Origin of the sequence: Cupriavidus sp. YAF13 (genome assembly GCF_052113425.1) — a bacterium.
Classification (GTDB): domain Bacteria; phylum Pseudomonadota; class Gammaproteobacteria; order Burkholderiales; family Burkholderiaceae; genus Cupriavidus.
On record NZ_JBFRDD010000027.1, the window covers coordinates 57,233 to 107,460 of the forward strand.

Genomic DNA, 50,228 nt, shown 5'->3' on the forward strand with positions numbered 1-50,228 from the left:
GTCGTTGGCGATCATCTCGCCGAACGGCCCCGTCAGGTTGGTCGCGCCGCCGCGACCTAGGCTGGCGTACGGCTCCGGCAGCAACGGGAACACCAGTTCGGCAAAGCGATACGCTTCCTCAAGGTGCGGGTAGCCCGAGAAGATGAAGCTCTCGATGCCGAGGTCCGCGTATTCCTTGATCCGCGCGGCCACTTCCCGTGGGTTGCCCACCAGCGCGGTGCCAGCACCGCCGCGCACCAGGCCCACGCCGGCCCAGAGGTTCGGATAGATTTCCAGCTGGTCGCGGCGGCCGCCGTGCAACGCGGCCATCCGGCGCTGGCCGACGGAGTCGAAGCGCGAGAAGGACTTTTGCGCGGCAGCGATCATTTCGTCTGAGATCTGCGCGATCAGTTCATCCGCGGCCCGCCAGGCTTCCTCGCTGGTCCGCCGCACGATCACGTGCAGGCGCACGCCAAAGCGCACTTTGCGGCCAAGGCGCGCGGCGCGCGCGCGCACGTCGGCGATCTTTTGCGCCACGGCCTCGGGCGGCTCGCCCCACGTCAGATACACGTCGACCTGTTCCGCGGCCAGGTCGTGCGCTTCATCCGACGAACCACCAAAATAAAGTGGCGGGTAAGGCCGCTGCACCGGCGGATACAGCGCCTTGGCGTTCTCCACCTTGATATGCTCGCCATCGAAGTGAACAGCCTCGCCCTCCAGCACGCGGCGCCAGACGCGCAGGAACTCGGCCGATGCGGCATAGCGCTGGCTGTGGTCAAGGTACAGGCCATCCCCCCGATTCTCGTCCGGGTCGCCGCCGGTCACGACGTTGATCAGCAGCCGGCCATTGGTAATACGGTCAAGCGTGGCGGCCATACGCGCCGACACGGTAGGCGAGATGATGCCAGGGCGGATTGCCACCAGGTAGCGCAGGCGCTCCGTCCATGGCGCCACCGCGGAGGCAATCACCCACGAATCCTCGCAGGAGCGGCCGGTGGGAATCAGCACGCCGTAGTAGCCCAGGTTGTCGGCCGCCTGCGCGATCTGCTTCAGATAACCCAGCGAAACGGGGCGCGCGCCCTCCGTGGTGCCGAGATAGTGGCCATCGCCGTGCGTGGGAAGAAACCAGAAGACATTCATTGCCGCGGTTCTCCCCTTCAAGCCGCACGCTGCAGCAGCAATTTGCGGCTGGCTTCGAACAACGGCGCGCAACGATCCGCGGCCAGGCGAATGCGTTCGGCCAGCGTCGCGCTGCTGACCTGGTAATTCTGGAAATCCCCCGGGCTGCCGTACACGCCGATGGGCAGCGTGAGCGCCTGCAGGAAGCCGAACAGCGGCCGCAACTGATGCTCCAGCACCAGCGCGTGGCGGTCGCTGCCGCCCGTGGCCCCCAGCAGCACTGGCTTGTCCACCAGCGCCTCCTGCCCTACCAGGTCGAAAAGATGCTTGAAGTGGCCAGGATAAGAACCGCGATACACAGGCGCGGCCACCACCAGCAGGTCGGCGGACTCGATGGCGACCAGCTCGCTTTCAATCTCGGCCGGCAACTCTGCCCGCGACAGCGCCGCACCCAGCGGACGCGCGATGTCGCCGAGATTGACAATATGGCTTTGCAAAAGCAGCCGGCTATCCAGTTCCGCGAGCAGTGCCTGCACGAGCGCGAGCGTGCGCGAGGGCTGCTGAGCGCTGCCGTTGACGGCGACCACTTTCAGCGGTGTAGCCATGGGAAACCTCCTGTCGATGTCGATGATTTGTGGATTCACGCGTGCGGCGTATTTCGTTGCCGGCAATGCATTAGACAAGAAGCAGGCCCGCGTGAATCGCCATGTTTCTTGCCTGATTCGGCCTCCTTGACGCGATCGGTACCGCCCTCGCCGTGCACTCTGCCGATCCGCTGTTGCGCACCCAACGGCGCGGGAGCGCGCCCACCCCCGCCGTCTTAGGCAGACGCTTAGAAGCGCCCTACGATAGCGCAGCGTAGTTGGCCGCCGAAGGATGAATTTCATCTATGCATAGACATGCGAAACGCATATAGGCATGCGAGATTTGCATCCCACTCGGACCCTGCCGGGCGCACCAACGATAGGTGCCTGCCCTAGCCCGCGAACCATACGACGAAGAACGCATAGCGAAGAGGACCCCGCTTGCGGGGCCCTCTTCGTTCACGCCTTGCCGGACCAGTCTTCAGCCAATGGCCTCAGAAATCCAGTCCACCACCTCCGCCAGCCGCGCCCGGCACACTGAGCTGCCCCTCATCCTTCGGCAGTTCAACGATCGCAGCATCAGTGGTAAGGATCAGGCCTGCCACCGAGGCAGCATTCTGCAAAGCCGTGCGCGTGACCTTGGTCGGATCAACCACGCCGCCCTCCACCAGGTCGCCATACTCACCAGTAGCCGCGTTGTAGCCAAAATTGCCCGTCCCTTCAGCCACGCGCGCCACCACCACGCTGGCTTCTTCGCCGGCGTTGGCAACGATCTGGCGCAACGGCTCCTCCAGTGCCCGCAGCACGATCTTGATGCCGGCCTGCTGGTCCGGGTTGATGCCCGTCAGATCCTTGATAGCCTGGCGCGCACGAATCAGCGCTACGCCGCCGCCCGCCACGATGCCCTCTTCCACCGCGGCACGCGTGGCGTGCAGCGCGTCTTCCACGCGGGCTTTCTTCTCCTTGACCTCGACCTCGGTGGCACCGCCGACCTTGAGCACGGCCACCCCGCCGGCCAGTTTGGCCACGCGCTCCTGCAGCTTCTCCCGGTCATAGTCGGAGCTGGCCTCGTCGATCTGGGTGCGGATACGCTTCACCMGCGCCTGGATCTGCACGGCGTCGCCCGCGCCATCGATGATGATGGTGTTCTCCTTACCGATTTCCACGCGCCCGGCCTGGCCCAGTTGCTCCAGCGCGATCTTTTCCAGCGACAGCCCGACCTCTTCCGACACCACCTGGCCGCTGGTCAGGATCGCGATGTCTTCCAGCAGTGCCTTGCGGCGGTCGCCAAAGCCAGGAGCCTTGACCGCGGCGGCCTTCAGGATGCCGCGGATATTGTTGACCACCAGCGTGGCCAGTGCCTCGCCCTCCACGTCCTCGGCCACGATCAGTAGCGGACGTCCCGCCTTGGCTACCTGCTCCAGTACCGGCAGCAGGTCGCGGATGCTCGAGATCTTCTTGTCCACCAGCAGCAGGTAGGGTTGCTCGAGCACCGCCACCTGCTTGTCGGGGTTGTTGATGAAATACGGCGACAGGTAGCCGCGGTCGAACTGCATGCCTTCCACGACTTCAAGCTCGTCTTCCAGCGACTTGCCATCTTCCACCGTGATCACGCCTTCCTTGCCGACCCGGTCGATGGCCTGTGCGATACGCTCGCCGATGGCGCTTTCGCCGTTGGCCGAGATGGTGCCGACCTGCGCGATCTCGCGGCTGGTGGTGGTCGGCTTGCTGATGCGGCGCAGCTCTTCGATGGCCGCCGTCACTGCCTTGTCGATGCCGCGCTTCAGGTCCTGCGGATTGAGCCCGGCCGCGACGTACTTGACGCCCTCCCGCACGATGGCCTGCGCCAGCACGGTGGCGGTGGTGGTGCCATCGCCGGCGTTATCGCTGGTGCGGGAAGCGACTTCCTTGACCAGTTGCGCGCCGATGTTCTGCAGCTTGTCCTTGAGCTCGATCTCCTTGGCCACGGAGACGCCATCCTTGGTCACGGTGGGGCTGCCGAAGCTGCGCTCCAGCACCACGTTGCGGCCCTTGGGGCCCAGCGTTACCTTGACCGCGTTGGCGAGAATATTGACGCCTTCGACCACCTTGGCGCGGGCCACGTCGCTGAACACTACATCTTTTGCTGCCATTGTTGTCTGTCCTGTCTGGATTGTCGGGTTCGTTCGGGAAATCTCGGATCGATGCTGGCGGACGCGCTGCGATTCAGCGCTCGACCACGGCAAGGATGTCTTCCTCGCGCAGCACCAGCAGTTCGTCGCCGTTGACCTTCACCGCCTGGCCCGTGTACTTGCCGAACAGCACCCGGTCGCCCGCGCGCAGGTCCGGTGCAATGCGTTCGCCGGCTTCGTTACGCCGGCCCGGGCCGACGGCGATCACCTCGCCCTGATCCGGTTTTTCGGCGGCGCTGTCGGGAATGACGATGCCGGATTGCGTGCGGGTTTCGTTGTCGGACCGTTTGACGAGAACGCGGTCGTGCAGTGGGCGAAGGCTCATGCTGGCTCCAGGAAGAAAGGAAGAGAGAAGTTCATTAACGGCGGATGTCGGTGCCGACGTGGCGCTGCGTGCTGGCAATCAGCACTCGATGCCGGTGAGTGCTGAGTATAGAAAGCGCCGGCATGCACGGCCAACTGATCGTTTCGCATTTGCTTAGAAGCAGGCATGAAGGCGCCGACCCGCCCGCGCTGCTAAAAACACAGCAGTACTGCACAGCTGGTTGTTGATTCCCAAACAGCCTCACCGCAATTCCTCGCGCCAATGCGGGCCGTTCGCCGACGCCAGCCTTGGGTACGCATCTTGCGAAAGGTTGCGCTTTTCCCAACGCACCTCTGAGCATGACCTCCGCCCTGAAAGTGATCGCCGTATCCGGCAGCACCTACCTTCCCTCCCGCACCCTCGTACTCGCGCAGGCCCTGATCGATGGACTCGAACGCGAGCTTGCCGTTGAGAGCCAGATCATCAATCTCGGCGATATTGCCCGCCCGCTGGGCTCGGCGCTGTCGCAGCATCTGAGTGCGGTGCTGCGGCCATATCTGCGGCAGATCCAGCAGGCACGCGTTTTGCGGCTACCGCCTTTCCCATCCTCATCCTTCAAACAACATGATTGCGTTCGGGCTGTCCACTTCTCTTCGTCGTCTTACCACGCTCGCACTCATGCTCGCGGTGGCGACCGCGTTTGCGGAGCCCTTGCCGTCCGTGGTGCGCTTCGGGGTTTCCAACGCGGGCGTGGGCACACCACCGCGTATCGGCACGGGCTGGCTGGCGGTAGCGCAAACCAAGGGCTTTATCGAGGAGGCACTGAAGAAGGACAACATCAAGGTGCAATGGATCTTCTTCAAGGGACAAGGCCCACAGGTCAACGAGGCGCTGACCAACGAGCAACTCGACTTCACCACCCTCGGTGACCTGCCCTCCGTGATTGGCCGCTCGGTCGGCATCAAGGCGAGGCTGGTCATGGTGACCAGCACGCGCGGCAAGCGCGTAGGCTTTCACAAGGGCACGGCCACTCAGCTCGCAGTGGACCGGATCCCTGAACAGAACGGCCTGGGCGAGCGCGACATCAAGGTGATCAACCTGGAACCCGCCAGTTCGCCGGCGGCGTTCCAGACCGGCGATCTCGATGCGATCTTCGGCACGCTGAATCTCAAGGTACTGGAGTCCAAGGGACAGGCCAGGATCATCTACAGCACGCGCGACAACCCCGTTGCGAGTGACAACGGCCATGTGCTTGTGACGGATAAGTTTTCGAGCACCTACCCCGGGCTCACTCAGCGCGTGGTCACGGCGCTTGTCCGCGCCGCCAGCTATGCCTCGCAGGAAGCGCATCGCGACGAAGTGCTGAAGCTCTGGGCCTCGTCGGGCGGCATTCCCGCGGCGATCTACGACGAGGAGCTAAATGGCATTCCCCTAGCCCACCGGCATTCACCGCGCTTCGACGACTACGTGCGCGCGGCCGATCGGCGCTCGATGGAAGACGCTTACCGCTTCAAGCTGATACGCAAGCGCTTCAGCGTGGATGCCTGGATTGACGACCGTTATGTGAACAAGGCCATAAAGGATCTCGGGCTCGACCCAGCGTGGCCGCGCTTCGATGCCACAGCAAGGATCGTCACGAGGAACTAGGCTGGACGCAGGCTTACGCGATGTTCCTGGCCTGCTGCGCCGCGCGGGCAAGGGCCGCCCGTTTATTCCCCACGGGTGTTCTCAGCACTAGCAAGCACGCCCGTGCGGAAGCGATCGCTGTGCATCCATACGCCATCTCAGTAGGGCCGCGGCAACCCAAGGTGCTCCCGCAAGGTGCTGCCTCGATACTCTGTGCGTGCCCGCCCTTGTGTCTGCAGCAGTGGAACCACCTCATTAGCGAAGTCGTCCAGCCCCCCGGGAAAGTACGCCGGCATGATATTGAACCCATCGGCGGCGCCTTCGTCCACCCAGGTGGTGATATGTTCGGCGACTTGCGCCGCCGTGCCAACAACGACCTGGTGGCCGCGAGCGCTGGCAACCACGTGATAGAGTTGCCGCAGCGTAAGGTTACGTTCGCGCGCGAGCTTCTTCAGAAGCCGGCTGCGGCTCTGGATGGATTCGGTGAATGGCAGCTCAGGCAAAGGTCCATCCAGCGGGTAGCCCGAAATATCGTGGCCCAGTTGCTCCGAGAGCAAGGCAGCCGCGTTGGATTGTTCGGTGCCATTCTGCAATACCGCCAGCTTTTCGTAAGCCTCTCGCTCGGTATGGCCGACAATGGGCATCAGCCCAGGCATCACCAGGCAGTGGGCCGGATCGCGTCCCTGTTTCGCCACCTGCTCCTTGATCTCCCCATAGAACTGCCGTGCCGCTGGCAGACCCTGTTGTGCCGTGAAGACGACCTCCGCATGACGAGCTGCAAGTGCCTGGCCCGGTCCGGAGGACCCCGCCTGGATCAGCACAGGATGTCCCTGCGGGCTCGGCGTCACGTTGAGTGGACCTGCTACGTCGAAGAACCTGCCGCGGTGGTTCAATGCGTGCATCTTGCCTGTGTCGACATAGATGCCCGCCTCCTTGTCCCGCACATAGGGATCAGGCTCCCACGAGCGCCACAACCCCTTGACCACCTCGACGAACTCATCGGCAATCGCGTACCGCTCGGCATGGTCGGGATGCCGTTCCCTGCTGAAGTTCACCGAGCCATCGGCGAAGGTCGTCACGATGTTCCATGCGGCCCGGCCCTTCGATATCTTGTCCACGGTGGCAAACATGCGCGCGAGGTTGAATGGCTCGCTATAGGTCGTGGATGCCGTTGCCGCCAGCCCGATGTAGCGAGTCACCATCGCTAATGCGGCCAGCAGTGTCAGCGGTTCAGGCCGCGTGATCATCGACGGATGCGAGTCGGGCGTGGTCAGCAAGCGGTCGCCAAAGAAGACCATATCGAACTTGGCACGTTCCGCTGCTTGCGCAGCCCGCACGATCAAGTCGATATTCTCCGTGCCGGACTCGGCGTCGGGATGGCGCCAGCCGGCGGCATGGTGACCGGCGGCCAGAAGGAACAGGCCAAGTCTGATTGGCTTTGGCAAAGGTGTGGACATATCAGGGAGTGAAGTTGGTTGCGCCGGCACCGACGAGCCTAAAGCTGCGTTCCGCTGTTTTGAATGATGCGACGAGACAGGTCATGGACCGAGCGTATCGTGGCCTTGGTCTGCTCCGGCGTGAGCGAACGGGTTTCTACCTCAACACGGGCGAGCGCCTGGATAGTCGCGGGCTCTCGCAGGATCTCGTTGAGCCATCCCCGCAGCGCCGCCAGTACGCTCGCAGGCGTGTCCTTCGGTGCGGAGATGAAGAAGGAGCCGCCCAACGCATTTTCCCAGCCGTTGACTCCAGCCTGCGCGATCGACGGCACGCCCGGCAGTTCGGGCGATGTCTCGCTACCGAAGAAGGCGAGCGCCCGCAGCTTTCCTGCCTTGATGGATGCCGTGCTGAGGGGATCGAACACCACGTCCACATGTCCGGCAATGACATCCGCGACGGCAGGTGCGCTGCCCTTGTACGGCACATGGCGCATGTCGATATCCGCCAGCGATTTAAGCAACTCGCCGGCGATATGCCCGGGGGTGCCATTTCCCGAGGTGGCGTAGGTCAGCTTGCCAGGGTTCGCCTTGGCATAGGCGATGAGTTCCTTCAAGTTCCGCGCAGGCACGTGCGGATTGACCGCCACCGTGGCGCGTGAGTTGCCGATGTAGGCCACCGGGACAAAATCCAAGAACGGGTCGAACGTGGTCTTGACCAGTTGCGGCGCAATCGCGAGATTGCCGATCGACGTGTTGAGCAACGTATAGCCGTCGGCCGGCGCATGCGCAACGTAGCCTGCGCCCAGCGTGCCGCCGGCACCAGGCTTGTACTCGACCAGCACGCTCTGTCCAGTTTTCTCCGCCAGTCGTTTGCTGATGATGCGCGCCACATTGTCGTTGGTACCACCAGGTGCGTAAGGCACGATATAGGTGATCGGCCTCGACGGATACGCCGCGCCAGCCTGCGCGAAAGAGGAAGCAGCGGTGACAGCCAGGACGATGGCTGTCGCGACGCGAATAGCGATAATAGACATGGCAAGGACCTGCAAATGGGCAAGTGACGAGTCTCACACAAGCGCGCAGTCCGGCCTAACGAACCATTCCGAGCTAGATAAGTTGAAGTCCTTCGTTGACGAAGGAACCACAGAGGGGTGATCAGGCGCCAGGGCCCTGCATCAGTTCCCGCCGACGGCGGCTGCTAGGACTCGGGGGCACACGTGATTCCTCAAGCAGGCTCGTACGGTGCCGGGCGAAGGCTTGTATTGAAATTGGAAGACGCGAATCAGGGGACCAACTCACTTACGGTGACTCGCTTCTTCTTCATGCACGCGGCCGAATGCGCAGCAGCAGGAGGCGGCCGCTCGTTGCATTGATCAGTGACGTCAGTGTGCCCGCCTGATTCCTGCCCCGGCTTCAGCAGCGATTAGCTGTCTGGTGTAGGGGTGAGCGGGATGACTCCACAATTGCTCCTGCGACGCATTCTCGACAATGCGGCCAGCCTGCATCACCATGACGCGGTCGGCCAGGTAGCGCACCACGGCGAGGTCATGCGAGATGAACAGGTACGCAAGGCCAAACTCGCGCTTGAGCTCGACCAACAGGTTTAGGATCTGCGCCTGGATCGATACGTCCAGCGCGGAGACCGGTTCGTCGCACACCACTAAGTCAGGCCGAAGGAGCAAGGCGCGCGCGATGCCGATGCGCTGGCGCTGGCCGCCCGAGAACTCATGCGGATAGCGGGACAGCGATGACTGCGGCAAGCCTACCCGGTCGATCATGACCGCCACCTGCCGTTGGCGCTCGCCCGCATCGGCCACGCCGTGCACGCGTAGCACTGTTTCCAGCGTGTCGCGCACGCTGCGGCGCTGGTTGAGCGACGCGTAGGCATCCTGGAAGATCATCTGCACGCGGGGGCGCAGGGCTCGCAACGGGCCGGGCTTCAGCGCGCCCAGGTCGATACCATCGAGTAGTACGCGCCCTGAGCTGGCCGGCACCAGTTGGAGCAGGGTCTTGCCCAGCGTGGACTTGCCGCACCCGGACTCGCCCACCAGGCCAACCGTCTCTCCTGCCGCGATATCGAACGTGACGCCATTGACGGCATGGGTCACACCTTCGCGGCTCGCGTAGCGGGTATGCAGATCAATGACTGACAACAGCGGCATGATGGTTTTGCGTCTGATCCTGGTTTTGATGTGGGCCCGGCATGGCGATGCGGTGTGCGGATACGCAGGCGACCCGGTGCGGCGTCGCGTCGGCTGGCACGGATACGCCCGGCGCCAGCGGCGCGCTTGGTATCGGCTCGGCCCGCGGCGTCCCCGCCAGGCACTGTGCCTCGGCCTGCGCGCAGCGCGGTGCAAAGGGGCAGCCCGTGGCGAGCCGGGCGGACTCGACACTGCCGGGAATCTCGGTTAGCCGGGTGTCGCGATAGAACCTGCCCTGCTCCAGCCGCAGCGAGGCATCGAGCAGCCCTCGCGTGTACGGATGCGCCGGAGCGGCAAAGAGCTCGCTCACTCGTGCCTCTTCCATCTTGCGCCCGGCGTACATCACCACCACGCGATCCGCCCATTGCTCCACCAGCCCAAGATCATGGGTGATCAGCAGCAACGCCATCGACAGCTCACGCCGCAGGTCGTCGAGCAACGCCAGCACCTCCGCCTGGGTCGTGACATCGAGCGCGGTGGTAGGCTCGTCGGCGATCAGCAATTGCGGCTTGCAGGCGATGGCCATGGCGATCATCACGCGCTGGCGCTGGCCGCCCGACAGATTGTGCGCAAATGCGTCGACCCGCTGCGCCGGCGCGGGAATGCGCACAAGGTCCAGCAGCTCGATGGCCTGCGCGCGCGCGGCCTTGCGGGACAAGCCCTGGTGGTGGCGCAGCACCTCGGCAATCTGGTAGCCCACTGGTAGCACCGGATTGAGCGAGGTCATCGGCTCCTGGAAGATCATCGACACGGAGCGCCCCCGCAGGTTGCGCAGCGCGGGCGCGGGCAATCCCAGCAATGGCTGGCCGGCAAAGCGAATGCTGCCGCCGCTGATTCTCCCCGGCGCCGGCAGCAATTGCATCAACGCCAGCGCGGTGGCTGATTTGCCGCAGCCTGATTCGCCCACCAGGGCGAGGGTCTGCCCTGCTTCGATGGCAAAGCTCAGATCGTGCACCACGGTGTGCGCACCGAAGCGGATCTGGAGCTTGTCAACTTCCAGCAGGGTATTCATGGTGCGCTGGCGCGGGCCCGTGGCGTTGATCTCATGCATTGCGCAAGCGCGGGTTGAGCGCATCGTTAAGTGCGTCGCCCATCAGGTTCAACGCCAGCACGGTCAATATGATGGCGGCTCCAGGGAGCGCGGTTAGGTACCACGCGCTGCGCAGTACCTCGCGGCCGGCGCCGATCATGCTGCCCCAGCTCACCACGTTGGGGTCGCCCATGCCGAGAAAGGACAGGGCCGATTCGATCAGGATCGCGCTGGCCACCATGACGGAGGTGGTCACGATCACCGGCGGCAGCGCGTTGGGCAGGATTTCCGCGACGATGATGCGGCTACTGCGATACCCCACGCTGCGCGCGGCCAGCACAAAATCCGCCTCCCGCAAGGTACGAAACTCGGCGCGCACCAGGCGCGCCACGGTTGGCCACGAAGCCAGCCCGATCGCCAGCGCGATAGTGGTGACGGATGGGCTGCCAATAGCCACGATAACGATCACCAGCAGGAAGCTGGGCACCGTCTGCACCAACTCGATGACACGGCTCAGCACCGCGTCGACGGTGCCGCCAAAATAGCCGGCCACGGCGCCCACCAGCATGCCGATCAACAGGCTAAGCGACGCCGCCGCCAGCCCGACCAGCAGCGACACGCGCGCGCCGTGCACGATGCCCGCCAGCACATCGCGCCCCAGCGAATCGGTGCCGAGCAGAAAGGCCGGATCGGCGCCCGGCCACAGGAACGGCTGCCCCACCATATCGAGCGGATCGCCGGGGAACAGGAAGCCAGCCAGCGCAGCCATCAGCACCAGCGCCACCAGCACAAGCACGCCAGCCAGCGCGGCAGGGTTGCGCAGGATGATGCGCAGCGTGCGCCAGCGCGGCGCGCTTTGCGGTGCGGCGGCCGATGTGCCGGGAATAGCAAAAGTCATGTCGATCCGACTCTGAAGGGTCCGATTAATGAATTCATTGTGCGAGCGATTCAGTGATACCTAAGCCGGTTCTTCAGCGCGCCTTGATCCGAGGGTCCAGCCAGGCATGCAGCAAATCGACCAGCACGTTGGCGAGCACCACCAGGAAGGAAGACAGCAGCAGCACGCCCAGCAGCACGCTGAAGTCCCGCGCCATCACGGCCTCCAGCGCCAGCCGACCCAGCCCCGGCCAGCTGAACACGGTCTCGATCACCACCGTCCCGCCTAGCAAGGCGCCAAAGTGCATGCCAGCAACCGTGGTAATTGGCAGCAGCGCATTGCGCAGGACATGGCGCACAGACACCCGCAGCGGATGCAGTCCCTTGGCAGCGGCTGTGCGCACAAAGTCCTGGCGCTGCACCTCCAGCATGGCCGCGCGCGTCAGGCGCGCGTAGATGGCGATGAAGAAGGACGACATCGCCAGCGCCGGCAGCGCCAGATGGCTGGCCACATCGCGCAAGTGCGCCAGCCCGCCCAGGCCCGCGCCGATGGTGCTGGTGCCTTCGCTGGGCAACCAACCCAAGTGGACCGAGAACAGCACGATCGCCATCAGCCCGATCCAGAAGCCCGGCACCGAGTACAGCAGCAGCGCGGCCAGCGACAGCCCGCGGTCCACCCACGTGCCCACGCGCGCGGCCATGACGGCGCCGCAGGCAACGCCGAGAACCAGAGCGATGCACAGCGCGGCGCCGGTCAGCAGCAGCGTATTGGGCAGACGCGCCAGGATCAGCTCCGCCACCGGCGTGTTGTACCGGGGCGAGAAGCCCAGGTCGAAACGCGTGAGGTGCCCCAAGTAGGCCAGCAACTGATGCAGCACCGGCTGGTCCAGCCCGAAGCGCGCCCGCATCAACGCCATGGTCTGCTCGGTGGCCGAGCCGGACTCGCCAGCAAGGACATCGGCGGCGTCGCCGGGCACCAACTGGAGCAGCAGGAAGTTGAAGACGATCACGCCCAGTGCCGTGGGCAGCGCGCGCCATAGTGCGCGCCGCAGGGCCGTTCCGACTCGAAGCACAGTTGGCATCATGGAAATCCGGCCACCGGACTACTTGTCCAGGTAGACGTTTGCGAGGTTCGACTCGACCCCATCCGCCGTCAGCGAATGGTCATGCACCCGGGTGTTGGCAATGGTGATGAACTGCGGCGACACCAGGTTCAGGTCGGGTACTTCCTTGCCCACGATCTGTTGGAACTGCTTGAATTGCGCCACGCGCCTGGCTGGATCGGTCTCGGACGTGGCGTCCTCCAGCAGCTTGTCCACCTCCGCATTGCTGTAGTGAGTGGCATTGGAGAAAGGCACGCCCTTCTTGAAGTTCTTGGACCAGTACAGGCGCTGCACGCCCACGGTGGGGTCGAACAGGTTACTTGCACCGTTGACAGTGAAGTCGTAGTCGCGCTCGGTGTAGATGCGCTTGACGAAGGCCGGCAGGTCCTGCGAGCGGATCGTTACATCGATGCCGACCTTGCCCAATGCGGAGCGCAGGTAGTCGGCCAGCCGCTTGCTGTCCTCGCTGATCGGGTTGTAGTCCAGCGTGACGCGGAAGCGGGCGGCGCCACCCTTGCGGGGATAGCCGGCCTCGTCGAGCAGTTTGTCCGCCGCCTTGGTATCAAAGGGGTAGGGCGTCGGCGTGGCGTCGTGGAATGCGCTCAGGCCAGGGGCGATCGGCGACGCGGTGCGGGTGCCGTAGCCGTAGTAGACCGTGTTCAGCACCACATCGCGATTGACGGCCTGCGCCACTGCCTGGCGCACCTTCAGGTTCTTGAAATAGGGATTGTCGAGGTTGAACTCCAGCCGGGTCACGTTGAAGGAATAGCTGTTGCCCTTGGTCTCGAAGGCCAGCTTGGGCACCTTCTTCAGCCGGGCCAGGTCGGACAGCGGCACCGGCGTGCGGTAGCCCAAGTCCACCGCGCCGGTCTCGAAGGCGATGGCGCGCGCGGCCGGATCGGGGATGAATTTCACCACGATGCGGTCCACGTACGGCTTGGGCTTGTCCCAGTAGTCCGGATTGCGCTCATAGACGATGTGGCTGCCACGAACCCATTCCTTGAAGCGGTACGGGCCCGTTCCCACCGGCGCATTGTTGTTGGGGTTGGCGATAGGATCGGTGTTCTCGTAGATATGCTTGGCCACGATCGGCGATTCGGTGGCTACCAGCGCCTTGATCAGGTAAGGCGCTGGTTTGGACAGCACGATCACAGCGGTGTACGGATCCGGCGTCTTGACCTCGGTCACGTTGGCAAACGTGCTGCTGCCGCGCGGGTGGACCTTCTTGAGCAGCAGAATCGAAAAGGCAACGTCGGCCGAGCTGAAGTCCTTGCCGTCATGCCACTTCACGCCCTTGCGTAGGTGGAAGGTGTACTGCTTGCCGTCCGGGCTGATGCTCCACGACGTGGCCAGTTGCGGACGCGGCGTCAGGTCGTAGTTGTACTCCAGGAGGCCCTCAGTCACCTTGGCGCTGACGCTGAGCGCCGGCGTGGCCACATTGGTGAGCGACACCAGCGTGGGCGGCTCGTAGTTGAGCAGCAGGTTGAGCGTGCCGCCTGGGGTCGGCGTCGCACGCGCGGGCAGTGCGGCAGCGCCGAGGGCCACAACCAGGGCGGAATACAGCCCGGCGGACAAGAGCCGTTTAAGCAGCGAAGGCGTCGAAGACATCGGCAATGGTTCCTGATGGAAAATCGGATGAAAGAAACGGAATGACGGTACTCAGGCCGGCGTGGCAAGATCGGACGCAACGACACCCGAGGGTTGCGCGCCGTAGCATTCGATTGCAGCCGCGCCGCCTACCAGCCCATTGCGCAGGTCCGCCGCCAATTGGCGCGGTTCCCGCCTTGCCGGGTCGCCGATGCCGCCGCCGCCCGGCGTTTCCACTACCAGGCGATCGCCGCCCGGCACCAGTTGCCGGCCCTTGCCTTGCAGGACCTTGCCGGATGCCAGCGAGACCCGGCCGGGCGCCCCTGCCAGGCCGCCATCGGCGCCCCGCGCGGGGAACTGCAGCCGGTCCCATGCCGCGGCCAGGACCATTGGTGCACCGTCGGCGTTGGACACCTCGATGACCTGGCCCAGCCCGCCACGCTGTTGTCCGGCGCCGCCTGAGTCCGGCCGGTACTCCTTGCGCCAGAACACCAGCGGGCTCACAGTTTCGAGAATCTCTACCGACACATTGCGCACACCACTCGGAAAGGACGTGGTGGAAAGCCCGTCTTTGCCGGGGCGCGCGCCCGTGCCGCCGGTGGAGAAGCTGGTGATGGCGAAGGGCCGCCCCTTCATCAGCTCGCTGGCGGCGGCGCCGGCAAGCGGCTGGCCGCCCGACAGCTGGATATTCCACAGGCTGGATGCGCCCTCCGCCGGCACCGTGCCGGCGCGGGCCTGGCGCAGGCAGCCGAACACCACGTCCGGCAGCATCTGGCCGATGATGTGGCGCGCGGTCACGGCGCAGGGAAACGGCGCATTCAGGATCGAGCCTTCCGGCGCATGCACACGCACCGGCGCCAGCGAGCCCGCGTTGTTGGGTATATCCGCGCCAATCAGGCAGCGAATGCCGAAGGAGGTATAGGCATCCGTATAGGCCTTGGGCACGTTAATGCCGCGCGCGACCACCGGGGACGTGCCGGTAAAGTCCACATCGATGCCATCGGCGGAGATCGTCAGGCTGGCGACCAATGTGATCGGCGACTCGTAGCCATCAATAGTCATGCTGTTGTGCCAGGTGCCGTGCGGCCACGCGGCAATCGCGGATTGCATGGCCTGGCCGGCCTGGCGGATGATGTACTCGCCTACCGCGGCGAGGTCGCCGAGACCGAACGCATCCATCATCGCGTGCAGGCGGCGCCCACCGATCTCATTGCAGGCCACCAGCGCGTGCAGGTCGCCAATGACCTGGACCGGCTCGCGCACGTTGGCGCGCACGATGTCGAGCACGGCTTGGTTGGGCTGGCCTTGCGCGAACAGCTTCAGGATCGGCAGGAACAGGCCCTCGTGATAGACCTGCGTGCCATCCGGTCCCGCGCCGATGCCGCCAATGTCCACCACGTGCAGCGTCGAGGCGAACAGCGCCACCACCTGCCCCGCGCGCACCACCGGTGTGACCATGGTCATGTCGAACAGGTGCCCGGTGCCCTTCCACGGATCGTTGGTGAGGTACACATCGCCCTCGGCCATGGTGTGCGAAGGAAAGGCGCGCAGGAAATGCTTGACCGATTCCGCCATCGAGTTGACATGGCCGGGCGTGCCGGTCACCGCCTGCGCGATCATTCGACCGTCGGGCAGGAAGACGCCGGCCGAGAGATCGCCCGCTTCACGCGTGGAGGTGCCAAAGGCGGTGCGAATCAGCGTCTGCGCCTGCTCTTCCACCACCGACAGCAGGCGGTTCCACATCACCTGGGCATGGATGGTATTGCGCAGCGTGGCATGGCTGGCTGCTGGGTGTTGCGTGCTCATTGTGCGGCCTCCGCGAGTGTGGTTTCGTCTGTCGTAGCCTTGGCCAGCGGCGTTGCCTCCAGCACTAGGTGGCCGCCGGAGTCCAGCGAAAATACGAAGCCGGCAGGCACCACCGTCGTGGTTTCGTCCTCCACCACCAGCGCGGGGCCCTGCACGACGGCGCCGTGCATCAGCGCACCACGCTCGAACACGGGCACATCGCGTCCCACGCCAAGCTCGCCGTCGAACAACGCGCGCTGGCCGCTGCTGGCCACCCCGCCAGCGGCCGTCTCCGCCTCACGCGTGCGCGCGATCGGCGGCGGCGCGGTGCTGACGTTGACTGACCAACTGATGATCTCGACTGGGTTGCCCGGCAAGGTACGACCGTAAAGCGCCGCATAGGCGCGCTCGAACTCTTCGCCCAGCGCCAGTGCATCCTGCGCATCCAGGGCGCATGCGTCCAACGGAACGGGGATCTCGTGCCCCTGCCCGGCATAGCGCATGTAAGCCAGCCGTTGCTCGCCCAGCGCCTGCCCCGGCGCCGCCTGGCCAACGATGTCGCGCGCATTGGCGACAAGCTGATCCAGTACGGCGTTGACCGCCGCCGCGTCAAAGGCATCCAGACGCTGGTAGTAGCTGCGCACCGCCTGGTAGGCGATCGGCGCCCACAGGAAGCCGAGGGCGGAGCCCACGCCGGCCGATTGCGGCACGATCACGCGGCGGATGCCCAGGCGCCGGGCAAGCGCCGCCGCGTGCAGCGGCGCGGCGCCACCAAATGCGATCAGCGTGTAGTCCTCGACAGCCTTGCCAAGCTCGGTGGCATGCACGCGTGCGGCGTTGGCCATGTTCTCGGTAACGATCTCCGTGACAGCCAGCGCGGCAAACTCCGGGGTGGTGCCCAGCCCGAGGGCGATGTCGGTGCCGAGCGCCTGGCGTGCCAACGCCGGCTGCAGCGCCACCTTGCCGACGGCAAAGCGCTGCGGGTCGAGCAGGCCAAGCACGCAATTGGCATCGGTCACGGTGGCTGCGCTGCCACCCAGGCCATAGCTGGCCGGGCCGGGGTCGGAGCCGGCGCTGTCCGGGCCGACCTGCACGCGACCCAGCGCATCGATGCGCGCGATAGAGCCACCCCCCGCGCCAATCTCCACCATCTCGATCACCGGAATGCGGATCGGCAAGCCCGAGCCTTTCAAGTGCCGGTGCATGCGGCCAAATTCAAAGCTGCGCGTAATCTGCGGCTGGTAGTCGTCAATAAAGCAGATCTTCGCGGTGGTGCCGCCCATGTCGAAGGACAGCGCGCGGCCAATGCCGGCCTGCTCGGCCACGCGGCGCGACAGGATAGCGCCGCCCGCAGGCCCTGACTCGACTAGCCTCACCGGCTGCGCGATGCCAGCCTCTATATTGGTAATGGCGCCGCCTGAGGTCATCAGGAACAGCGGGCTGCGCAGGCCGAGCGCCACCACGCGGTCCCGCAGGCGCTTGAGATAGCCCGCCACCAGCGGCTGCACATAGGCATTGGCACTGGTGGTGGACAAGCGTTCGTACTCGCGGATCTCCGGACACACGTCCGACGACAGCGACACCCAGAGGTGTGGTGCCAGTTCGCCCAGGATTGCGCGCACGCGCTGCTCGTGCGCGGGATCGACGTAGCTGTGCAGGAAGGTCACCGCCACGCTCTCCACGCCTTGCGCTTCCAGTTGCGGCACCAGCGCGGCCACGGCATCGTCGTCCAGCGCCAACAGCGTTTGGCCGCGGCCGTCGACGCGTTCCGGCACGCCGAAGCGCAGGTAGCGCGGCACCAGGGGCGCGGGCTTGTCGAGGAAGATGTCGTACTGCGCGAAGCGATCCTCCCAGCCAATCTCGACCAGGTCGCGAAAGCCCGCGGTAGTGATCAGCGCGGTGCGCGCACCCTTGCGCTCGATCAGCGCATTGGTGGCAAGCGTGGTGCCGAGTATAAAGAGGTCGACCTGTGCCAGGGTCAGCCCTGCGCTAGCCAGGATGTCCTGCACGCCCTGGATCACACCGTTCTCGGGCGCCGTTGGCGTGGTCAGGACCTTGCTGGTATAGCGCTGTGCGCCCACCAGCAGCACGGTATCGGTGAACGTGCCGCCAACATCAACGGCGAGCCGTATGCCCGCCTCGGGTGAGTTCTGGTTGTGTGCAAGCATGTCGGTGTCTGGAGTGAGAGGGGGTCGGTTTCATCCCACGCGACGTGGTGCCGCGGCGCACTCGACAAATGACGTCCGTCGGGGATCGGAGACCGCCCATGGGGCAAAGTTCGGTAGACAGCTTCGCCGCATCAGGCCAGCGAGGGAGAGCCGGTAGCGTTGAAATCCAGTGGTGCAGGATAACCATCGGCCTAGGCCTGGCGGAACGAAGTATTTCACGCATGCTTATGCCCCGACACGGGCTATGGATATGCGCAATGCTTAGTTGATTTCAGCGGCAGCTGTGGCGATGGCCTTGTTGATGCTTCGAAGCGCGTCGCCAGTCACTCCCGCACCTCGTGACCATTTGGCGCAACGCCGTGAATTGCTGTTCTACGCGATGGAGGTTCAGGATCTGAGCATTTCTATACGGACGATGCTGGCCCATGATGCCGCTGCGGCTCGCAAAGCGTGAAGTGTAGTAAAGATGGGGCTTCCGCACTTTGTGTGACTGCCGCGTCGAGGGCTTTATTTCGTGCCGATCTGGCCCCACGTTGATCGTTACCATGAGCCAAGTTCTCCGGTGGGATCGATCGTATTCTCGCTCGTGTGGGTAAGCGCGTCGTCTCCAGCGACGGGCGAGGGGAGACCATCACTGTCGAGGCCTGCAGTACGGTTCGCGCGGCACCTTGTCCTGCCTGCCGTCGTTGGAGTAACCGACTCCAGGGCAGCTGTGTGCGCAGACTGGAAGAACGTCCGATGCTTGAGAAGCGGGGCGTTCTCGCCGTGGAGGTGCGTTGCTTCAAGTGTGCGAATGCCGGCTGCCCCCGTCGTACGTTTTGCCGAGAACATCCACGCCTTGGCCGGTCGGCATCAACGTCGAACGCGATCACAAGCTCGGGCGTTGCACGCGCTAGGCCACGCCCTCGGTGGTGTGGCAGCTGCCCGGCTTGCTGACGTCTTGGGCTTGCGCACCAGTGCCGACACCGCACGGCAGGAGTTGCGAAGAGCTCCTGGACGCAAGCGCAAACCACGACCGCGGGTCGTCGGCATCGATGACTCGGCGATCGCGCGCGGTCACCAAGACGGAACGTATCATCGTCGACCTGGAGCGACGTGAGCCGATCGAAGTGTTCGCCCCGGCAGGGAAACAACTGCGGTGACCGCGTGGATGCGTGCGCACCCATCAATCGAGATCGTCGCCAGGGACCGGGCGGGTGCCTACTTCGAGGCGGTCGACATCACGCTGCCGGCAGCCAAGCAAGTCTCCGATCGCTGGCATCTGCTGTGCAACCTGCGCGACAACGTCGAGAGGCTGCTGTACCGACTCGGACCGCAACTGCGCCAAGCCGCGCAGCAAGTCGAGGTCGGTGGCGTGACCCTGGGCCGGCGGGGGGTGCTGAGCCGCACCTCACTACGGTCATGGCAGCGCGTGAGCGATCCGCGGTGCGCCACGCGGCTGGCGCTGTAGGAGCGGGTGATGGCGCTACGCGCCCAGGGCGGCACGATGAAAGGAATCGCGCGCGAGCTCTCAATCAACCATCGAACCGTGTGCAAGTTCGTCACCGCGGGGGCCTTCCCCGAGCGCGCACCCAAGGCGCGGGGTCCGACGCCTTTGGATCCCCATCGCAGCTATATTGAGGAACGAATCGCCTAGGGCTGTCGCTTTCCTGAACTGATCTGGCAAGAACTCAAGCAGCGAGGCTATATGGGTAATCGCTCCGCCGTGCAGAATTGCGTGGTCCGCCTCCTCTTTCCGCAAGGCAAGGTACCGCTTGTCCAGGCATCCGGGCGCACGATGCCGTGCCCGTCGGCCCGGCGCGTGTTCGGATGGCTTGTCGGATGGAGGAAGCTCGCCGTCGAGGAGCCCAGGAGTGCGGACCACGAGCGCTTCGTGCAGGCGCTGTGCAAGATCGAACCCGTGGTGGGCGAGGTCCGCAGCCTCGCGCGGGAGTTCCTCGGGCTCATGCACCGGCGAAGTCTGCTGCAGTTCGATCGATGGTTGAGGCGTCTGTCGCGCTGCGACGCCGCGGAAATGCGTAGGTTCGCGCAAAGCCTGCGCGCCGACTTACCGGCTGTGCGGGCGGCCTTCAAGCTGCCATGGCAGCAATGGCCAGATCGAGGGTCACGTCAACCGGCTCAAGTTCCTCAAGCGCCAGATGTATGGCCGAGCGAACATCGAGCTTCTGCGGCTGCGGGTATTGAAGTCAAACTGAACGACCGGCCTGCCCTGTCTTGCTCGACGCTAGGCCGATCGCCATCGCAGGCGGGTGAACTCGTGCGGCCGGCACGAGGCTGGCGGGCTCGCCCACGTTCGTCAACAAGAAGAATGGTGGTGGTGGGCGGTGGAGACGACGGTCGTTCCACGCCACAACATCCTCCGCGCCAGTGCGCCCTCGCCACATAAAGTGCTTAATAAACAACATTAATACGCGAAAAGCGTAGTAATGTTGCTAAGGATACGCGCACAAGAAATGCTAAGTTATTGATTTACCACATCTTTTGCGCAGCATCGAGGTAGCATCTTTACTACACTTCACGACAAACAACGGTGACAGGGACCCGCGAGCCGTCGCGAAATAGACAAGTGGCTGGCATTGCGCGAAAATTATCGGCATTTGATTTTTGTACACAACTTCCCATGGCTCGGATTTAACGGTGACGATTAATGTTGAAAATCAATCACTTAGCACCGTTTCGCGCCGAAGGTATTGCGCAGAGTTGACGGCGACCTGACCGTCCGCTCGAAAGGAGATTTGGTGATAGCAGACGAGATCTGAGTCTCGGGGCTAGCGGGCTCGCCCCCGACCGGTGCCCTGGACTGACTAGTTGCCAAGGCAGGTCCGCCGAGCAGGCCAACGCCGGCGGCGGCTCCGGACCGTCCTGCGTGGCATGCCATTCTGAATGGCATGAGTGTTCACCAGTTCCCTCGCATCGAGGTCGCAGTGAAGCTGTCATGCGAGTCGATCCCGCCCATTCAGGAATGCCCTATAGCACGATTGCACAATTGACATCCGTCGCGAGCGTGGCCGCACCCGATCGTCGCACTGATGCTCGCCCCGACTAGATATTCGTACCCCGCCATCGGCCAAGGTAACGCAAAGCAACTCGTTGGAGAATTCGCCGGACGCTCCATTAAGCAGCTCAATTAGCTCGTTTGGAGCATGAGGAATTCGCATGCGTCGGACCGGCAACTCCCGGGGCAAAACGCCGCGCATTATTTGCGCCGACTCACCCCTCCCAGCCAATTAAAGATGCTATTAGATCACTTTAATGCGTGAAAGTGCGAAGATGACCACGTCTAAACCATCCTCCCGCCGACATCTTCGCAGCACTGTGCGGCTTGAAACTCACTTGGGGTGGCGGGCTGGTGCGAATCGCTCCTTCAATTCGTCGACAAGCGCACGCCGTTGAGCCGGATCGAGCAGCGTGATTTCGAATGACACCTTCCCAGAATCCCAATCTTTCAACACCCCAAGTGGCTTGCCGTCGGAATCGATGAGACGATGCTGGCGGGACGTCTCCTTCTGCTTACGGGCTGGCTTGGACTCATAACGTGCGCGGGCCTCTTCTACGTCCCGGCAGAAGGCCTGTTCGTCAGCAATTTTAGTCGCCATGGCACCGGCTACGGTGCTGCCCGCGACCTTCTCCAGAAGAGTGAGTTGATACAGTGTGGAAAGGGCAAACGCCTCCGGCTTCTCCCGCACTATCTCGAGCACGGGCTCGGAGAGTTTCATGATGGCCAGCGTCTTATTGATATTCGGCAGTGACATCCCCGTGACTTCAGCAATCGCCGACTCGTTTGGGTAGACGCCTTGGTCAATCAACGATCTCCAAGCCAACGCGTTATCCAGGGGGGATTGGGCCTCCCGCTCTGCATTCTCTTTGTAAGAGAGTTGATAGAGTTGCTGATCACTCAAGTTTGGGTGTACCAGCAAGCGCATACTCTGAATGCCAGCAACCTTAAGCGCCTTGAAACGATAGTGCCCACCGGCGAGGACACGGCGGCCGTCCCGAATCGTTGCGATCCCTGGGACCAGCTGGCCGTCGGCCCGAATGCTCTCAGCCAACTCGTGGACCCGTTCAGGGCGATAGAGTCTACGGGCATTGAATGGGTTGTCATCAATCAGGCCAAGGTCCGCTTCCTCATAGTACGGTCCACCCTGCGCGTCCACCGCTCTGGTCACAGTTGCGACCGCTTTCGCTGCGACTTCCCCGGCCCCATCATGCTTAAAGTTAGGCTTTAATACCTCAGCCGAATTGGGGGGGATAACAACGGCCGTCTCGGGTTGCTTTTCAGCAAATCCGTTCGGTTGGCGTTCAACAAGAGCCTGGGCACGCGCGAAACGGTCTGGCGGCGGTGCCGCAGCGACAGCCTTGTTAGCCTGTTCACGCATCATTTCGAGCTTGCTCTTCCCCATTATGCGACCTCCCGTTGCTTGTTCATGCTGCCCTTACCTTTCACTGGCTTGCGCGTCGACTCAATTCCCAATTTGCTCAACACGACCTTCGCTAGTTCCTCTACTTCTTTGACTGCAGCGGAAGATCCAGATAGTCCATGCACTGACAGACCAAACATCTGCGACTCTCCATAGGCATTTCTCTGCTGGAGTCCGGTCTCGAGCAGGGGAATGCCTTGATCCTCCTGCAAGATTTCCGTGCAAGCCTTGAAGACATTCCCACGCCTGGCCATTGACGGCACGCAGAAGGTTTGCAGATCCGGATTTTCTTCGAGGGCACGCCTAGCGAGTTCCTTGGCTTCTCGGCTCGCCCATACGTTGTCCATAAGTGGAATCACTGGAATCAACGCGAGATCGGAGATGTTCAGCGCAGCCCACGGGATCGAGGATTCGATGGCTGGAGGGCAGTCGATCAGGATGACTTCGTGATTCTCCGCGTGCTTCGCAATTTCGCCGATCAGCTTTTCGCGCAGCGGTGCAAGGCTAATGACCGTCGCTGGAAACGGCTTATCCTGAGAGGCCTGCCCCGCCCAAATCGTACTGGTTCCTTGCTTGTCCATGTCGACCAGCATCGTCCGATGCCCGCGCAGAGCGAAACTCGCGGCAAGCTGCATCGACACCATAGTCTTGCCGCAGCCCCCCTTCTGGTTGAAAACGGTCACGATCTTTGCCGGCATACACTCCCCAAGAAACCCAACTCAAATAAAAAATATCAGCCACGTGGAACTTTAACTTGCCTCGAACTGTGATAGGCATTTTCACGCATAAAATCCAGAAATTTATGAAGGATGCGTTGCCTGGCGACAACAGGGAGAGGGTTGCATATGGCTCCCCTTAGCGCCCAGCCGCCCAACCTTCCTCGCGCTTTCATGCATGAAAGCTGGTCGGAAGTTCAGGCGTCATCTTTCAAGCATGAAAGTACGGAGCCAGAGGACCTGCACGCAACGAAGGCTTGTGACGCTATTTCGTACTCCCGCGGCACAGACACTGACGGCCGGCTTTCATGCATGAAAGCTCCCACTTAACCTGCGCAAAGGAGGCCGCTGCCTCTCATTCCTGCCCTGGCCGTCGGTTTCGTCGCCTATCACGCAATCCGACTTAGCCCCGATGCATTGCATTTCGGAAAGGACGATAGGCGATTCGTGCAATCATCAGGTACGCAACACCCGAACCGCCCCGGTCCTTTGGCAAGAGGCATCTACTTTCATGCGTGAAAGTGAAGAAGAACGGCCACGTCTCCGCATCAAAAAGCGCGCGCTTTCACGCTCGAAAGTCGGATTCGAAACTCCACTGAGGGAAGCTTTGGTGCTGCAGCTTTACGTGATGACTGACTTGAGGCTCTGCCAGTTTCACGCATGAAAATCACCGCTTGCATCTGCAACAACAGAGTAAAGGTATGGGCTTTGATTGGTTTATGCGAACAAATGACAAATCTGTGCAGGGCGGGGATAACTTTCAAACATGAAAATCTCCGATGGCGCGTGTCTAGGAGATTTTGATCTGAAACGGTTCAAAGTTCGCGGCCAATCCTCGATCGGACTTTCATGCTTGAAACTCTGTCGCTGCGGGTCCTCACCACCCATGAACTGATCTGCTGGCGGGGTAAAGTAGGCGACGACGTCTGCACGTGGGATCAGCGAAGCTGCTGTCAGAGCAAGACTTTCATGCTTGAAAGTACACCCGCACAACAACGGATATGGCTCCTGAGGCTCTAGTCTCTCGAATCCAAGAATATTTGGAATACGCACGGGAGGTAGTGCGTGCCACGTTAAGGTGCCCGTATTCTGCGCGCAAGGAATGTTTTCAATATATTTTATACATATTTTAAGTATATCTACTCGGAGCAAACGATATGAGGGCACTTTCACGCGTGAAAGCGTTGTGCGGCGGTACTGCTGCGTGAGTAGTACAAACTGTCGACGGGCTGAAATCTAATATTGAACTCTGACGCTTGGTCATATTCGGGTCGGCTTACTTCAAGTGAATGACCGGCTGGCGAGCCAAACGCAGACTCGGCTGTGCCGCGTCAAGGCCATGGGTGCGCCGCCAAAGGCAAGGACGAAATAGGGCGGCTCAGGCCCGTCGCTCAAGAACCAGGTCCGGACTCCTGGGGCGGAACGTTCACGTTCGCACATGCAAGGTACAGCGATGGAACAAGCTTCCCCTCAGGGTGTCTCCGCATCACAGTTCGCACGAGCGTAGTGAATGTGGCCGCATCAACCCGAGCCATTGGTCCTCACAAGGTGTGTTTGTCTGCCAATGCTGCGACTTGCCGCGCCAACGCGGACCACAATGCGAGCCAGGTGATCCGCGACCGGAGGGGATTGCTCCTGTCGGGAGGACTCTCAACCAAGGGCAGGAAAGAAGGGGATACGTCAGAACCGCGCTACGGGTCGGACGATCCGAGCCGGGGTCCGTAGCTACCCCTACATCGAGGGAGACTTGAATGAGGCACCGGGGGCACTGCCTCAAGCACGATTGCACGATTCGCTGCACCCCGCCCCCTTGCTACAAGCCGAAGGCTTCAGAGCGGGAGTATGCATCACGGAGGGACGAGCCGGCGAAGCAGCGCACGTCACGCTGCTGTAGGCCATTCGCCGGCGGCTCGACCTCAAGGGCCTAGAGTCATCGCAAAGGACTGATCGTAGCCGCTGCCAGCAGGCTTGGCTCGTTTGCAGAGACGCCCAGCGTGCAGATTGCGTTTCGGGGTCTGTACAGGTCTCACAGAGCTCCGGCTCGGAGCGAGAGACTCAATACCGTGCCGCCGCTGCTTATGCCCCTGGTCCGCGAATTTCAAGATCACTCAGAGCAAGCTCGAGCCAAGCTGGACTGACTCTGAATGTGGGCCTGAGCAGCCAAGGTGTAATTGATTGGTGCAACCGCACGGTGTTAGCTGACAAGTTCGGCGGTAGATGCCCGGCCCATGAACGAACCAAGCTCCAGGCGTAGTGCAGAGTGCCCAAGGATCTCCAATTCGTCTGGCACGGTTTTGACCTTCACGCGCTTCGCGGCCATCTTGAAGGTAGCTTCCTTTTGCAGTGCTTTGCGCACTCGTGCCCGCGCATCTTCGCCCAGGTCAAGATAAGCCGCGATGCCAGCCTCGGCCTCGCTCTCCGCGGTCCTTGTCAGCTTCCGTTGCGCTTCGGTAGTCTCGGCGATCGGCTCGGCCACCGTCAGCTTAGGTGCGCCCGCATTTGCCATCTGCACTTCGATCTCGCTAAGTCGCAAATTGTCGCGGATCGCCTTCATCAGGTACATCGCCGGCGCCTTCACCTTGCCACTCTTCACGCGGAAGCGCGTCAATTCGATTGCGGCTTTAATGCGTTCATCGGTATATTCGTCCCGGTTCTCCACCAGCTCGTCCAGATGCTTCTTACTGAGCCCGAAGCCTTTGACCAGCGTCTCATAGAGGTCCTTCAGTTCATGAGGCGAATTGAAGTCGAGAACAAGCTTGCCGGAGGCGTTGTCCCGCAATTTGAACCGAAGCGCGGCAACGCGGCGAGAGCCTTGTGCGTTCTTCGTTTCAAACTCAACGTGCAAGTCGGTCAACTCATTAATCTGCTTGATACCCTTGTCAAGCACCTGACGCTTGAACTCTTTATATTCAGTGAGCGACTTGACCGAGTCGGCATTCACCCAGCGTCGTATCTCGTCCAGAGGAATCCACTCCGTGGTTCCCATGAATCGCAGGGAGCTCAAGCGTTCGTAGAGAATGTAGGCATAGCTGAAGAGCGCCGCCGACATCCGCAACGATAGATACGTATAGCGCTGAGGATCCTTCAGTTGTCGGTGGATCATCTCGTCAACTTTGAACGTGATCCTGCCGCCAGCAATCGCGACAGGCCCGAGCAAAGGTATGGAGGCCCACTGAGGATCGCCGCCTTTGCCGCCCTCAACGGTCACCTGCACCGACGACTGTTGGCACTCGCGCAGCACCTTCTTGAGGTGAGTGATGTTGTTCGACTTCTCGTACTTGGCGAGCCACTTGAAGTAGCCTAGATCAAGGTCATAGTGGGTCTGGTCCGGCCGCTCCGACACCTCGAGCCAAAGCGCGTTGATCGTTCGGCGTGCCAACAGGCTCAGCGTGGTAACGTCAATCAGGACATTGGTCTTTCGGTACCCGATATCCCGTGGCGATTCGGTAATTGCGCTGTCAGGTCCGAGTTGCTCTCGCACGGCAGTGAAGATGTCGAAGCCGAGCTGCTCCGGCGTCGTTTTCCTCACGATGTTAGCCATGCTTTCCCTCGCCCCTCAGCGTCAATGGACGTTACTATCGTGGCTAAGGTGTAATTGGTCAAGTTAACAATGCCACCATCGTCAGCGGTTGGTAGGTATGCGGCCCAGGGCAAAATYCCCAAAGTGGTATGCATTGGTGCGAATCTGCTCTTAAGCACGATTCTCGCCGTTGCCGCTATGCCCGAACCAACCAATAGCACCATCGCGACCAACCGATATCACCATAGAAATCCTGTGACGACGGCAAAGCGAACTACGGCGCGGGTTCCAGGGACTTATCCACAGCCATAACCAACGAACTACACCTTGCACCAACTGTTAACGCCTTGGCACCAATCAATTACACCACGACGCACCAAAGGCTTACACGTTAACGTACCAATCAATGCCACCTATCGACCAACCACTATCACCTCCTGACCAACGGTTAACGCTTTGCTCATCGTAACTATTTGATTCAAAAGGAGAAAATGGGCCCTGTAATAGCTGTTTGTTTACAAGCAAGAAAGCTTGCTAGCAAGTGACGAGAGCGATACAAGCTCAACCCACCGTTGCTCCCCTGACAGGCCACGATCCTCTGCCTATGTCCACCTAGTGGATGCCGAGCCCTTTTTGACAGAACATCGCAGGGATCTTCCCTCAGGTCCTTAGCCCAGCAACCCTTATGGCATAAGGCTCGCCCGGGCGATGACCAATTTCTAAGGTGTAGTCGATTGGTGTGGATTCCTGTCGCTGGCAGACAACGTGATACGCGTTCGCGCACCACAACGTTCAGATGGACAGGCACCGAGATCCTCAAGGTGTAACTCATTGGTGCAAATCCGGATCCTGCGTAGCTCCGCTCGGGCTAAAAGTGACGATAAGGGGCCAAAATAGAAGCGTTCAGTCGTTCCGATCGGTGCTCGGCGCCAACCTTCGTCCTTTCCGACACCAACGAATACCACCTTAGCTGGTGGCCTTCCGTGAAAGTTAACCATAAAGCACTTACTGAAAGCATTTCTAAAGTTCAACACCAATGGATATCACCTTGACTCGTGATTCGAGCATCATCCGCGGTGTCGGCTCGAATGCATCGAGCTTTACCTAACTGGAGTGAACCAGGCGACCGGGTACATTCGTTGGCGCAAAGGCCCGCCAACGGAGATCCGACAAAGCTCACATGACGGCCGACGCCGCACAACCTGTGCAATCAGGGGATCGGGCAAGACGGCAGCCGCTGGTCCGATCGTCAATGCCAGTGCCAAATTAGCCGGCAAGTCGCCAGCAAGTTTGCCCTGCAACGTGTAATCGATTGGTACCGGGAAGACGAGGCAAGGTGGTAGTGATTGGTATGCTTTGCTAGTCGACCACACTGCCTTTCGCAAAATGACGCCCCTCGCCTAGTCCGATGGCTTTTCGTTAGTCTCGAACGTTAGGGTAACGAGCCAAGGTGGTATTCGTTGGTGTGCACACGCCAGGGAAGCCTCACAAAGAGTGTCATCCATTGGTGTGATCTGCTCGCCGGTGGCCTCGGTGACGCAGGAGCAAGGTGGAATCCGTTCGAGTTGGAGCGACGAGCCCCGGGGTCGCTATGGTGTAAGTGATTGGTCTGACACCGCTGGCGCAGGAAAAATAGGTGAAGTATGTAACCTATTGATTATTTTGATAAAAAATCGAAGTTAGCGTCGCTCCATCCTGTCGTACCGCCCAAAGTGGTAGTGATTGGTGGCGCCCTAAAGCAATGGCGACACCAAGGTGCTATCCATTGGTGCTCCTAGCTGCGAAGGTGTAATCGATTGGTACAGATAGCGATTCGTCAGTTTACTTCGTGTTAATTCTAAGATTGAGCTTGTAAGCTATTGATATAAAAGAATGTAGCTCACCGGCGTAGCACCGCACCATGCACCAATCGCTACCACTTTGCCTTGGGTAAGAGAGCGTTGGCGGTCCCTTGGAGGCCCGCGACGGTTGCCAGATCCACCAACCGGTACCACCTTAGGTCCTGTTTCAAGTTGATTGAACGTTTATCTAAGGGTTACAGCGGTAGCGGTCACTCACAAAGGTGAATTGACGTCGCCCAGAATCGGCCAGGACTTCACCAACGGATATCACCATAGCCCAACGCATACTTCCGCGAACCTCCCGGAAGCCTGCGAATCTGGACCAATCAATGACACCTTAGACATCTTGTAGCCGCCATAGCGAAAGTAATCACTAACATTTCCAGCCCAAACACCACCAATCGCTATCACCTTGGCTCCTTCGCCGATGCCCGTTCTCTGCGGATGCTAGCGGCCACCTGCTTCAGGCCGAAGGTCTCGTCGCATTCGGCAGTTGGCGAGAGCGGGCCGTGTTAAGGCGAGAGTGCCTGTCGCTGGCAATCGCAAAGGCCGACTGAATACCCCGCTTATGGTTGGGAAACGCTATCCGCATCAGGCGCGCTCCTTCCAAGCTATCCGTCTATCCGGTTGGAGTGCTCCGCCTGGTCCGCATCCCGAGAATCGCCCGGGCCATGTCAAGGGCTGTGGAGAAAACGCGAGGGGAGGACCGCGTTTCGCTCATTTGCGGCTGCTGTTCGGCCGACCTGGTAGCGTCTCGTTCTGCTACCGCCCTGACCAGTCGAGTCATTTCCTCTAGACAATCGAGAGCTCGCTGGTGAGTGGCTGAAGATCAGCTAGTCACCAACGGTGTTCGCTTTCAAGCAATTTCAACGGTTCTCCCCGGGCGTCCCGGCGTGCCGCCGTCGGGTTCGCGGGCTGCGCCCTGCGCCTCGTGCCGAGTCGCGGCCATTCGGCTTTGATCCCTGACGCCTCCGGCCCTGTGGGCCTGCGCGCTCCGCTTGCCCATCCTTGCCTTCGTTGGAGGTGGATAGGCGGTCTTGCTGGTCCCTTCACCGTATCACGGCGTTCTCGCCGTCAAGGGCTGCGCGCTTTGGGCGCTTGCGGCCGTGGCCGTCTTCGACCCTGTGACCGCTTGCGCTGCGCCGTGCTGGACGCGGTTCCGGGCAATTCCGCCCGAGCAACCGGAGCACGATCATGTCGCAACTGTCCTTTTCCTCATTCGATTCCTCGCTGCTGGTGCGTGACGCGCAGGGGCGCTATCTGCCGGCGTCGGTGGAGAAGATTCTGGAGGCGGCGCGCCAGGTCATCGACCAGAAAATGCGGCGGGGCACGCCCTTCACGTCGTCGATGCTGGTCAAGGAGTACCTGAGCACCAAGTTGGCCGGCTTTGAGCACGAAGTCTTTGCGGTACTGTTCCTGGACTCGCAGCATCGGCTGATCGAGTATGTCGAGATGTTCCGCGGCACCATCGACAGCGCATCGGTGCATCCGCGCGAAGTCGTGAAAGAGGCGCTGCGGTTCAACGCGGCAGCGGTGATCTTCTCGCACAACCATCCGAGCGGGAACCCCCGGCGGCTCACGGATGCGCTGGCGTTGGTGGACGTACGCACACTGGATCACATCATCGTCGCTGGCAATGCCACAGCGTCATTCGCCGAGCGTGAACTGCTCTAACCTCGGGGGCCAAGGCCCCCTTTTTGCTGCGCCCGGCGCCGTGACTTGGTCCCGCTACGTTCGCGCCGGCGAAGCCGCTTCATATACGCATCGTCCACCAGATCGTCAGGGCCGAGACCCAATGCACCGTTCGCCAACGAGGCCAGCGTTCGATCGGTGAGCTTGAAGCCCCTTGGCAGTTGGCCGTAGTTCTTCGCACTGTTAGCGAACAGTGCCTTGAAAAAGTCGGCCCGGATGGGCGCGCTGCCGCTGCGGCAGCGGCCGTCAAGGGGTTCGTGGCCCCATGACGGCTTTTTCGGCGTCGGATGCCAGCGCTTGCAAGAACTCGCTCGGGGAAGGCCAGTACTTCAGGTCGAACTGGCGACGAATGGCGCCCAGCCATTCTTGAACGTAGGACTGGAATAGATGGTTGTGCTGGGACGCCGCTTCGATCACGTCGCCAACGTGGGAGCGGGCAAGGAATACGACCGCCTGATCGGCCCGTCGACGATGCGGCTGCGACTGATGATGGAAAGATGGTTTCGCGAACTGGGGTTGACAGTGCCAACACTGGAGCGCGCATCTGTCGAAAACCTGGATGCGTCGTCGCAAACGGTTCGTGTATTAAAGAGTTGGAACAGTTTCGGTGGCGACGCGACTGTCAAGGCAGCCGGACTCGCCCGCCTGCGCGAATGTACCGAGGAAGAGGAATACCTACCGTCGGCACGCCTCTCCCGAGATGAGGAGCAATTTGAAGCGATTGTGGACGTACCGGCGGCATTGGGCGACCTGCTTGACACGCTGTATTGGATTCAATCCCATACTGACGAGAAGATTGCCCCGGCACAGACACTTGAGATCGTCGACGCCATGCCGGTTGGGGCCGATCTGGGGACAGTCGCAGCCAAGGCGCTGTACCACCTGTTATACACATCGCCATGGGAAATCACGCAATACTTCGCCAACGGTATTGCGAGCATTCCCAGTATGCAGATCAAAATGCGGCATCAGCGCGAGCACGTCGGCGAACGCGTTGCATTGGCAGACTGGGAAGCCCTGCAACGCGAGACAGTGCTCTTGACGGGGTCTGGCCTGGATTCGCGCATGAGCGTGGAACTCGAGCGATTGGCTGTATCGTTGATCGATGAAGGCATGGCAAGGGACGTGCTGCCGTTAGTGATCGAGTATGCGGTAAGAGACTATCGGCAGTATCCGGAGTGGAGCGAGGCGGAAGCGACGCGCATCACAGGCATGCTTGATGAAGATTTTGAGCAAGTTCGGGAGGCACTGGGCGATCGGCCGAAGGATGAGGGCTCTGCCCGCGATGAGTGGTACGCACAACTGTCCGACCGCCTGGGTCTCAAAGAGCGCGAACGCCGCGTGGCGCAGCCAGAGCTCTGGGCGCGCTATGACGCGTGGTGCAAGTTTAAACAGGCAACTATCACCGCGATCTGCGCACATGTTGCGGCCGTTCTGCTATCGCTATTGCGCGTAGCCGCGAAGTAATCGGCTGTCGGCGTGCACGCGAGGGCGGGCGACCGCACCGCCTTCGCGTGTTCGGACGGCCCGTCGCTCGAGGCGATCGCCGCAGTGGGCTGCGGGCCGGCAGCAGGCCGGCAACCTCGCCGAAGGCATCGCGGGCTCGCGGCCCTTGCCTGCCGACCGATCCGCTCGTGTCGCTCGACGCGACCGCCAAGGTCAAGGTGCTTGAGCGCAATCAGGTGATGGCTGGTACTGTGATTGCCGGCGACCACCAACCGGAAGCGAGCCTTGCATGCGAGTGCGGTAACGCACTACTTGAGGCGTAGGCAGCGGGTACTGAAGCCGTGTGATTGAGCCTCGATATCAATCAGCTGCCGGTGTCTTCATCCGGCACAAGTCGGGCCGAAATCGCGCTCCGCCGGTTCGTCGTCAATTTATCGAAAAGGCGGACGGCGGCCTTCGCGAGCTCGGCATCCCCTCCTTTGAAGACAAGGTGGCGCAGCGCGCCATCGTTATGCCGCTGGAGCCGATCTGAGCCGAGACCGCAAAGTCCGGAATCGATGCCCCCGGGGCGGATGGCCACGCGCCGACAGCAGCAGGCAAGGCCCGTCTGCCGTCGGGGGGCAATTAGGCCAGTTTGAAGGGAAGCTGGCGCAGCGGCTTGCCGGTGAGGCGCGCAATGGCGTTGGCAAAGGCCGGAGCCAACGGCGGCAGGCCAGGCTCGCCCATGCCCGTCGGTGGATCGGCACTTGGCACGATGTGGACGTCGAATGCGGGGGCGTCGGTAATGCGCGCCACCGTGTAGTCGCCAAAGTTGCTTTGCTCGATGACACCGTCCTTCAGCGTGATGGCCGAGCCCTCCAGGCACATCGACAGCCCCATGACTGCCGCGCCCTGCACCTGTGCTTCCACGGTGCGAGGGTTCACCACCAGATTGCAATGCACGCCGGCGGTGACGCGATGCAGTTGGGGGCGACCGTCCTTAACGGAGGCCTCCACGACATAGGCCACCACGGAATCAAATGACTCGTGCACTGCGACCCCCCAGGCGCGGCCGGCGGGTAGCTTCTTCTTCTTGCCGTAGCCGCTCTTGTCCACCGCCAGTTGCAACGCAGTGCTGTGGCGCGGATGCTTGTCGCTGAACAGGCGCATGCGGTAAGCCACCGGGTCTTGCTTGGTGGCGCGCGCAATCTCATCGAGCAGTGTCTCCATGACGTAAGCAGTGTGGGTGGAACCGACACTGCGCCACCATAGCACCGGCACGTTGGGCGTGGGGTGGTGTACGGTTAGGCGCATCGGTAACGGGTAGGGGTCGCGCATGCCCTCCGTGGCCGTGGCGTCGATGCCGTTCTTCACCTGGAATTCCCCGAACACCGTGCCCGAGGTAATGGACTGGCCAACGATGACATGATCCCAGGCCAGCACCTTGCCTTGCTGGTCGAAGCCGATGCGCGCCCGATGCAGGTGCATCGGGCGGTAATACCCGCCCTTGATGTCATCCTCGCGGCTCCACAGCGTGCGTATCGATGCCATCATGCCGGCGGCGCGCGCGGCCTTGGCGATTGCGCAGGCCTCAACCACGTAGTCGCTCGTACTCGCGAAGCGCCGGCCAAAGCCGCCGCCCGCCATCTGCACATGGATTTTTACCTGCTCAGGCTTGAGGCCAAGTACGCGCGCGGCAGCGGCACCGTCCAGTCCAGGGCACTGGGAGCCGACCCACAGTTCGGCACGCTCGTCGGACAGCTGGACGGTGCAGTTCAGTGGCTCCATCGGCGCGTGCGCCAGGTAGGGGAACACGAATTCCGCGTCCAGCTGGCGCGGCGCGGTGGCCAGCGGCGTCATGTCGGCGTCGAACTGACGCCGGCCGGGTTGCACCGCCAGCTCGCGGTACTGGGCCAGCAACCGTTCGCTGTCAGCCTTTTCGACCGCGGTCGTGTTCCATTGCAGCTTCAGCGCCTCGCGCCCTTGCTTGGCCGCCCAGTAGCCGTCGGCGACCACGGCCACGCCTTCGCCACCACGGTCCACCGGCACGCGCAACACTGCCTTGACACCCTTGATGGCTCGTGTGGCGCTGTCGTCTACTGCAGTCAGTTGCGCGCCAAACACCGGCGGATGTGCCACCACGGCCGTGAGCTGACCGGGCAGGCGCGTGTCGATGCCGAAGTCCTGGCGCCCGCTGCTCTTGGCACGCGCATCGATGCGCGTGGTGGGACTGCCGATGATGCGAAAGTCCTTCGGGTCCTTCAGCGTGACCTTCGCCGGCACCGGCAACGCCATGGCGGCCTCGGCAAGTTCGCCGTAGCTCAGCGTGCGGCCACCCGGACCCAACACCACCCCCGCGCGGGTGCGCAGCGAGGCCACGTCCACGTTCCAGCGCGTTGCCGCCGCCGACAGCAGCATCGCGCGGGCACGGGCGCCGAGCTCGCGGTACTGCGTGAAGCTGTTCTTGACCGAATGCGAACCGCCGGTGAGATGAATGCCGAACAGCGGGTCGACGTAGGCAGCGTCGTTCGAGCCGTGCCGGCTGCGCACCAGGCTCCAGTCCGCGTCGAGCTCCTCAGCCAGGATCATCGGCAAGGCAGTCTGCACGCCCTGGCCGAACTCCAGTCGGTTGACTGTCACGGTGACCTCGCCGCTGGGGGCGATCTGCACAAACGCCAATGGCTGCTGTGTCGGCTTCAGGGTGCTCGCGGCGCCGCCGGCACTGGCGGCCTGTGCCATGGCCAGATGCGGAAATGCACCAAGCGCCAAGCCGACGGAGCCGGCCAGCTTCAGGAAGCTGCGGCGCGGCAGCATGGCGGGTCCGTCGCTCTGGCTCCGCGCCAGCAGCCGCTGCAGATTGCGCGGCATTTCGCCGTGATCGAGACTAGGCAACATAGCGAATCCTTCAGGCAAGGGCCTTGGCGGCATCGGCCACCGCGGCGCGAATGCGGGGATAGGTACCACAGCGGCAGATGTTGCCCGCCATGGCGGCGTCGATCTCGGCAGCGCTGGGTTGCTTCCCGCGAGGCAGGGACCTGAGGAAGGCGGTAGCGCTCATGATCTGGCCGCTCTGGCAGTAACCGCATTGCGCCACGTCGTGTTTGACCCAGGCTGCATGGACTACGGTGCCGACCCGGTCGCTGCCATCGGTGGCAGCTTCGATCGTGACGATGGTCTTGCCCTCGGCAGCAGAGACCGGCGTGACGCACGAGCGAATGGCCTGGCCGTCCAGATGCACGGTGCACGCGCCGCATAGGGCAGCACCGCAGCCGAATTTGGTGCCAGTCATGCCAAGCCCGTCGCGCAGCGCCCAGAGGATGGGCGTGCCGGGATCGACGTCGACCGTGTGCTTACGGCCGTTGACGTTGAGTGTGCTCATGGAGGAGGGTTCTCCGTAGGTTGTGTCAGAAGACGAATGGCATGTGCTCACGGCGCAAGCGCCCGCATCAAAGAGCTCGGATGACGCGCCTAGCCGTGCGGGACCCTGAGCGCTCTTGATTCAGCATCTGGCAGGCTCGGGGGAAAGTAACAATAGCGACGGTAGCCAGTTTGAAGGAAGGCCCCCTGAACTGTTTGCTCAATCCGCCCAACGTCTTGTCTAATTTGACGATTTCATGCCGGACCGATCAGTCTCGCGACAGGCTCGCAGGATCGAGCGTCAGACTTGTCCAGTGGGAGACCGCCGTCCCACGATGGAGTGGAGCCTGCCTTATGGCCTGCGGGCCAAGCTGTGTGGCAGGCACGGCACTAGCGTCCTTGATCGTCTAGGCGATACAAGTGAAGCCCTCGACGTGCGCATCGCTCCACAGAGCAGCGTTTTCGGGCGTGATGCGCCGCCCGGCGCGAGGCGGTTGCTTCGACGGCCGGCAGACCCACGCCGCCACAAGCAAGCATGGTGTAGGGGTGTGGTGCCAATTATTCAGAAAGTCGTCGCAAGCCTGGTACTGGTATATCGGGGAGGCAACGATGCGGTCGCGCTTGCCGGATTCATCTGGTTTCTTGCCTAAACTGACGTATCGCCGCCAAAAGTGAGCGTGGGCGAAGCTGACGAATGCTAGACTGCGTCTGACTTGGCTACAGCAGAGTTCGGTTTGAGTAAGCGTGAAGGGCCACAATTTTCAGGGGTCACGATGATGAATGTTCTGGCTCAGGCCATCGGAAGATTTGCTCAAACCGATGGCGATCACACCACCGTGATCCCGGCACTGACGCTCCACTGTCGCAAGATGCCCACCAAGCCATTGCACTGCATTTACGGCCTGGGGTTGGGCGTCGTCGCGCAGGGTGGCAAGCAGATCACGCTCGGGGAGGAAGTAGTCGACTATGGACCGGGTCAGTCCATGCTGACGACCATCGATCTGCCCGTCCTCGCACACGTCACGCAGGCCAGCATGCGAGAGCCTTTTCTTGGTCTCATGTTGACACTGGACGTCCGTTCCATCATGGAGATCGCTTCCGAAATGGATTTGCCGCGACCGGGGAGAGACTGCTCTTGTCACCCCATTACGATCGAAAAGCTCGACCCAGCATTGGTCAATGCCCTGATCCGGCTCGTCGAATTGCTGGACGAGTYGGCATTGATTCCTCGGCTGGCGCCACTGATTCAGGAGGAAATCACCGTCCGCTTGCTGACGGGGCCACACGGCCCACAATTGCAGCACCTTGTTGCTGCCGGCTCCCCCAGTCAGCAGATTGCAAAGGCCGTGGCCTGGCTTAAGCAGAACTTCACTCAGTCGCTGCATGTGGACGAATTGGCGGTTCGCGCACGCATGAGCCCGTCCACCTTCCGGCAACATTTCCGTGCCATCACTGGCATGAGCCCGTTGCAGTTCCAGAAACAGTTGCGTCTACAGGAAGCACGGCAATTGATGCTCAACCAGAACTTCGACGCGGGCTACGCCGGTGGCCTTGTGGGCTATGAAAGCGCATCACAGTTCAATCGCGAATACAGCCGCCTTTTCGGCGCCCCACCTCAACGCGATATCAAGCGCATGAGACTGAGCTGAACGCCATAGAGCTGATGAGAGGTGCACTGGAGGATTCCGTCAAGGCTATCGATCGGACAGCCCTCATGCCGAGGATCTGCGCGCGCTACGACTTCACGGATCGAATAGGCACCGCCATGAAACGGCGTCGTACGGCGGGAATCTCAGCTATCTGACCTTCAGTAGAAGCGACGTGCCGGTGTGAGAACTCGGCGTTACCCCTTGTAATAGCGATAGCAGTCCACCACGTCTGTCTCCCAGCGTTCATTTCGTTCTCTGCTCTTCGTGGCTTCGTTCGTGCTCTACCGGCCTTCGTTGGTGCAGTTGTCGAATCGGGTTCTTGCCTCCTGAAAACGCATCGGTCGTAGGCATCCCCTTTAATTTCCTCCGCCACGACGGACTGACAACGCGCGCATGCTGCGAGGGCAAAACCGGAGAGAGCCTGTTTCATCGTTGCCTCCATTCGTCGGTAATGATCTCGCGAGCATAGAACGCTCACTTTTGGATCGAGGTGGACTGTGCGCGGTAACGCACAGACGAAATTCAATGTACTCGCTTCGTAACGGGAATGGTCTTTCAGCAACCTGCTAGGCCTGGTCGGTCGGCATGATCCACAACTCGCTCACGGACGCGTGGCGCGGCCGGGTGACCATGTAGGCGACAGCATCGGCGATGTCCTCGGCCTGCAGAACCTCCGTGGTCTCGTAGAAGGCGTCAATGCTTTCGCGCATCGCACCGCTGTTGTGCGAGCCCAACTCCGTGTCGACGCCTCCGGGCTCCAGCACACCGACTCGCACGTGCTTCTTGGTGATCTCCTGCCGCAGCGATTCGGTGAACCCGTTCACGCCGAACTTCGTCATGTTGTAGACGCCGTAGTTGGCCCATGCGACACGACCAGCGATCGACGAGATGTTAACAATGTCGGCGACCCGGCGTGGTCCTTCCTCGGCGGCGGCCACCAGGTGCGGAAGGGCCGCATGCGTCATGTAGAGCAGGCCCTTCTGGTTGATCGCGATCATCCGCTCCCATTCCTCCGGATTCGCACCAACGATGGGACCAAGCAGCATCAGGCCCGCATTGTTGACGAGGATGTCAAGGCGTCCGAACCGGTCGACGACCGTCTGAACCGCCGCCTCGGCCTGGGCACGCTCGGTGATGTCGGCGGGTACAGCGAGGGCGGTCCCGCCTGCCTCCTCGACCTGCGCGGCGAGGGCATCCAGCCGATCCTGGCGGCGGGCGACCAAGGCGACGGATGCGCCCTGAGTTGCGAGAGCCCGGGCTGTGGCGTAGCCGATTCCGCTGCTCGTTCCGGTGACGAGTGCGACGGTGCCAGCGAGTGATGATGCCATGAGTATGTCCTGTACGAATTGACGTGAAGACGATAGTCAGGCGTCGTCGTGGGCAAGCGAAGAAGACAGTTTGCGATGAGCATCAGCCTGGTCGAGAAGGGTCTTGGCCTTAACCTCGAAGGTCTGCACAGCATCGGCGCCTGCAGCGAAGCGGGCCGGCGGCTCGTCGAGTCCGGCGAGCTGCACAATGGCGTCGGCGAGCTTGGCTGGGTCGCCCGCCTGTTTGCCGTCCATGCCACTCCAGGCAGTGACGGTTTCCCTCGTGCGCTCGGCATAGTCGTCGATGGAAGGCTGCGCGTACGTGGTGGAGTCGGCGGTCAGCAGTTCGGTCCGGAAGAATCCGGGCTCGACAAGCATCGTGCGGATGCCGAAGGGCGCAACCTCTGGCGCGAGCGACTCGATCCATCCCTCGATGCCGAACTTCGCGGCGGCATACGCCGAGCAAAACATTCCGCCGGCGATGCCGGCTGTCGAGGAGATAGTGAGCAGCAAGCCAGAGCGCTGCTTACGCATCACCGGCAGCACGGCGCGGGCGACGTTCATCGGGCCAAACAGCAGCGTCTCGATTTGGTTGCGGACCTGTTCGGGGCTGAGCTCCTCGAAGAAGCCGGCGTGGAAGTTGCCGGCGTTGTTGACCAGCACGTCGATCCGTCCGAACTTGCCGACGGCGGCCGCGCCCGCGGCCTGGGCGTCCTCCGAGCGGGTGACGTCGAGTTTGATGGCCAGCAAGTCGTCGTGGTCGCCGATTGCCGCCGTGACTTTCCCGGGGTCGCGGCCGGTCGCGACGACGGCGTGGCCAGCGGCCAACGCCGCCTTGGCAATGTCTACGCCCAGCCCACGGCCAGCGCCGGTGATGAACCAAACTTTCTTATCAGTCATGGTGTTCCTCTCTGTTCTTCGTGGCTGTGTGATCACGAATGTCCGCGCTAGTGGTGGTGATTCAGGCGTCGTGAGTAAGGTGAACGCCGCGGTAGTGTCTGGCGAGCTCACAAGTGCGTTGCATCCGCCTCGCCCTAGGGCAACGTCATCAGATGTGATCGTCAGGCAAACATCAGTGTGCTTACCCTTTGAATGCACCCCGATTGTGTCCGGTCTGGGGTCGAACTGCGTGCATGGATCGTCGTATTTGTTGCCTAAAACGACGGATCCTCATGCCGCTGATGACGGCTTGGATAGTGGGGGGAGCCCGTGACTGGTGACCACTAGTGAGCGAGGAAAGAGGGTGACTCTTCTACACGGAGATCCTTCAAAGCGCCCGTCCCGATGATCAGTAGGCCCATTCCGAACAGATCAAGCGGGCGGTTGGTGGTGTGCTGTTTTGTCTCGGTGAGCAATGTCGCACCGCGCCACATGGCAGCTAGGCCTAAGGGCACGTTCAGATAGAAGGCCCACTGCCAGCCGATCGATGCGATCACGAATGCCCCAAGGCTTGGCCCCACCGCAGCAGCCAGAGCACCAACCGCTCCCCATAGACTGATCGCCACCGCGCGCTTGCTGATTGGAAATGCCGCCAGCACGAGCGAGAGCGATGCGGGCGTCAGCAACGCAGCGCCGATGGCCTGAAGCGCGCGTGCTGCAATGAGCCACCCTACGTTGACAGCCAAACCACACGCAACCGACGCCACCAGAAACAGCCCTACGCCGGCCAGAAACACCCTTTTTCGCCCGTGCTTATCTGCCAACCCGCCAGACGGAGTGAGCGTTGCAGCGTAGGCGACAGTGTAGGCATTGAGCACTCAGAAGAGATCTGCCCCAGTGGCTTGAGGAAACCCCGCACGTAAGGCACTGAAGGTGGCGAACAGCATCGTGCCGGCCATCGAGACAAGGAACACCGCCACGATGGCGACCCAGAACACCGGCCAAGGTGATGCGGTGTTGAGCTGTGCATCCGGCAACGCTGGAGCAAGCGAGGCAGAGCCCCCGGTTGCTGATCTGTCTGGATTTGTCATAGGACTCTTCCGATGATGTGTGCCAGATCTGTTTCCGGTAACGCGCTTCAGGAGAGTCCGAACGTCTTGCGCAGACTCGCACCGACCGGTCCTGCCGGCATGAAGCGGCGCAGCTTGCTCAGAAGGGAGGCCTCGCCTTTGGGGGTACGGCGCATCTTCCACGCGCCGAGAGCGGCATCGACGACCGTGCTCGCGACGCCATCGGGGTCCGGTGCTTTTTGGACACTTCTTTGAATCGCCTGCGAAACGACGCTGCGCTCGTTGTCGTAGGCAGATAACTTGGAAGATGCGTGGGGGGCGTTGGTATCCAGGCTGGTCTTGGTAAACGAGGGCTCGACAAGCACCACACGGATGCCGAACTTGCGCACCTCGTGGTCCAACGTCTCGGACATCCCCTCCACAGCGTGTTTGGATGCCGAATAGAGACCCATGTACGGCGCCGGCAGAAAGCCGAGCACGGAGCTGATGTTGACGATTCTTCCCGAACGTTGCGCACGCATGTGCGGCAATACGGCTCGTGTGGTACGCAAGATGCCAAACACGTTGGTGTCGAACAGCGCCTGCGCTTCGGCAATCGACGTCTCTTCGGTCGCGCCGAGCAGCGTCACGCCAGCACTGTTGACGAGCACATCGATGCGCTTGGCCTGCGCGATGATGGCCTGGATCCCCCGCTGAACCGAGGCTTCATCGCGGATATCCATCTCGACCAGCTCAACGCCCGGTAGCGGCTGCGCTTTTGCGATGTTGCGCACGGTGCCGAATACCCGGGAGCCCCGCAGCGCAAACTTCGCGGCGGTGGCGCGGCCGATGCCCGAGGACACGCCTGTAACGACGACAACTTTGGAACTCGACATGGCAGTTTCTTTCGGTATGGGTGGATCGGTGCTGCGGTAAAGGTTCGAGCGATGAACCGTGCTGAATGCGCAGCCTCAGTCGCGGGGGTGACTATTTGCTAGCAATGGCGGTCGATTCGTCGGGCTGCCACCCACCGCCCAGCGCCTTGAATGCCGCGACAGCAGCGCGCGCTGATTCGGTTTGCGCCTGCGCGCGCGCGTCTGACGTACGTAACAGGCTTTCGTCGGCTTGCAGCACTTCAATCAGGCTGACGACGCCTTTTTGATACGCAGCAAACGACGCATTTCGCGCGCGGCCAAGCGAATCCACGCCTTGTGTGAGCATGGCCGCTTGCTCCTCGCGCTTGACGAGAGCAGAGAAGGCGTCTTCCACATCCTCCGTGGCGCGCAGCACGGCGAGCTTGTACGCGGCCAGCATCTCCGCCTCTTGCCCCTTGGCCTGATCGATCTGCGCGTTGATACGGCCGAAGTCAAACAGGCGCCAGCGCAGACCGAGCACGCCGGCAGATTGACTGGCACCGCTACCGAACAGGCTGCCGGCGCCCACCGATGTAGCGCTGCCGAGCAGGCCGCTGAGCGAGAACTTCGGGTAGTACTCAGCTATGGCGACACCGATGCGCGCGTTGGAAGCCGCTAGCCGGCGCTCGGCGACGATGAGGTCGGGGCGGCGCCTCAGCAATTCGCCTGGCGATCCGCTGATCGCAATTCGCGGGGCGGCCGGGATGTCGCCGCCTTGCGCAAGCTCCGCCCGGTGCGTGCCCGGCAACGAGCCGAGCATCACATCCAGCGCGTTCATCGCCGCATCGAGGCCAGCCTCAAGCGGAGGGATGGAAGCGCGAACCTGAGCGAGTGCGCCTTCGGCCTGCCGGACTTGAAGCTCGGCCGCCAGTCCCTTGCCGTACAGCAGGTTGATGGTGGAGAGCAATTCTTCTTGCGTCTGTACCTGGTAGCGGGCCACTTTCAAGCGCGTCTGTAAGCCGCGGATGGTGATGTAGATATCGGCAGTCTGTGCGGCCACGGCCAGCCGTGTGGCGACTGCGCCCGCCTGGGAGGCCTGATAGTCGGCAAGTGCCCCCTCGCGGCCGCGGCGCAGGCCGCCGAAAACGTCCAACTCCCAGCTTGCGCCAACATCGGCCTCAAAAGCGTTGCCGTAGCGGTCGAAGCCGGGCCGCGAATTCAAGACGCGGCCCAAAGGGGTTTCGACGGACTGGTACGCACGCGCGGCCTGGCCCGTGACATTGCCGGAGGGCAGCAACGCGGCATTGGCAGCGCCAAGCCCCGCACGGGCTTGCGTGACGCGGGCGAAGGCCTGTGCAAGGTCCAGGTTTTGTTCCAGCGCGAGCTGCACGTACCGCGTAAGTTGCGGATCGCCAAAGCCAGCCCACCACGCAGGCAGATCGGCTTCGGCATTGGCTGTCCGCTGCTCCACTGCTGTCTGGCCCTGGAATTGTCGGGGAAGTGGCACATTGGGCGTCACATAATCGGGGCCGACGGCACAAGCGGTCGCCAGGCTGGCAGCGAAGAGGGCCATAAGGGAGTGTTTTGGCAACATCGAGGATGTCTTCCATCAGGTTTTTGTGACTATAGTACAAAATGGTCACGCGTTGTTCAACTATCGCGACTCGCGTAAGCTGGAGCCTATGAAGACCACCCCCTACCCCGTTTCCGCCCGTGGCCCGGCGGACCATGACGTGCGAGACCAGATCGTTGCCGCCGCCACCGAGCACTTCAGCCGCTACGGCTACGAGAAGACCGCCGTTTCCGATCTGGCCAAGGCCATCGGTTTTTCCAAGGCCTACATCTACAAGTTCTTCGAGTCCAAGCAGGCCATTGGCGAGATGATCTGCGCCAACTGCCTGCGCGACATCGAGGCCGACGTGAATGCCGCCCTGGCCGACGCCGACTCCCCGCCGGAGAAGCTCCGGCGCATGTTCAAAGCCTTGACTGAGGCCAGCCTTCGGTTGTTTTCCCACGACCGCAAGTTGTACGAGATCGCGGCCTCGGCAGCGACTGAACGCTGGCAAGCGGTGATCGCCTATGAGGACCGCATCCAGAGGTTGCTGCGCGATGTGCTGCAGGAGGGCCGGGAGACCGGAGACTTCGAGCGCAAGACGCCGCTGGACGAGGCCACGACGGCCATCTACCTGGTCATGCGCCCGTACATGAATCCGTTGCTTTTGCAGTACAGCTTTGACTACACGGAAAGTGCGCCCGGGCTGCTCTCCAGCCTCGTGCTTCGGAGTCTTTCCCCCTGACGCGCAGATTTTTTGAGTGTGACCATTGACTAAAGTGGTCACGGGAACCAGAATGAAAGCCCAGATCATCTTGTCGATGGGGCTTTCATGCTTTCTCGTTGCTTTGTTACCTCTATCGTTATTGGTGCGTTGTCGCTCGCTTTGAGCGCTTGCGGCGAAAAGGCCCCTGCCGATCCGCGCACCGAGGCACCGTTGGTGCGTGCCGCGTTCGTTCAGCCCGTCGCTTCCGCGTCGCGTTCATTCACGGGGGTCGTCGCTGCCCGGGTGCAGAGTGATCTCGGGTTCCGCGTGCCCGGCAAGGTGTTGGAGCGGCTTGTGGATGCCGGGCAGACCGTCAAGCGCGGGCAGCCGCTCATGCGCATCGACCCTGTCGATCTGAAGCTCGCCGCGCACGCACAACAAGAAGCCGTGAGCGCCGCGCGAGCGCGCGCGCACCAGACGGCGGAAGACGAAGCCCGCTACCGCGATCTGCGTGGAACTGGCGCCATTTCCGCCTCGGCCTATGACCAAGCGAAGGCTGCGGCGGACGCCGCCAAAGCCCAGCTGAGCGCAGCGGAAGCGCAGGCCGATGTTGCGCGTAACGCCAGCCGTTACGCAGAGCTTGTTGCCGATGGTGAAGGTGTGGTCATGGAGACGCTGGCCGAGCCCGGCCAGGTCGTCAACGCAGGGCAAGCCGTCGTACGGCTGGCCCACGCTGGCCGACGTGAAGCGGTGGTCCAGTTGCCGGAAACGTTGCGGCCGGCGATCGACTCTGTCGCACAAGCCACGCTTTTCGGTAAGGAAAGCGCCGGTGTACCTGCCAAGCTGCGGCAACTGTCGGATGCTGCCGATCGGCTTACCCGCACGTTCGAAGCGCGCTATGTGCTGGATGGGGAACTGGCCAATGCGCCGCTGGGCGCCACCGTGACGATCCAGATTCCCGATCGGCTTACCACCGTGCAAGGCGATCTGCAGGTGCCGCTTGGTGCCGTGTTCGACGCCGGCAAGGGCCCGGGTGTGTGGGTCATCCAGGGTGATCCGGCGAAGGTGTCGTGGCGATCCGTCACCATCGTGCGCCTCGGCGACGAAAGCGCTCGGGTTGCTGGCCAAGTCAAGCAAGGGGACCGGATCGTCGCGCTTGGCGCACAACTGCTGCGTGAAGGACAGCAAGTCCGTGTGGCAGGGCAAGGTGCCAGGACTGCCATCGCGGGGGTGCGCCTGTGAGCCAAGGTCGTTTCAATCTATCGGCGCTCGCCGTGCGCGAGCGCGCCATCACGTTGTTCCTTATCTGCCTGATCTCTCTGGCGGGTCTCATTTCCTTCTTCAAGCTTGGCCGCGCGGAAGACCCGGCGTTTACGGTCAAGGTGATGACCATCATCACCGCGTGGCCCGGCGCGACGGCGCAGGAAATGCAAGACCAGGTGGCCGAGAAGATCGAAAAGCGCATGCAGGAGCTGCGCTGGTATGACCGCACGGAAACGTACACGCGGCCGGGCCTGGCGTTCACCACGTTGACCCTGCTCGACAGCACGCCGCCGTCGGAAGTGCAGGAGGAGTTTTACCAAGCGCGCAAGAAAGTCAGCGACGAGGTGGCCAACCTCCCGCCCGGCGTGATCGGGCCGATGGTCAACGACGAGTATGCGGACGTGACCTTTGCGTTGTTTGCGCTCAAGGCGCAGGGCGAACCGCAACGTGTGCTCGTGCGAGATGCGGAGACGCTGCGTCAGCGCTTGCTGCACGTGCCCGGCGTGAAGAAGGTCAACATCATCGGCGAGCAGTCGGAGCGCATCTATGTCGAGTTTTCCCATGACCGGCTGGCGACGCTGGGCGTGAGTCCGCAAGAGGTTTTTGCCGCGCTCAACAGCCAGAATGCGCTGACGGCAGCCGGCTCGGTGGAAACGAAAGGGCCGCAGGTATTCATCCGTCTGGACGGCGCGTTCGACGAGCTGCAGAAGATTCGCGATACGCCGGTTGTATCGCAGGGCCGAACGTTGAAGCTGTCGGACATTGCCACGGTCAAGCGTGGCTACGAGGATCCTGCCACGTTCATGGTGCGCAATGGTGGCCAGCCTGCCTTGCTGCTGGGCATCGTCATGCGCGAAGGCTGGAACGGGCTGGACCTGGGCAAGGCGCTCGACAAGGAGGTGGGCGCCATCAACGCTGACATGCCGCTCGGCATGAGCTTGTCCAAGGTGACCGACCAGGCAGTCAACATCGCCGCTGCCGTCGATGAGTTCATGCTCAAGTTCTTCGCCGCGCTGCTGGTGGTCATGCTGGTGAGCTTCGTCAGCATGGGTTGGCGCGCGGGCCTGGTGGTGGCCGCGGCCGTGCCGTTGACACTGGCGGTCGTCTTTGTGGTGATGGCTGCGACAGGCAAGAACTTCGACCGCATCACACTTGGATCTTTGATTCTGGCGCTCGGCTTGCTGGTGGACGACGCCATCATCGCCATCGAAATGATGGTGGTGAAGATGGAAGAAGGCTACAGCCGCGTCGCCGCTTCGGCATATGCATGGAGCCACACTGCGGCGCCCATGCTGTCGGGCACGCTGGTGACCGCCGTCGGCTTCATGCCCAATGGCTTTGCGCGATCCACCGCGGGCGAATACACCAGCAACATGTTCTGGATCGTCGGCATTGCGCTGATCACGTCCTGGGTGGTCGCAGTGGTGTTCACGCCTTACCTAGGCGTAAAGATGCTGCCCGACTTCAAGAAGGTCGAAGGCGGCCACGATGCGATCTACGACACTCCGCGTTACAACCGCTTCCGTGCGCTGCTCGGGCGTGTGATTGCGCGCAAATGGCTGGTCGCGGGTTCGGTCGTCGGGCTCTTTGCCTTGGCCATCCTCGGTATGGCGGTGGTCAAGAAGCAGTTCTTCCCAATTTCGGATCGGCCTGAAGTGCTGGTCGAGGTGCAGATGCCCTATGGAACATCGATCAACCAGACCAGCGCGGCCACCGCAAAGCTGGAGGCTTGGCTCGCCAAACAGAAGGAAGCCAAGATTGTGACGGCTTACGTTGGCCAGGGTGCGCCGCGCTTCTATCTGGCGATGGGGCCGGAACTACCGGATCCGTCGTTCGCCAAGATCGTGGTCCGCACCGACAGCCAGGAAGAGCGTGACGCGTTGAAGCAGCGCCTGCGCCGGGCGATTGCCGACGGCCTTGCCCCCGAGGCGCGCGTACGGGTCACGCAGCTCGTGTTCGGTCCGTACTCTCCGTTCCCGGTTGCCTATCGCGTGACCGGCCCCGATGCGGAGACGTTGCGCCGCATCGCGGCAGATGTTCGGCAAGTCATGGACGCCAGCCCGATGATGCGCACGGTCAATACCGATTGGGGGATGCGCGTACCGACGCTGCACTTCACCTTGCAGCAGGACCGCTTGCAGGCCGTGGGGCTGACCTCCAGCGCCGTCGCGCAACAACTGCAATTCCTACTCAACGGCATTCCGGTGACGGCGGTGCGCGAGGACATCCGCACGGTGCAGGTGACCGCCCGCTCGGCCGGCGACATCCGACTGGATCCGACCAAGATCGGCGACTTCACGCTGGCAGGCGCCAACGGGCAACGCATTCCGCTCTCGCAGGTGGGCAAGATTGATGTGCGCATGGAAGAGCCCATCATTCGGCGGCGCGATCGCATGCCGACGATCACGGTGCGAGGCGATATTGCCGATGGCCTGCAACCGCCCGACGTTTCGACAGCCGTCAGCGCGCTGCTTCAGCCAATCATCGAGAAACTGCCTGACGGATACCGCATTGAACAAGCGGGTTCCATTGAAGAATCGGGCAAGGCGACGAAGGCCATGCTGCCGCTGTTCCCGATCATGCTGGCAGTCACCCTGCTGATTCTCATCTTCCAGGTGCGGTCCATTCCGGCGATGGTCATGGTGTTCCTGACCAGCCCCCTCGGCCTGATTGGCGTGGTGCCAACGCTGATTCTGTTCGGGCAACCGTTCGGCATCAACGCGTTGGTTGGCCTGATTGCGTTGTCGGGCATCTTGATGCGCAACACGCTGATCCTGATCGGGCAGATTCAGCACAACAAAGATGAAGGGTTGAATCCGTTCAGGGCCGTTGTGGAAGCCACGGTCCAGCGTGCGCGGCCGGTGATCCTTACCGCGTTGGCCGCCATCCTGGCCTTCATTCCGCTGACCCATTCGGTGTTCTGGGGCGCGCTCGCCTATACGCTCATCGGCGGGACGTTTGCCGGGACGATCTTGACTCTGGTGTTCCTGCCGGCCATGTACTCGATCTGGTTCAGGATCCGGCCCGGCAGCGCGGCCGATGCGCAGCGTGATCGACACGAGACCGTGCAGGCCACCGGACAACTGGCGTCCGAGTCATATTGAATCGCGAGGGCATGTTTCCGCCGCATGGCCCCTTGATTTCAATCCACTTGCATTAAAGCGACTTTTAGACGGGACATTGGGTGCATGGCCTCCACCCAAGGCGTGCTGCTGCGCGAGAGGTCACAAAAATCGTAGTGAGGAGACAAAATATGAAGGTAAATCCAATTCTTCTGGGCTCCTTGAGCCTATTTTCTGGCATGACTTGGGCTCAGTCTAACGTTATCCTGTACGGCGTTGCAGATATGAGCATGGAATACGCAAATCACGTCGGTACGGTGCCATTGGCAAGCAATGGGTTCAATAGTGGGCCCGGAAAAAACGTCTATCGAATGGATTCTGGCGGCCTGTCCGGGTCGCGCTGGGGGATTCGCGGCACAGAGGATATTGGTGTCGGTCTGCAATCCATTTTTGTCCTTGAGAGCGGCGTTAGTCTCGATAACGGAACCCAGATGCAGGGTCGACTTTTTGGCCGCCAGGCGTTCGTTGGAGTGCAAAGCAGCTCACTCGGAAAATTCACATTCGGGCGTCAATACACATCGCTGTTCGATTCCATTGCGAATTTTTCACCAACGATCTACGCAACGCAATACTCACCAACCGTACTTCTTCTTGGTCCGGCCTATCGAGAAGACAACACGGCGAAATATAGCGGTGCTTTCGGTCCCTTCACTATCGGTGCCCATTGGTCCTTTGGAACAGGTCTTGCGTTACCCGCCACCGCGCCAAGCACAATCCCGCTCACAGGAACCGGAGRGGTTCCGGGGCAATTTCGCAGAGACTCTGCGTATGGCGTTGGAGTGAATTATTTTGGTGGAAGTTTTGGAGCCGCACTGGCCTTTGACGAATTCAATCCGAGCATGGTGAACGGGACGGGAGGTTTCAAAAAACTCGCGGTTGCCGGAAGTTATGCTGCGGGGCCTGCAAAGCTAATGGCCGGGTACCGCTGGGGAAAGAATAGAGATGGGGCCGGAAGTGAAATCCTGCGAGACGATTTCTATTGGATCGGCGCAAACTACAAGTTGAAACCGAGTGTGGATTTAACTCTGGAGTATGCGTACGACAAGATTCACCGAAGAGTGGGTGAATCGCAAATGGGCAATCCATGGCAAGTAACGGCAATCGCAAATTATTCATTCTCCAAGCGTACAAGTGCCTACGTCGTAACTTCTTTCGCAAAGAACGCGGGACTCAATCTTGATAATAGCGCCGTAAATTATGCCAACAGTCTGGGGACAGGGAATAGCTATGCCCTCGGTGCAGGTGAGACCTCCATGCTCGGGGTAGGGCTTGGAATCCGTCACACGTTTTGAGTGGTGCTTTGAGATGCCTTACAAGAATTCTCGGCGTTTTATTCAGATGGTATTTGCCTCAAGGAGCGAAAAATGATTACCAAGTCGGAAATTCTTAGTGGGTTCGCCGTCGCGGTGCTGGTGGCATCGAGCTTCACAACGGTTGCGCCCGCTGGAAGCAAGGGCGAAAAGGGACGCCCTCGGGTGGACGTTGCGCTCCATGTCAAGTTGGACGCCAATGGCAGTGCGACGAAGTGGGGAGCCTTTGATCCGTTCAGCGACGGCACGCGAACTGGCATGCCCGATTCACATGTGGACACCGCAAAGCTCAAGGTGCTCGACACGTTCGGTGCTGGCTTCGACATGCAATCGACCGACAGCGATTCGCTAAGTAACTGCTTGACTTGAACTCGTTGCTTCCCATGTTGGGCGCTGCATAAGCAGCGGAAAAATTTTGTACCCGCCTGCCCATGTTACCTCCGTGCTCTCTCGACCTTGGCAGGCGGTCTTTTTATATACGATTGCTTTCCCAACTATGTCCCACACGGGCACTTCTGCGACACTGGCGTGCGACTATCATGTTGTTTCAATTACGTTGGCTCCATGACAGCCAATTGTTTCCTCATAAATATCAGACAACAGGGATCATCAAGATTCCGCAGGGGATTGCCTCGTTCGAGGCGTCAGCCGCGGTAGCGGGCGGCAGGCTTGTCATTCGAGAAACCAGCAGCGAGCGTGGCGCGGGCTTGCTCAAACGCGTCCCATGCGGACGCCTCAGGCACCGGCGGAATCGTCACCAGTTCTTTGCGGTCAAAGCCCACCAGGGCCGCAGCAACGAGGTCATCGACCTCCATGACGTCTGGCACCTTGCTGATGTCTCCACCGGACCGTTCGTAAATCTCGGTGCGTGTCGCCGCTGGCAGAACCGCCTGGATGTAAACCCCCTTGGCATTGACTTCTGCTGCCAAGCTTTGCGAGAAAGTGAGCACGTAGGATTTGGTCGCAGCGTAAATGCCTTGGGAATACTCAGGCAGAAGCGCCAACACCGACGCAATGTTGATGATGGAGCCACCGCCGCGTTTGACCATTCCGCCAATGACTGCAGATGCGAGCATCGTGGGCGCGTGGACGTTCAGTTCCAGCAGCCTTTTCATGTCTGTCGGATCAGCCTGCTCGAAGCTGGTGATCAAGCCTGCACCTGCGTTGTTGACGAGGATGTCGATCGCCGGCTGTGCGCGCAGACGCCGTGCGACTTTGTCGAGTTGCGCAGAATCGGTCAAATCGGCCGTGAGAACCTCGATTGCCACGCCATGCGCCTGGCCAAGTTCCTCTGCCAGCGCATTGAGACGGTCGGTGGCACGAGCGACGAGTACGAGATCATGGCCGCGAGCGGCGAAACGGCGCGCATAGACAGCACCAATGCCGCTGGAGGCACCTGTAATAAGAGCGGTAGTCATAGCAAATTTATCCTGGTCAGTCTCCAACGGTTCGGCGCTGTTCAGGTTAAGCGTGGATAGCTGCTAGACTTTGGTCGTTGATATGACGAGAGCAGTCGATGAACGCCCGCCAGTTCAAGAGATTCCTGGAGTCGGTGACCAAGCTCACCGCCGGCCAGTTGGAGCAGGTACGAAGCGCGCT

The 50,228-nt window shown here is 61.8% G+C and carries 35 protein-coding genes and 1 pseudogene (1 of these 36 cut by a window edge); 12 read left to right on the forward strand and 24 right to left on the reverse strand.

Translation table 11 applies throughout. The features are described from left to right. The 4 genes from ssuD to AB4061_RS21510 all read right to left on the reverse strand — a co-directional run. Positions 1-1,119: the 5' portion of an FMNH2-dependent alkanesulfonate monooxygenase gene (gene ssuD, locus AB4061_RS21495; RefSeq protein ID WP_441637307.1), read on the reverse strand. It extends 30 nt beyond the left edge of the window; the window shows 1,119 of its 1,149 coding nt (coding positions 1-1,119); its start codon is at positions 1,117-1,119; the stop codon falls past the left edge of the window. Positions 1,120-1,136: 17 nt separating this feature from the next. Then, entirely contained in the window at positions 1,137-1,703 is a 567-nt protein-coding gene (msuE, locus tag AB4061_RS21500; protein ID WP_441637309.1) for an FMN reductase, read from the reverse strand. 473 nt (positions 1,704-2,176) lie between these two features. Beyond that, on the reverse strand, positions 2,177-3,814 hold the full coding sequence (gene groL / locus AB4061_RS21505) for a chaperonin GroEL (protein WP_441637311.1): 1,638 nt from the start codon (positions 3,812-3,814) through the stop codon (positions 2,177-2,179). Between the two features lie 73 nt (positions 3,815-3,887). After that, complete coding sequence (locus AB4061_RS21510; RefSeq protein WP_441637313.1) at positions 3,888-4,178, reverse strand: co-chaperone GroES; 291 nt, start codon at positions 4,176-4,178, stop codon at positions 3,888-3,890. A gap of 603 nt (positions 4,179-4,781) precedes the next feature. Between AB4061_RS21510 and AB4061_RS21515 the strand changes: the two genes are divergently transcribed. Continuing rightward, the gene (locus AB4061_RS21515; RefSeq protein ID WP_441637315.1) at positions 4,782-5,804 is read left to right on the forward strand and encodes an ABC transporter substrate-binding protein; all 1,023 of its coding nucleotides are present in this window, start codon (positions 4,782-4,784) and stop codon (positions 5,802-5,804) included. A gap of 137 nt (positions 5,805-5,941) precedes the next feature. On the opposite strand, the gene AB4061_RS21520 is transcribed toward AB4061_RS21515, so the two are convergent. The 9 genes from AB4061_RS21520 to AB4061_RS21560 all read right to left on the reverse strand — a co-directional run bounded on the left by AB4061_RS21520 (position 5,942) and on the right by AB4061_RS21560 (position 17,969). Further along, positions 5,942-7,240, reverse strand: coding sequence for an LLM class flavin-dependent oxidoreductase (locus AB4061_RS21520; RefSeq protein ID WP_441637317.1), 1,299 nt, complete (start codon positions 7,238-7,240; stop codon positions 5,942-5,944). Positions 7,241-7,278: 38 nt separating this feature from the next. Then, a complete protein-coding gene (locus AB4061_RS21525) occupies positions 7,279-8,268 on the reverse strand; it encodes a Bug family tripartite tricarboxylate transporter substrate binding protein (protein ID WP_441637319.1) in 990 nt (329 codons plus the stop codon). 333 nt (positions 8,269-8,601) lie between these two features. Then, entirely contained in the window at positions 8,602-9,381 is a 780-nt protein-coding gene (locus AB4061_RS21530; protein WP_441637321.1) for an ATP-binding cassette domain-containing protein, read from the reverse strand. Then, complete coding sequence (locus tag AB4061_RS21535; protein ID WP_441637323.1) at positions 9,359-10,471, reverse strand: ABC transporter ATP-binding protein; 1,113 nt, start codon at positions 10,469-10,471, stop codon at positions 9,359-9,361. The genes AB4061_RS21530 and AB4061_RS21535 overlap by 23 nt, the downstream gene beginning before the upstream one ends. Continuing rightward, complete coding sequence (locus AB4061_RS21540) at positions 10,464-11,348, reverse strand: ABC transporter permease (protein WP_441637325.1); 885 nt, start codon at positions 11,346-11,348, stop codon at positions 10,464-10,466. Before AB4061_RS21540 ends, AB4061_RS21535 begins: the two co-directional genes overlap by 8 nt. A gap of 73 nt (positions 11,349-11,421) precedes the next feature. Continuing rightward, positions 11,422-12,408, reverse strand: a complete 987-nt coding sequence (locus tag AB4061_RS21545; protein ID WP_441637378.1) for an ABC transporter permease — start codon at positions 12,406-12,408, stop codon at positions 11,422-11,424. A gap of 21 nt (positions 12,409-12,429) precedes the next feature. Then, entirely contained in the window at positions 12,430-14,037 is a 1,608-nt protein-coding gene (locus AB4061_RS21550; RefSeq protein ID WP_441637327.1) for an ABC transporter substrate-binding protein, read from the reverse strand. Positions 14,038-14,088: 51 nt separating this feature from the next. Next, positions 14,089-15,822: a hydantoinase B/oxoprolinase family protein gene (locus tag AB4061_RS21555; RefSeq protein ID WP_441637329.1), complete on the reverse strand. Its 1,734-nt coding sequence runs from the start codon at positions 15,820-15,822 to the stop codon at positions 14,089-14,091. Next, the gene (locus AB4061_RS21560; RefSeq protein WP_441637331.1) at positions 15,819-17,969 is read right to left on the reverse strand and encodes a hydantoinase/oxoprolinase family protein; all 2,151 of its coding nucleotides are present in this window, start codon (positions 17,967-17,969) and stop codon (positions 15,819-15,821) included. The genes AB4061_RS21555 and AB4061_RS21560 overlap by 4 nt, the downstream gene beginning before the upstream one ends. A gap of 1,150 nt (positions 17,970-19,119) precedes the next feature. Here AB4061_RS21560 and AB4061_RS21565 point away from each other — a divergent pair. Beyond that, entirely contained in the window at positions 19,120-19,419 is a 300-nt protein-coding gene (locus tag AB4061_RS21565; RefSeq protein ID WP_441637332.1) for a hypothetical protein, read from the forward strand. A 9-nt stretch (positions 19,420-19,428) separates the two neighbouring features. Next, on the forward strand, positions 19,429-19,605 hold the full coding sequence (locus tag AB4061_RS21570; protein ID WP_441637334.1) for a hypothetical protein: 177 nt from the start codon (positions 19,429-19,431) through the stop codon (positions 19,603-19,605). Positions 19,606-21,298: 1,693 nt separating this feature from the next. On the opposite strand, the gene AB4061_RS21575 is transcribed toward AB4061_RS21570, so the two are convergent. The 3 genes from AB4061_RS21575 to AB4061_RS21585 form a co-directional block, all read right to left on the reverse strand. Next, positions 21,299-22,348 (reverse strand): ParB/RepB/Spo0J family partition protein, encoded by a 1,050-nt coding sequence (locus tag AB4061_RS21575; protein ID WP_441637336.1) that lies wholly within the window; start codon positions 22,346-22,348, stop codon positions 21,299-21,301. 20 nt (positions 22,349-22,368) lie between these two features. Continuing rightward, a complete protein-coding gene (locus tag AB4061_RS21580) occupies positions 22,369-23,085 on the reverse strand; it encodes an AAA family ATPase (RefSeq protein ID WP_441637338.1) in 717 nt (238 codons plus the stop codon). A gap of 2,212 nt (positions 23,086-25,297) precedes the next feature. Further along, the gene (locus tag AB4061_RS21585; RefSeq protein WP_441637340.1) at positions 25,298-26,644 is read right to left on the reverse strand and encodes a replication initiation protein; all 1,347 of its coding nucleotides are present in this window, start codon (positions 26,642-26,644) and stop codon (positions 25,298-25,300) included. A gap of 3,014 nt (positions 26,645-29,658) precedes the next feature. Between AB4061_RS21585 and AB4061_RS21590 the strand changes: the two genes are divergently transcribed. The 3 genes from AB4061_RS21590 to AB4061_RS21600 all read left to right on the forward strand — a co-directional run bounded on the left by AB4061_RS21590 (position 29,659) and on the right by AB4061_RS21600 (position 32,134). After that, positions 29,659-30,138 carry a JAB domain-containing protein gene (locus AB4061_RS21590; protein ID WP_441637342.1) on the forward strand — a complete coding sequence of 160 codons (480 nt, stop codon included), beginning with the start codon at positions 29,659-29,661 and terminating at the stop codon, positions 30,136-30,138. A 405-nt stretch (positions 30,139-30,543) separates the two neighbouring features. After that, entirely contained in the window at positions 30,544-31,623 is a 1,080-nt protein-coding gene (locus AB4061_RS21595) for a thioredoxin family protein (RefSeq protein ID WP_441637344.1), read from the forward strand. A gap of 322 nt (positions 31,624-31,945) precedes the next feature. Beyond that, positions 31,946-32,134 (forward strand): hypothetical protein, encoded by a 189-nt coding sequence (locus AB4061_RS21600; protein WP_441637346.1) that lies wholly within the window; start codon positions 31,946-31,948, stop codon positions 32,132-32,134. A gap of 92 nt (positions 32,135-32,226) precedes the next feature. On the opposite strand, the gene AB4061_RS21605 is transcribed toward AB4061_RS21600, so the two are convergent. Both AB4061_RS21605 and AB4061_RS21610 read right to left on the reverse strand, forming a co-directional pair. Beyond that, on the reverse strand, positions 32,227-34,476 hold the full coding sequence (locus AB4061_RS21605) for a molybdopterin cofactor-binding domain-containing protein (protein ID WP_441637348.1): 2,250 nt from the start codon (positions 34,474-34,476) through the stop codon (positions 32,227-32,229). Positions 34,477-34,486: 10 nt separating this feature from the next. Then, complete coding sequence (locus tag AB4061_RS21610) at positions 34,487-34,960, reverse strand: (2Fe-2S)-binding protein (protein ID WP_441637350.1); 474 nt, start codon at positions 34,958-34,960, stop codon at positions 34,487-34,489. 712 nt (positions 34,961-35,672) lie between these two features. Here AB4061_RS21610 and AB4061_RS21615 point away from each other — a divergent pair. Next, on the forward strand, positions 35,673-36,587 hold the full coding sequence (locus tag AB4061_RS21615) for an AraC family transcriptional regulator N-terminal domain-containing protein (protein WP_441637352.1): 915 nt from the start codon (positions 35,673-35,675) through the stop codon (positions 36,585-36,587). A 566-nt stretch (positions 36,588-37,153) separates the two neighbouring features. On the opposite strand, the gene AB4061_RS21620 is transcribed toward AB4061_RS21615, so the two are convergent. From AB4061_RS21620 to AB4061_RS21640, 5 genes and pseudogenes are all read right to left on the reverse strand, one after another. Beyond that, positions 37,154-37,915: an SDR family NAD(P)-dependent oxidoreductase gene (locus AB4061_RS21620; RefSeq protein WP_441637354.1), complete on the reverse strand. Its 762-nt coding sequence runs from the start codon at positions 37,913-37,915 to the stop codon at positions 37,154-37,156. Between the two features lie 36 nt (positions 37,916-37,951). After that, positions 37,952-38,794, reverse strand: coding sequence for an SDR family oxidoreductase (locus tag AB4061_RS21625; RefSeq protein WP_441637356.1), 843 nt, complete (start codon positions 38,792-38,794; stop codon positions 37,952-37,954). A gap of 335 nt (positions 38,795-39,129) precedes the next feature. Further along, a pseudogene (locus AB4061_RS21630) lies at positions 39,130-39,864 on the reverse strand (MFS transporter); the annotation flags it as partial. 47 nt (positions 39,865-39,911) lie between these two features. Then, complete coding sequence (locus AB4061_RS21635; protein WP_441637358.1) at positions 39,912-40,718, reverse strand: oxidoreductase; 807 nt, start codon at positions 40,716-40,718, stop codon at positions 39,912-39,914. Between the two features lie 91 nt (positions 40,719-40,809). Next, positions 40,810-42,270, reverse strand: coding sequence for an efflux transporter outer membrane subunit (locus AB4061_RS21640; RefSeq protein WP_441637360.1), 1,461 nt, complete (start codon positions 42,268-42,270; stop codon positions 40,810-40,812). Between the two features lie 88 nt (positions 42,271-42,358). On the opposite strand from AB4061_RS21640, the gene AB4061_RS21645 reads away from it, so the two are divergent. The 5 genes from AB4061_RS21645 (at position 42,359) to AB4061_RS21665 (ending at position 48,998) form a co-directional block, all read left to right on the forward strand. Beyond that, positions 42,359-42,973 (forward strand): TetR/AcrR family transcriptional regulator, encoded by a 615-nt coding sequence (locus AB4061_RS21645; protein ID WP_441637362.1) that lies wholly within the window; start codon positions 42,359-42,361, stop codon positions 42,971-42,973. 87 nt (positions 42,974-43,060) lie between these two features. Next, complete coding sequence (locus AB4061_RS21650) at positions 43,061-44,176, forward strand: efflux RND transporter periplasmic adaptor subunit (RefSeq protein ID WP_441637364.1); 1,116 nt, start codon at positions 43,061-43,063, stop codon at positions 44,174-44,176. Further along, positions 44,173-47,301 carry an efflux RND transporter permease subunit gene (locus tag AB4061_RS21655; protein ID WP_441637366.1) on the forward strand — a complete coding sequence of 1,043 codons (3,129 nt, stop codon included), beginning with the start codon at positions 44,173-44,175 and terminating at the stop codon, positions 47,299-47,301. Before AB4061_RS21650 ends, AB4061_RS21655 begins: the two co-directional genes overlap by 4 nt. A 149-nt stretch (positions 47,302-47,450) precedes the next feature. Then, positions 47,451-48,611, forward strand: coding sequence for a porin (locus AB4061_RS21660; RefSeq protein ID WP_441637368.1), 1,161 nt, complete (start codon positions 47,451-47,453; stop codon positions 48,609-48,611). 72 nt (positions 48,612-48,683) lie between these two features. Further along, the gene (locus tag AB4061_RS21665; protein WP_441637370.1) at positions 48,684-48,998 is read left to right on the forward strand and encodes a hypothetical protein; all 315 of its coding nucleotides are present in this window, start codon (positions 48,684-48,686) and stop codon (positions 48,996-48,998) included. A 275-nt stretch (positions 48,999-49,273) separates the two neighbouring features. On the opposite strand, the gene AB4061_RS21670 is transcribed toward AB4061_RS21665, so the two are convergent. Continuing rightward, the gene (locus AB4061_RS21670; RefSeq protein WP_441637372.1) at positions 49,274-50,047 is read right to left on the reverse strand and encodes an SDR family NAD(P)-dependent oxidoreductase; all 774 of its coding nucleotides are present in this window, start codon (positions 50,045-50,047) and stop codon (positions 49,274-49,276) included. Between the last annotated feature and the right edge of the window lie 181 nt (positions 50,048-50,228).

Bases quoted from the DNA above. Each gene is read 5' to 3' on its own strand.
- msuE (WP_441637309.1), bottom strand. From the start codon at position 1,703: ATGGCTACACCGCTGAAAGTGGTCGCCGTCAACGGCAGCGCTCAGCAG.
- AB4061_RS21510 (WP_441637313.1), bottom strand. From the start codon at position 4,178: ATGAGCCTTCGCCCACTGCACGACCGCGTTCTCGTCAAACGGTCCGAC.
- AB4061_RS21515 (WP_441637315.1), top strand. From the start codon at position 4,782: ATGATTGCGTTCGGGCTGTCCACTTCTCTTCGTCGTCTTACCACGCTC.
- AB4061_RS21520 (WP_441637317.1), bottom strand. From the start codon at position 7,240: ATGTCCACACCTTTGCCAAAGCCAATCAGACTTGGCCTGTTCCTTCTG.
- AB4061_RS21530 (WP_441637321.1), bottom strand. From the start codon at position 9,381: ATGCCGCTGTTGTCAGTCATTGATCTGCATACCCGCTACGCGAGCCGC.
- AB4061_RS21535 (WP_441637323.1), bottom strand. From the start codon at position 10,471: ATGCATGAGATCAACGCCACGGGCCCGCGCCAGCGCACCATGAATACC.
- AB4061_RS21540 (WP_441637325.1), bottom strand. From the start codon at position 11,348: ATGACTTTTGCTATTCCCGGCACATCGGCCGCCGCACCGCAAAGCGCG.
- AB4061_RS21545 (WP_441637378.1), bottom strand. From the start codon at position 12,408: ATGCCAACTGTGCTTCGAGTCGGAACGGCCCTGCGGCGCGCACTATGG.
- AB4061_RS21550 (WP_441637327.1), bottom strand. From the start codon at position 14,037: ATGTCTTCGACGCCTTCGCTGCTTAAACGGCTCTTGTCCGCCGGGCTG.
- AB4061_RS21555 (WP_441637329.1), bottom strand. From the start codon at position 15,822: ATGAGCACGCAACACCCAGCAGCCAGCCATGCCACGCTGCGCAATACC.
- AB4061_RS21560 (WP_441637331.1), bottom strand. From the start codon at position 17,969: ATGCTTGCACACAACCAGAACTCACCCGAGGCGGGCATACGGCTCGCC.
- AB4061_RS21565 (WP_441637332.1), top strand. From the start codon at position 19,120: ATGCGTGCGCACCCATCAATCGAGATCGTCGCCAGGGACCGGGCGGGT.
- AB4061_RS21570 (WP_441637334.1), top strand. From the start codon at position 19,429: ATGGCGCTACGCGCCCAGGGCGGCACGATGAAAGGAATCGCGCGCGAG.
- AB4061_RS21575 (WP_441637336.1), bottom strand. From the start codon at position 22,348: ATGATGCGTGAACAGGCTAACAAGGCTGTCGCTGCGGCACCGCCGCCA.
- AB4061_RS21580 (WP_441637338.1), bottom strand. From the start codon at position 23,085: ATGCCGGCAAAGATCGTGACCGTTTTCAACCAGAAGGGGGGCTGCGGC.
- AB4061_RS21585 (WP_441637340.1), bottom strand. From the start codon at position 26,644: ATGGCTAACATCGTGAGGAAAACGACGCCGGAGCAGCTCGGCTTCGAC.
- AB4061_RS21590 (WP_441637342.1), top strand. From the start codon at position 29,659: ATGTCGCAACTGTCCTTTTCCTCATTCGATTCCTCGCTGCTGGTGCGT.
- AB4061_RS21595 (WP_441637344.1), top strand. From the start codon at position 30,544: ATGGTTGTGCTGGGACGCCGCTTCGATCACGTCGCCAACGTGGGAGCG.
- AB4061_RS21605 (WP_441637348.1), bottom strand. From the start codon at position 34,476: ATGTTGCCTAGTCTCGATCACGGCGAAATGCCGCGCAATCTGCAGCGG.
- AB4061_RS21610 (WP_441637350.1), bottom strand. From the start codon at position 34,960: ATGAGCACACTCAACGTCAACGGCCGTAAGCACACGGTCGACGTCGAT.
- AB4061_RS21620 (WP_441637354.1), bottom strand. From the start codon at position 37,915: ATGGCATCATCACTCGCTGGCACCGTCGCACTCGTCACCGGAACGAGC.
- AB4061_RS21625 (WP_441637356.1), bottom strand. From the start codon at position 38,794: ATGACTGATAAGAAAGTTTGGTTCATCACCGGCGCTGGCCGTGGGCTG.
- AB4061_RS21635 (WP_441637358.1), bottom strand. From the start codon at position 40,718: ATGTCGAGTTCCAAAGTTGTCGTCGTTACAGGCGTGTCCTCGGGCATC.
- AB4061_RS21640 (WP_441637360.1), bottom strand. From the start codon at position 42,270: ATGTTGCCAAAACACTCCCTTATGGCCCTCTTCGCTGCCAGCCTGGCG.
- AB4061_RS21645 (WP_441637362.1), top strand. From the start codon at position 42,359: ATGAAGACCACCCCCTACCCCGTTTCCGCCCGTGGCCCGGCGGACCAT.
- AB4061_RS21650 (WP_441637364.1), top strand. From the start codon at position 43,061: ATGCTTTCTCGTTGCTTTGTTACCTCTATCGTTATTGGTGCGTTGTCG.
- AB4061_RS21665 (WP_441637370.1), top strand. From the start codon at position 48,684: ATGATTACCAAGTCGGAAATTCTTAGTGGGTTCGCCGTCGCGGTGCTG.
- AB4061_RS21670 (WP_441637372.1), bottom strand. From the start codon at position 50,047: ATGACTACCGCTCTTATTACAGGTGCCTCCAGCGGCATTGGTGCTGTC.